Annotated in this window: 43 protein-coding genes and 2 pseudogenes (1 of these 45 running past the window's edge); 18 read left to right on the top strand and 27 right to left on the bottom strand. The window is 44.8% G+C overall.

The genetic code is table 11. The features are described from left to right. Nucleotides 1-287: 287 nt before the first annotated feature. The gene (locus tag AB4371_RS15200; protein WP_017059075.1) at nt 288-1091 is read left to right on the top strand and encodes a MetQ/NlpA family ABC transporter substrate-binding protein; all 804 of its coding nucleotides are present in this window, start codon (nt 288-290) and stop codon (nt 1089-1091) included. A 197-nt stretch (nt 1092-1288) separates the two neighbouring features. After that, nucleotides 1289-1969, top strand: a complete 681-nt coding sequence (locus AB4371_RS15205) for a haloacid dehalogenase type II (RefSeq protein WP_017065459.1) — start codon at nt 1289-1291, stop codon at nt 1967-1969. Nucleotides 1970-2153: 184 nt separating this feature from the next. On the opposite strand, the gene AB4371_RS15210 is transcribed toward AB4371_RS15205, so the two are convergent. The 3 genes from AB4371_RS15210 to AB4371_RS15220 form a co-directional block, all read right to left on the bottom strand. Next, the gene (locus AB4371_RS15210; protein WP_032548681.1) at nt 2154-2522 is read right to left on the bottom strand and encodes a hypothetical protein; all 369 of its coding nucleotides are present in this window, start codon (nt 2520-2522) and stop codon (nt 2154-2156) included. A 15-nt stretch (nt 2523-2537) separates the two neighbouring features. Continuing rightward, entirely contained in the window at nt 2538-3410 is an 873-nt protein-coding gene (locus tag AB4371_RS15215; RefSeq protein WP_372083137.1) for a patatin-like phospholipase family protein, read from the bottom strand. Between the two features lie 83 nt (nt 3411-3493). Continuing rightward, nucleotides 3494-3832 (bottom strand): cytosolic protein, encoded by a 339-nt coding sequence (locus AB4371_RS15220; RefSeq protein WP_372083136.1) that lies wholly within the window; start codon nt 3830-3832, stop codon nt 3494-3496. Nucleotides 3833-4149: 317 nt separating this feature from the next. On the opposite strand from AB4371_RS15220, the gene AB4371_RS15225 reads away from it, so the two are divergent. Then, entirely contained in the window at nt 4150-5658 is a 1509-nt protein-coding gene (locus AB4371_RS15225) for a DUF3360 domain-containing protein (RefSeq protein WP_017059070.1), read from the top strand. A 115-nt stretch (nt 5659-5773) separates the two neighbouring features. Here the strand turns inward: AB4371_RS15225 and AB4371_RS15230 are convergent, their stop codons facing one another. Then, the gene (locus tag AB4371_RS15230) at nt 5774-6700 is read right to left on the bottom strand and encodes a hypothetical protein (protein WP_372083135.1); all 927 of its coding nucleotides are present in this window, start codon (nt 6698-6700) and stop codon (nt 5774-5776) included. A gap of 572 nt (nt 6701-7272) precedes the next feature. Further along, nucleotides 7273-7359: pseudogene (locus AB4371_RS15235) on the bottom strand (alpha/beta fold hydrolase); the annotation flags it as partial. A 179-nt stretch (nt 7360-7538) separates the two neighbouring features. Between AB4371_RS15235 and AB4371_RS15240 the strand changes: the two are divergent. From AB4371_RS15240 to AB4371_RS15250, 3 genes are all read left to right on the top strand, one after another. Beyond that, on the top strand, nt 7539-8492 hold the full coding sequence (locus tag AB4371_RS15240; RefSeq protein WP_372150274.1) for a hypothetical protein: 954 nt from the start codon (nt 7539-7541) through the stop codon (nt 8490-8492). A 517-nt stretch (nt 8493-9009) separates the two neighbouring features. Then, entirely contained in the window at nt 9010-10599 is a 1590-nt protein-coding gene (locus AB4371_RS15245; protein WP_372083133.1) for a tetratricopeptide repeat protein, read from the top strand. A 13-nt stretch (nt 10600-10612) separates the two neighbouring features. Next, on the top strand, nt 10613-11122 hold the full coding sequence (locus AB4371_RS15250; RefSeq protein WP_372083132.1) for a hypothetical protein: 510 nt from the start codon (nt 10613-10615) through the stop codon (nt 11120-11122). Nucleotides 11123-11229: 107 nt separating this feature from the next. Here AB4371_RS15250 and pheT read toward each other — a convergent pair whose 3' ends face one another. The 7 genes from pheT to AB4371_RS15285 form a co-directional block, all read right to left on the bottom strand. Next, entirely contained in the window at nt 11230-13635 is a 2406-nt protein-coding gene (gene pheT, locus AB4371_RS15255; protein WP_372150275.1) for a phenylalanine--tRNA ligase subunit beta, read from the bottom strand. 18 nt (nt 13636-13653) lie between these two features. Then, complete coding sequence (pheS, locus tag AB4371_RS15260) at nt 13654-14637, bottom strand: phenylalanine--tRNA ligase subunit alpha (protein WP_004734764.1); 984 nt, start codon at nt 14635-14637, stop codon at nt 13654-13656. 311 nt (nt 14638-14948) lie between these two features. Then, the gene (locus AB4371_RS15265; RefSeq protein WP_372150276.1) at nt 14949-16058 is read right to left on the bottom strand and encodes a GGDEF domain-containing protein; all 1110 of its coding nucleotides are present in this window, start codon (nt 16056-16058) and stop codon (nt 14949-14951) included. Nucleotides 16059-16328: 270 nt separating this feature from the next. Then, the gene (locus AB4371_RS15270; protein WP_372150277.1) at nt 16329-17561 is read right to left on the bottom strand and encodes a hypothetical protein; all 1233 of its coding nucleotides are present in this window, start codon (nt 17559-17561) and stop codon (nt 16329-16331) included. A 9-nt stretch (nt 17562-17570) separates the two neighbouring features. After that, complete coding sequence (locus tag AB4371_RS15275) at nt 17571-18377, bottom strand: outer membrane lipoprotein-sorting protein (protein ID WP_017083381.1); 807 nt, start codon at nt 18375-18377, stop codon at nt 17571-17573. Between the two features lie 44 nt (nt 18378-18421). Beyond that, nucleotides 18422-20968 carry an RND family transporter gene (locus AB4371_RS15280; RefSeq protein ID WP_372150278.1) on the bottom strand — a complete coding sequence of 849 codons (2547 nt, stop codon included), beginning with the start codon at nt 20966-20968 and terminating at the stop codon, nt 18422-18424. 120 nt (nt 20969-21088) lie between these two features. Next, nucleotides 21089-21874 carry a TetR/AcrR family transcriptional regulator gene (locus AB4371_RS15285; protein ID WP_372150279.1) on the bottom strand — a complete coding sequence of 262 codons (786 nt, stop codon included), beginning with the start codon at nt 21872-21874 and terminating at the stop codon, nt 21089-21091. Nucleotides 21875-22428: 554 nt separating this feature from the next. Here AB4371_RS15285 and AB4371_RS15290 point away from each other — a divergent pair. Together AB4371_RS15290 and AB4371_RS15295 are read left to right on the top strand one after the other, a co-directional pair. Beyond that, nucleotides 22429-23208, top strand: a complete 780-nt coding sequence (locus tag AB4371_RS15290) for a hypothetical protein (protein WP_017083377.1) — start codon at nt 22429-22431, stop codon at nt 23206-23208. After that, entirely contained in the window at nt 23129-23911 is a 783-nt protein-coding gene (locus AB4371_RS15295) for a hypothetical protein (protein WP_136974838.1), read from the top strand. Before AB4371_RS15290 ends, AB4371_RS15295 begins: the two co-directional genes overlap by 80 nt. 154 nt (nt 23912-24065) lie before the next feature. Here AB4371_RS15295 and AB4371_RS15300 read toward each other — a convergent pair whose 3' ends face one another. The 3 genes from AB4371_RS15300 to AB4371_RS15310 all read right to left on the bottom strand — a co-directional run bounded on the left by AB4371_RS15300 (nt 24066) and on the right by AB4371_RS15310 (nt 30274). Further along, nucleotides 24066-24560 carry an outer membrane beta-barrel protein gene (locus AB4371_RS15300; RefSeq protein WP_017060444.1) on the bottom strand — a complete coding sequence of 165 codons (495 nt, stop codon included), beginning with the start codon at nt 24558-24560 and terminating at the stop codon, nt 24066-24068. A 143-nt stretch (nt 24561-24703) separates the two neighbouring features. Continuing rightward, the gene (gene hrpA, locus AB4371_RS15305) at nt 24704-28747 is read right to left on the bottom strand and encodes an ATP-dependent RNA helicase HrpA (protein WP_372150280.1); all 4044 of its coding nucleotides are present in this window, start codon (nt 28745-28747) and stop codon (nt 24704-24706) included. Between the two features lie 198 nt (nt 28748-28945). Then, nucleotides 28946-30274, bottom strand: coding sequence for a MipA/OmpV family protein (locus tag AB4371_RS15310; RefSeq protein WP_372055789.1), 1329 nt, complete (start codon nt 30272-30274; stop codon nt 28946-28948). Between the two features lie 80 nt (nt 30275-30354). On the opposite strand from AB4371_RS15310, the gene AB4371_RS15315 reads away from it, so the two are divergent. The 3 genes from AB4371_RS15315 to AB4371_RS15325 all read left to right on the top strand — a co-directional run bounded on the left by AB4371_RS15315 (nt 30355) and on the right by AB4371_RS15325 (nt 33558). Continuing rightward, nucleotides 30355-30885: a hypothetical protein gene (locus tag AB4371_RS15315; RefSeq protein ID WP_029235374.1), complete on the top strand. Its 531-nt coding sequence runs from the start codon at nt 30355-30357 to the stop codon at nt 30883-30885. A gap of 24 nt (nt 30886-30909) precedes the next feature. Beyond that, a complete protein-coding gene (locus AB4371_RS15320; protein ID WP_372058509.1) occupies nt 30910-32937 on the top strand; it encodes an alkaline phosphatase family protein in 2028 nt (675 codons plus the stop codon). 171 nt (nt 32938-33108) lie between these two features. Continuing rightward, nucleotides 33109-33558: a TerB family tellurite resistance protein gene (locus tag AB4371_RS15325; protein WP_017060439.1), complete on the top strand. Its 450-nt coding sequence runs from the start codon at nt 33109-33111 to the stop codon at nt 33556-33558. A 122-nt stretch (nt 33559-33680) separates the two neighbouring features. On the opposite strand, the gene AB4371_RS15330 is transcribed toward AB4371_RS15325, so the two are convergent. After that, nucleotides 33681-34211 carry a 3'-5' exonuclease gene (locus AB4371_RS15330; protein WP_017068784.1) on the bottom strand — a complete coding sequence of 177 codons (531 nt, stop codon included), beginning with the start codon at nt 34209-34211 and terminating at the stop codon, nt 33681-33683. Nucleotides 34212-34298: 87 nt separating this feature from the next. After that, a pseudogene (locus AB4371_RS15335) lies at nt 34299-35836 on the bottom strand (diguanylate cyclase domain-containing protein). Between the two features lie 348 nt (nt 35837-36184). Between AB4371_RS15335 and AB4371_RS15340 the strand changes: the two are divergent. The 3 genes from AB4371_RS15340 (at nt 36185) to AB4371_RS15350 (ending at nt 41769) form a co-directional block, all read left to right on the top strand. Then, nucleotides 36185-36817, top strand: a complete 633-nt coding sequence (locus AB4371_RS15340) for a DUF2760 domain-containing protein (RefSeq protein ID WP_017060436.1) — start codon at nt 36185-36187, stop codon at nt 36815-36817. Further along, on the top strand, nt 36817-38775 hold the full coding sequence (locus AB4371_RS15345; RefSeq protein WP_372055799.1) for an Hsp70 family protein: 1959 nt from the start codon (nt 36817-36819) through the stop codon (nt 38773-38775). The genes AB4371_RS15340 and AB4371_RS15345 overlap by 1 nt, the downstream gene beginning before the upstream one ends. 153 nt (nt 38776-38928) lie before the next feature. Beyond that, entirely contained in the window at nt 38929-41769 is a 2841-nt protein-coding gene (locus tag AB4371_RS15350; RefSeq protein WP_372150281.1) for an Hsp70 family protein, read from the top strand. 171 nt (nt 41770-41940) lie between these two features. On the opposite strand, the gene AB4371_RS15355 is transcribed toward AB4371_RS15350, so the two are convergent. From AB4371_RS15355 to AB4371_RS15390, 8 genes are all read right to left on the bottom strand, one after another. Further along, the gene (locus AB4371_RS15355; protein WP_017065431.1) at nt 41941-42156 is read right to left on the bottom strand and encodes a hypothetical protein; all 216 of its coding nucleotides are present in this window, start codon (nt 42154-42156) and stop codon (nt 41941-41943) included. A 268-nt stretch (nt 42157-42424) separates the two neighbouring features. Beyond that, nucleotides 42425-42898, bottom strand: coding sequence for a DUF2947 domain-containing protein (locus AB4371_RS15360; RefSeq protein ID WP_017060433.1), 474 nt, complete (start codon nt 42896-42898; stop codon nt 42425-42427). Nucleotides 42899-43050: 152 nt separating this feature from the next. Continuing rightward, entirely contained in the window at nt 43051-43638 is a 588-nt protein-coding gene (rimJ, locus tag AB4371_RS15365; RefSeq protein WP_065584184.1) for a ribosomal protein S5-alanine N-acetyltransferase, read from the bottom strand. A gap of 18 nt (nt 43639-43656) precedes the next feature. Further along, nucleotides 43657-45201: a transcriptional regulator TyrR gene (gene tyrR, locus AB4371_RS15370; RefSeq protein WP_372098401.1), complete on the bottom strand. Its 1545-nt coding sequence runs from the start codon at nt 45199-45201 to the stop codon at nt 43657-43659. 123 nt (nt 45202-45324) lie between these two features. Beyond that, nucleotides 45325-46377: a YcjF family protein gene (locus AB4371_RS15375; protein WP_017068778.1), complete on the bottom strand. Its 1053-nt coding sequence runs from the start codon at nt 46375-46377 to the stop codon at nt 45325-45327. Between the two features lie 14 nt (nt 46378-46391). Next, nucleotides 46392-47765 carry a YcjX family protein gene (locus tag AB4371_RS15380; RefSeq protein WP_017067718.1) on the bottom strand — a complete coding sequence of 458 codons (1374 nt, stop codon included), beginning with the start codon at nt 47763-47765 and terminating at the stop codon, nt 46392-46394. Nucleotides 47766-47964: 199 nt separating this feature from the next. After that, entirely contained in the window at nt 47965-48150 is a 186-nt protein-coding gene (locus tag AB4371_RS15385) for a hypothetical protein (RefSeq protein ID WP_004734731.1), read from the bottom strand. Nucleotides 48151-48314: 164 nt separating this feature from the next. Then, the gene (locus tag AB4371_RS15390; protein ID WP_017068776.1) at nt 48315-49832 is read right to left on the bottom strand and encodes a fumarate hydratase; all 1518 of its coding nucleotides are present in this window, start codon (nt 49830-49832) and stop codon (nt 48315-48317) included. 254 nt (nt 49833-50086) lie between these two features. On the opposite strand from AB4371_RS15390, the gene pabB reads away from it, so the two are divergent. Further along, entirely contained in the window at nt 50087-51466 is a 1380-nt protein-coding gene (gene pabB, locus AB4371_RS15395) for an aminodeoxychorismate synthase component I (RefSeq protein ID WP_017065426.1), read from the top strand. A gap of 162 nt (nt 51467-51628) precedes the next feature. Here the strand turns inward: pabB and AB4371_RS15400 are convergent, their stop codons facing one another. Beyond that, nucleotides 51629-53347 (bottom strand): ATP-binding protein, encoded by a 1719-nt coding sequence (locus tag AB4371_RS15400; RefSeq protein WP_372150282.1) that lies wholly within the window; start codon nt 53345-53347, stop codon nt 51629-51631. Between the two features lies 1 nt (nt 53348). Then, on the bottom strand, nt 53349-53891 hold the full coding sequence (locus AB4371_RS15405; RefSeq protein ID WP_017060423.1) for a heme NO-binding domain-containing protein: 543 nt from the start codon (nt 53889-53891) through the stop codon (nt 53349-53351). A gap of 303 nt (nt 53892-54194) precedes the next feature. On the opposite strand from AB4371_RS15405, the gene AB4371_RS15410 reads away from it, so the two are divergent. The 3 genes from AB4371_RS15410 to AB4371_RS15420 form a co-directional block, all read left to right on the top strand. Beyond that, on the top strand, nt 54195-54785 hold the full coding sequence (locus AB4371_RS15410; protein WP_372150283.1) for a CoA pyrophosphatase: 591 nt from the start codon (nt 54195-54197) through the stop codon (nt 54783-54785). 318 nt (nt 54786-55103) lie between these two features. Continuing rightward, nucleotides 55104-56357 (top strand): aromatic amino acid transport family protein, encoded by a 1254-nt coding sequence (locus tag AB4371_RS15415; RefSeq protein ID WP_372150284.1) that lies wholly within the window; start codon nt 55104-55106, stop codon nt 56355-56357. A 120-nt stretch (nt 56358-56477) separates the two neighbouring features. Further along, a protein-coding gene (locus tag AB4371_RS15420; RefSeq protein WP_017060420.1) for an L-serine ammonia-lyase crosses the window boundary here: on the top strand, nt 56478-57671 show its 5' portion. It continues 168 nt past the right edge of the window; the window shows 1194 of its 1362 coding nt (coding positions 1-1194); it begins with the start codon at nt 56478-56480; its stop codon lies beyond the right edge, outside the window.

A 57671-nucleotide genomic window follows, 5' to 3' on the forward strand; every position in this document is an offset into this window, starting at 1 on the left:
GCCATGCTCGGCGCACAACCCAAAAGGCCTCGCACTCGCGAGGCCTTTGTTGGTCGGTAATCAGTTCCTCCCTTTTCCCATTACCAACAATAGGTTTGAGATGTAAACCAAGGGGGTTAGAAGGGGATTGTCGGTCGAGTCTCACGTACAGAAGCCTCGTTGATTCACTGACTTAACCGCTCATCAATGTAACTTCGCTTCAAACAAACCTATTGACCCGATCGCGCAAATAGATAATATAGATAGCTAGACGTCTACATGTCTTTTATTTATTAAATGGAGTTATCATGAACAGCTACAAAAAAATCACAGCATCCCTGTTGGCATTAGCTTTCGTATTCGGTGTAACAGGATGTGGAAAAAAAGACGAGGCTGTCATCAAGATTGGGGCGACAGTTGGCCCACATGCACAAGTTGTACAAGCTGTTGCCAAAGAAGCAGCAAAGCAAGGGATAAACATTGAACTCGTCGAGTTCTCAGACTATATCACCCCTAACGCAGCATTAGATGATGGAAGTATCCAACTGAACAGTTACCAGCATCAGCCATTCCTCGATAACTTTAATGCCAATCACGATAGCCAGTTAGTTTCTATCGGACGTTCAATTTTGATGCGTATGGGCGTTTACTCGAACAAGTACACTTCGCTTGATTCTATTCCCGAAAACGCTCGAATCGCGATTCCAAACGATCCAACGAATGGCGGGCGTGGACTATTACTGCTTGAAGATGCAGGGCTGATCTCATTAAAAGACAACGCTGGTTTCAACGCGTCTTTAAACGATATTGTTAGCAACCCGAAGAACATTCGATTTGTTGAAGTGGATGCCGCGCAGCTACCCCGCTCTCTTGACGATGTAGATGCTGCTGCAATCACCATGAACTATGTAATGTCGGCTGGACTCGACCCTAAGAAACAAGGCATTTACTTAGAGAAAAAAGACGCACCTTTAGCAGTGATGGTTGTTGCGGCGCGAGAAGAAGACAAAAATAATGAAACGTATAAAAAGATTATCTCAATTTACCACTCACAAGAGATCAATGACTTTTTAGACAGCACTTTCAAAGGCACCATCGAAGCCGCAAATTAAGCTAAATCGTTTCAGATTTGGCGTTGCATGATACTCATAAAGCAACGCCAGATTTGAGTTGGCGGGTTGTCGTTGACGCATTCCAGCTTCTTTTCAAATTAGAGAGCAAAGCTTTAGTTACTTGAATGGAGGTTGAAAACCATATCGTCAGAGCAGATTATGTAAGCATAAAATTCAATTAAATCTGGGGGCTTTGCATGAAAAAAGAAGTGATACTTTTTGATATAAACGAAACGGTTTTAAATTTGGAGTCATTACAGCCTAAATTTAAAGCGGTGTTTGGAAAGGAGGATGCATTATCACTTTGGTTTTCAAAGCTTTTACACTCTTCAACGGTTTGCATCGCAACAAACGTAAAATCTACTTTTTCTGAATTAGCGAATGCAGCGCTCAACGCTATTGCACAACGGTACAAGTGTGATTTAACGGCGGAAAGCAAAGGTGCCTTGTTAACTTCTTTTGCCAATCTACCACCGCACACAGATATCAAAGCGTCTTTGCTCAAATTGCGCGAGAACGGGTTTAAAACCGTCGCTTTTTCCAACTCATCCCTCGATCTCATCACTTCTCAAATCAAGAACTCAGGCTTAGAAGATTATTTCGACACCGTCATTTCCGTTGAAGAAACAGGCAGTTTCAAACCCAATTCAGATGTGTATAACTTTGCAGCCGAAACTTTAAAAGAGCCTGTAGAAAACCTTCGTCTTGTCGCTACTCATGATTGGGACACTCATGGTGCGCTATCCGCTGGCTTACAAGCAGCCTATATAGACCGAACAGGAGTTGAGTATCATTCCTTGTATTTGAAACCGGAGATTAGCTCAAGGACGATGAATGGTGTGGTGGAACAAATAATTAAGCACAATTTAGACAAGTAAAATCTCAAGAGACTTTTCTACTCCTGATTCGATACAACCACCCTGTAGTGGTCAACAAATTCCGGACACTGACTTAACCGCTTTGATCAACCTTGTGTTGAACTGCTCTGGTTATAGAGACGCTGTCGGTTACCTAAAAACTGCAGTTACCTAGCAACAAATATAAGCTAGCAACAAATATAAGCTAGAAACTACTGTAAGAATGAGGAACGCGTTTGTCTTCATCCCAGCCTGATAGCTCAATATTGATCAATGATTTGCGCTGCTCATTACACAGTGAAGCGATATTGATGATAGGCAGTTGGCTACGAAACTGCGCTGTAAGGATGACCTTTTTACTTTCGTTAAGGCTGCTTCTGCATTGCGACAAAATCGCTTCAGTATCTAGTTGGTGTGCGTTCTCGATAATTTGGATATCAGCATTCTCTTGATAGCAATCTATCAACCAAGATACAGCAGGCTCTTCTATGCTGGTGAGCACGATGACATCTTTTGTTGTGACCAATTCTTTGAGTTCAGATAGTTTGAGTTCAGTTTCCATAGTTACCCTCATTCAGCAGCAAATACATTAAAGTCGATTGCCCAGTTTAGCCTGTGCTAAGTGGTAGCCTCTGTCGATCATCTCTTGTGAGCGATCAAACTCTAGGGTGCCACAAGCATTGCGTGGGATCTCAAGCGTGATATCGGCGGGGTAAGCGGCCAACTTTTGGCGAGCAATGGTCGATTGCATCGCATCAAACGCTTGGTTGGCAATGTCGTAAGCAGCAAAGTTGAAGCTCATTTTACTTTTTACACTGCTACCGAGATTATCGATAAAGTGAACAACCTTCTCATGCAGATTGCTCTCTTTTGTAGGTAGGGAAACCGGTATCGTTTCCTGTTGAAGCATCTCAGGTTCACCACCTAAGTTCACAGCCAGCGTAAAGTCTGTCTTATCACTAAAGGTAGGCGCAATCGGTACGGGATTGAGCACTCCTCCATCAATCAGCACTTCACCATTAATGACATGTGGAGTGAAGAACAGTGGCAAAGAGATGGAGGCGCGAATGGCGTCAAACAGAGAACCTGATTGCAGCCAAACCTCTTTTTCATCGGCGACGTTAGCGGCAACTGCGGTATAAGGGATGGGCAGATCTTCAATTGAAATCTCGCCGATCAGTCCACGCAGAGTGTCGATGATCTTGTCCCCTTTGAACATACCACTCGATTGCCATGAAAAGTCCAACATCATAGCCATATCCGATTGGTCGATACTGGTGACCCACTCTTCAAATTCATCCAACTTGCCCGCCGCGTAGACACCACCGATAAGTGCGCCAATTGAACAGCCAGAGATAGATTTGATCTGATAGCCATGCTCAATTAACCAACGGATGATTCCAACGTGAACCAAGCCTCTTGCGCCACCACTGCCAAGTACTAATGAGACCGTTTTTGCCATCGTATTAATCCTTTAGTTTTTAATTCTAGGGGAGCTAACTCGCCGATTTACCAATTCGCAGATCTCAACTCACCGAACCACTCTCAGTCCATACGGGTAATGAAGGTTTGCTCGTCATCCACAAAAGCCACATAGTCGCCGTGATAGATAAACACCCGACCACGCCCTTCCACTATACACGCTAGCTGTGGGTTCAAATCTTCTTCAAGATTTTCACTTTGATACGTGCCGGTATCGGTGATCACACCGCGGAGTTTAGGCAAAAATCCATAACTGCGTTTGGCTTGATCAATCAGGCTCAACTCGCTGGCGGTAGAAAAGCAAGCTGGGATTGGGCCTGCATCTTCGATAAACATAGTTTTCAGTTCTTCAAAGGCTGTAATTACCAGCCAGTCGATGCCATTTACGTGATGGATAAACATTGTTTATAAATACCTAGTTTCTCGATAACTCTAATGCGGAGATTCTATCACTATCAAGTGCAGAACGTGGGAGAAATTAAGGGACTACAAATAACCAGACACATACTATCTACAGGGTCTAATACTAGTCGTCCGACTCTACGACTAATGTCTAACCGACTGAGTCTATTTGTTTTTTTTGGTTTGGTATAAGGTACTAACAACTAAATGTTAATGAGTTTTTAATTATAAGTTGACGCATTGTTTGCGCTTCATACCGTGAGTCAACAACGTTTGTTGGAATAACACACCTAAGAGTGTGAACGAAAGGAATCAAAATGAGCACTACTTTAGAGTCCGCACATATACAAACAGAGAAGCCTCAAGCCAATGAGGATGAACTCACCTATGAACAACAACATAAACCAAGCTCAGAGTTTGAATCCCGAGAACAGTATCTAGAACACGAATTGCAAATCATGTCGCCTAAGCGCTGGCGTCCAAATTTGCCGTTTAAAGATTATCGATTTGAGATAGAAGACACCATCCCAGCGATGGCGGCGACCATTGGTAAAGTGGTTATGGTGGGCGCGATTGCAGCCACCTTTGCTGGGGCTCTCGGATTAAATGAAGACTTCATTCTAGAAAACGTTCGTTATGAACTGCTCATCGCCTCTGTTTTCATTATTATTTTCTCTGGCTTTTTATTGCCGACTGCAAACCTCGCAGGGACCCACGGCCCACTTATCCCTTTGATTCCGATTGTGGTTGCAGCAGGTGGACACCCGATGGCGTTTGGCCTGTTGATTGGCGCTTTTGGCCTCATCTTAGCCATCAGTAAAGGTGGCAGCATGTTGGCCAACCTCACCAGTAAAGGCGTGTGTGGCGGCTTATTGCTCTACCTCGGCTTTGTTGGAACCGCCTCTCAAGTGAAAAAGCTTTTCGCTTGGGCTGAAGGAATCGGTATGAGCCACATTGCTTTTGTCGTGATCTTTTGCACCATTATTTTGTACGCATTATTGGAACATTTCCGTAAGCGTTGGCTAGCTGTCCCTCTTAGCTGCTTGCTGGGTGGTACGATTGCATTTGCCATGGGCGCCCCATTTGCTTTCCACACTGAGCCAGGCTTGCCTAACATGAACCCTATGTATTGGTGGGGCGAAGATACAGGTTGGATGCTAGGCCTGCCGACGATTGAACACTTCATGGTGGTATTGCCGTTTGCGATTCTAGCCGTGGCGATGTGGTCGCCAGATTTCTTAGGCCATCAAGTATTCCAAAAGATCAGCTACCCAGAGCGTACCGAAAAAGTACATATGAACATCGACGACACCATGACCACGGCTTCAATTCGTCAAACGTTCGGTTCTCTGCTCGGTGGTACTAACTTTACATCTTCATGGGGTACTTACATCGTACCAGCGGCGATAGCTAAACGCCCTATTCCTGCTGGCGCGCTGCTCACAGCTCTGTTCTGTATCATCGCCGCAGTTTGGGGTTACCCGATGGATTTAGCTATCTGGCAACCTGTACTGTGTGTGGCGCTGATTGTTGGGGTATTTGTTCCATTGCTAGAAGCTGGAATGGAAATGACGCGTGAAGGAAAAACCACACAGTCGGCAGCGATTGTTGTGTTCTCTTCAGCGCTCGTTAACCCTGCATTTGGCTGGGCTCTCACCATGCTGTTAGATAACTTAGGCTTAGTCGGTTGTAAAGAACGTAGTAGTGAACTGAGTAAAATGAGCCGCTGGGTGTTGCCTGGCACTATGTTTATTGTGCTAAGTGGCGTAATGGCGCTGGTTGGCCTTCTACCGGGCATACCAGCGATTATCCCGAGTTTTCGTTAAGCTCGATTAATATTTAGTTTTAGTAAGAACGCAAAAAGGCCTCGCAATCGCGAGGCCTTGTTTTATCTAAGTTTCAATGAACGAGCACCGAAGTAATTGGTGATGGTAAACCACATCAACTCGAGAGCCATTCATCCAGTACTTTGATGAATTTAGGATTAATGAGATAACCGATGGAAGCATGTGGATTGCTTTTCCCGTTGCGAATATTGAGGTTATAAATCGGGTGGATATCTTTCATTCCACCGGGTATTAGATCCAGTTTGAGCATATCCTTGAAGTCATTTTTAATTTTGCTGTCATGAGAGATAAAATCATCTTCTGCCGATATGTTTATCCATTGCTGAATGTTTAACGGGTACTTCTTCTCATCTTTCAAGCGGCTCCCTTTTAGCCTATCTTTTACGTTTTCATCGCCTAACGGGGACCCGAGCGTCAGCAATAAGTTGACCTTCTTGTCTGCACCATAGTCGTGTCTATACTCTCCGTAATGAGACAACTTCCACAGCACGTCATAACTGATCATCGACCCAAGGCTATGAGATACAATCATCACATCATCTTGATTATCAAGCGCTTCCTTAAGTTCAACCATTAGCCTATGCCTGACATCACTGCCAAAATAGGTATCTTCATTCCAATAATGCGCCATGTCCGGTGCGACCTTCGTTATGAGTGTCTCAGCCACACCTAGCGTTCCAAATAGCGATGAAAAAGTATCTGCTAGCGCCTCTTTCAGAAAACCAATTTTAGATACCTTGTTATACGTTGTTTTATTGAACTGGCTTGTCTTGTACTTTTTGAGTTCAGACAACGCTTGCTGACGACTTGCAGGGTCTTCCGTTGGTTTGTCTAACAATGTATTTGATAGCTCACCGTAATAGACAAACCGTTTATCGACATCTTTAAAAGCTTGTAATGAACTTGAGTCTCCACAATCTCGCTGCAAGCCATGTTCTATAGCCTCGTACCAGAGTGCTTGAAGGGAAGCTTTATCGGGCTTTTGAGCGCGACCATGAATGAATATGATTTTCTTAGCCATAGCAGGACGTCCTAAACACATAGTTAAAGTGATTATCAGCAGAAAGCACCTCCTAGATTCGGTCAGCCCTTGCTAATAACAGTGGCGCTAATTACGCATCTAGAGGTGGTTGATAGAGCATTTATATAACTATGAGGCCGTCGTTTAAGGACCATAAACGAGTGAGCGATGCGATCATCACTCGCAAATTGAAAGAATGTAGCTAGCAAAACCTCCAACTCACAAAAAGGCCCCGCAATCGCGAGGCCTTAGTTTTATCTATCACCGATTACATCCATCTTTTAACAACTACAACGCCCTACTTCACTGACTTAACCGCTTTCGTCAACGTTGCGTTGAATAGTTCTAGTAGACCAAAACCTCCCCCTCTAGCTCCCCCTCGAATGGAGTGACCCGATCTCTTTAGATTAACGATCGAGGGGGGAGAACATTCTTTGGCGCTGAACATATAGCTGCACTTTTCACGATCGGTATTCAGTTCCTCCCCTTTCCCATTACAAACAAGAGACTGGAGATGTAAACCAAGGGGAGGTTAGGAGGGGATTGTCAGCCTATTTTCGCGTGCAACTGCCCTACTTCACTGACTTCACCGCTTTCATCAACGTTGCGTTGAACTGCTTTGGTTGCTCAAGCATTGGGAAGTGGCCTGAGTCTTCAATTGTATTCGCTTTAGACCTTGCTCAATGTTCAATAACAACGTGCCAAGTCACATTTATACCTCTTGCTAAGTATCTATTTTCAATAGAATTCTTTAACATTCAATAACTAAAGCAAATAATTAACATCGAATAATTAACATCGAATAATTATCTTATTTATATAGTTAGTGGTCTAGAAAATGAATAAAACGATACTCGCAGCATCAGTGACTGCATTATTACTCACTGGTTGTACGGTGAGACACGATAGAGAAGCAATGGTAGACAACACTGAACAGGCTTCAGATCTCGATATTTATCAGCATGACAATTACGATCAGTACAGCCAAGCAATGCAAATCATGTATGTTTACACAGAGCGTGATCCGACTAAGCTAGGTAATGCCGATGTTCTGGCGAAAGATTACTACGATAAAGTAGCAATCAAAAACACGGTCAGTACCACCGCAACCGCAGCCATGTTAATTGGCAACCTGGCATCAAACCTCGATATAGCGACGTTCTTTTTGGGCACGCAAACAGCAGACAAACTTCCTTACGCCTTCAAACGTCAGCACAATATTGCTATCGAGCCTATTGGCGATGATGTCACTTACGACTCAATCTATCGCGAAGACTTAGATCGCTTAAAACAAATGATGAAGCAAAAATATCCGAATGCGGAAATTTTTGAGTTTGAGCAAGATTTTCTCAATGTTAGAAATACAAGTGTCAGCGCAATGGATATTACCAAACCAGAATGTGCCGAGTTTAGACAATCTGCCGAATTTACGCCTGATACCACTTTTGTTGAAGATGAATTAGACCACTGCTTTCTTTCAACACGCAAACCAAACTACTTCAAGAAAATTGTAGAAGGTGAGATTGATTTCATTGAGGGCGTGCCCAAAACAAAACGTTACCTCGTGTATTCTATCTCTGATGAAATGATGGCGACATACGAAGAGCAAAGCCACTTCTATCGTTACGTACCTTACTTCGGTTGGATGAACTCAGCTAAACAAAAAACATACGAAGCTAATCCTGAAAAATTCAAGGCCGATGTAGAGGCAATGAATACATCACCTTACCCATATCTTTACCGCTACTCGGATAATAAGGTATTACTGTTTAAGACAGATGCGACCATATAACCTTTTCAGGTTGAGATATCCCAAGAAACAAAAAGGCCTCGCAATTGCGAGGCCTTAGTTTTATCCGTCGAAAAGTTACAACCGCCCTACTTCACTGACTTAACCGTTGAATCATGAGCCATCAATACCAAGAGCGTGATGTTCAGAATTAAACGTTTCATAGTGTCTCTTTACTTACTTTGGAGGGAACACAGAAAGCGTACCTCTCAATCAATATAGCCACTATAAAGTGGTGAAGCTATTAATTGAACCGAGTGATTACAATATTAAGTTTGAAAATTTTGACTAATTATTATTTTACAGCACATAAAATCGAAATAACCACAAATTAACAGTGGCTTTTACTATAAATACACAACAAAACATATTATTTGTTACTTTATGTACTGTTTATCTGCTACAAAAAAGCAGTGATCACTGCAGCATTATGAGTTTAACACGTTGAAACATATGTTAAATATTTATAGCATGCCTCTTGGTAATTATAATTTCTTACAATAATTTGAGGTTAGGGATAATGTTAAAACGTAAGCAGTTGGCTATTGCTTTGGTCGCATTGATATTGTCAGGTTGTGCAGCGACATATGAATCGGCAGAAAAAGCCTTTCAAGATGGTGAGCATGTTGAAGCAAGAGAATCTTGGCAGAAACTGGCTTTAGAAGGTGATAGCCGTTCTATGCATCGTCTTTACACATCAACAAATCGTCCGTCAAAGGAAGATATTGATTGGCTAAAAAAAGCAGCAGATTCTAATTTGATAGATGCTCAATATGATTATGGCATGTATGCACTTGAACAAGAAAAATATCAAGACGCACACACATACTTAACTAAAGCATCAGAGAGCAAATTAGACCGAGCATCCAGAGTTCTAGAAAAGAACAAAAAGCTGTTCCCACTATGGCTAAAAGCTGAAAAAAGTGACGCTGACTCAATAAAGAAGCTAGGTAAGCTATATTGGGCGAAAAAAGAATATAAGCAATCCCTAAAATGGTATGAACAATGTGTTGATAGCGATACGTATTGCTCTTTCTATATGGGACTTGCTTTTAATAATGGATATGGTGTAACTCAGGATTATCAGAAAGCGATTCATTGGTACTCTAAATCAGCAAAAGGCGGAAACAAGGACTCAGCCAGAAATCTAGCGTGGTTATATGAGAATGGACAAGGTACGAATATAGACAAGGAATCTGCCTTCTATTGGATGTCAAAAGCAGCTTCTTCAGGTTGGACAACCCCAACTTCCGAGTTAGGAAGGTATTATTTGTACGGAATTGGTACTGAAAAAGACACAGATAAAGCATTTAAACTACTATCGAAGGTTGCGAATGAGAGTAAGAACGCTGCATATCATTTAGCTGGGATGTATTTTAATGGCAATGGGGTAAAGCAGGACTATCAGAAATCATTTGACTGGTACTCTATAGCAAGTAAATCAGATTCTGCTGCATCAGATTATTTTATTGCTCAACACTATTATAAAGGGTTAGGTAGAGATAAGAATCTAACACAAGCTTATAAATGGTATCTTCAATCTGCTGAGAAAGGAGATGTTGACGCTCAATTCAGGCTGGGCTGGATGTTAAGTAATGGCGAAGGGGTTACTGCAAATTCAAGACAGGCATTCAAATGGTATAAGAAGGCAGCCGAACAAGGTTATACCGTTGCTCAGAACAACCTTGGTGTTATGTATGCAGAGGGCAATGGAGTAGAAAAGGATGACTATCAAGCGTTTAAGTGGTATCAAAAAGCAGCAAAGCAAGGTGATGATGTTGCTCAAAGTAACTTAGGCATTCGGTATGAATTCGGCAAAGGTGTACGGAAAAGTAATCAACTAGCTGCGTTCTGGTACGCAAAGTCGGCACAACAAAATTACAAACAAGCACAATCAAACCTAAGTGACATACTCAATAAGCTTGGAACCAAAACCGTTCAGATCAAAAAAGCTTCAGTTTATAAAGAAGGTAATTTTGACAGTCAAGAACTGCTGGCATTGCCACAAGGTCAGCGTGTTTATGTTTTGTCCTCTGGAAGTAACTGGACTGAAGTTTATATCCCCAAGAATCACACTATTGGCTACTTAAACAACACTCACCTTTACTGAAATGGATTTTAAAATGAAAAATTTTATCTTTGCGCTATTTTTTATATGTCAATCGGCACTCGCCAACCCTACGGTATTTGGATTAACGATTGGCGAAACTACGGTTCAACAACTAAAAAGCAAATACAATATATCTCATCAAGGTATTAACAAGTACAGCCAAGGTGATATGTTCAAGATCCCTCAAAGCCAAATCCAATTTGAAGGAATTAATGATGTGACAGCCATCTTTAGTAAGTCGAACAAACTGGTTGCAGTTTTAGCAGAATTACCAAAAAACAAATTCGATTACTTAAATGGTGCTCTTGCGAAAAAATACCAACTGGTAAACCAAAAGATCCCTTTCGTTGGTAATAAATCAGCAACATACAAAGATGGTGAGACTGAAATTACTTTGGAGGCGCCGCATATGAGCTTTCAACTATCTATGAATTATATCCACTCTGACCTTTTGAGAGCCTTTAATACTCAAACTGAGAGTGAGAAAAAAGATAAAGAGCAACAAGAAAGCTCAATGCTTTAGAGACAGCATAGACAGTTGTACTTATTTTAAAGGTAGTTCACTCAACACTCCCCAACAAAAAAGGCCTCGCAATGCGAGGCCTTTGGTTTTCTATCTATCAGAAGAGATTAGTCGCGAAGTGCTGCGCCGAATTTCTCTGAGATTGAAGCTACGATAGCATCTACTGAACCAGCGATGTCTGCATCTTCAAGTGTGCGCTCTACAGACTGTAGGCTAAGTGCGATTGCTAGGCTCTTCTTACCTTCTTCAACGCCTTGACCAACGTATACGTCGAACAGTTTAGCGCCTGTTAGGAATTCACCACCAGCAGCGATACACGCTTCTACGATGTCGCCAGAAGCAACTGCTTCATCAACAACAACGGCGATATCACGACGGTTTGCAGGGAACTTAGATACTGCTACTGCTTCTGGAAGCACGCGAGTGTTGATAGCTGCCCATTCGATTTCGAATACGATAGTACGGCCGTTAAGACCAAACTTACGCTCTAGTTCTGGGTGAACAGTACCAATGATACCCACTTCTTTGCCGTCTACTACGATAGCCGCAGTTTGACCTGGGTGAAGTGCTGGGTGCTTAGCTGCTTTGAAGCTGTATGCGATTTCGTTTGCAGAAAGCTCAAGAACTGCTTCTAGGTCACCTTTAAGATCGAAGAAATCTACAGTGTTAGTTGCAATGTCCCAGTGCTCTTCGCCACGAGTACCAGAGATAACGCCCGCAAGCATCATTTCTTGGCGCATGCCGTTTTCAGCAGTTGCTTCAGGGATGAAACGTAGGCCTGATTCGAATAGACGAACGCGAGACTGTTGACGCTTCTGGTTGTGAACAACTGTGTTTAGTAGACCTTGGATTAGGCCAAGACGCATTGCTGACATATCCGCAGAGATTGGGAATGGCAGGATTAGCGGCTCAACACCAGGTACAACAAGTTTTTGCTGTTCTGGTTCTACGAAGCTGTATGTGATTGCTTCGTGGTAGCCACGGTCTACAAGAAGGTCACGAACGCGCTTAAGCGGCTGGTCAGCTTCTTTGTGGTCATTCATTTTAAGTGCGGCTTTAGGCGCTTGGTTTGGAATGTTATCGTAACCGTAGATACGACCTACTTCTTCAATTAGGTCTTGCTCGATTGCGATATCAAAACGCCAAGATGGAGACGTTGCCGTCCAGCCAGCTTCAGTCGTCTCAACTTCACAACCTAGGCGAGTAAGAATTTCCACTACGTCTGTAGATGGGATTTCGTGACCTAGTAGGCTGTCTAGCTTAGCGCGACGTAGAGCAACTACGTTTGCTTTTGGTAGATCAGCTGCAGATTCGCTGCCGTTTACTGGCGCAACTTCACCACCGCAGATTTCAACTAGAAGCTGTGTTGCACGCTCCATTGCTGCTGCTTGAAGTGTTGAATCAACACCACGTTCGAAACGTAGAGAAGAATCTGTGTGAAGGCCGTAAGCACGTGCGCGACCACGGATGTGATCCGGTGCGAAGAATGCAGCTTCAAGAAGTACGTCTGTTGTTTCAGTCGTAACACCTGAATCTTGACCGCCAAAGATACCAGCGATTGCTAGTGCTTTGTTTTGGTCAGCGATAACAAGCGTGTTGCTGTTTAGTTCAGCTTCGTTGCCATCTAGAAGTGTTAGCTTTTCGCCCTGCTCTGCTAGACGAACCACGATACCGCCTTCGATCTTAGCTAGATCAAATGCGTGCATTGGTTGGCCTTGCTCTAGCATCACGTAGTTTGTGATGTCTACAACTGGGTCGATTGAACGGATACCACAACGGCGCAGTTTTTCTTGCATCCAGATTGGAGATTCCGCTTTCACGTTTACGTTCTTAACCACACGGCCAAGGTAACGTGGACAAGCATCAGTTGCTTTGATTTCAACAGATACTGTGTCTTCAATGCTTGTTGCAACAGCTTCAACTGTTGGCTCTGTAACGTCTGCGCGGTTTAGTACGCCAACTTCACGAGCAAGGCCACGGATGCTGAAGCAGTCTGCGCGGTTTGCTGTTAGGTCTACGTCGATAGTTACGTCGTTAAGCTCAAGAAGCTCACGTACGTCCATACCTAGCGTTGTGCCTTCTGGCAGCTCAAGGATGCCGTCTGACTCTACGTCGATACCTAGCTCAGAGAAAGAACAAAGCATGCCGTGCGATGGAACGCCACGTAGTTTTGCTTTCTTGATTTTGAAGTCACCAGGAAGTACTGCACCAACTGTTGCTACTGCTACCGTTAGGCCAAGACGACAGTTAGATGCACCACATACGATGTCTAAAAGCTCTTTATTACCGTCTGCATCAACAGCGCCGATATCAATTTTTGTAACTTGTAGTTTGTCTGCGTCTGGGTGCTGACCGCACTCAACCACTTTACCTACTTTAACGCCGGTGAATTCACCAGCAACAGGTTCTACATCGTCAACTTCCAAACCAGCCATAGTGATTTGGTGAGCTAGCTCTTCGCTGTTAATTGCAGGTTTAACCCACTCGCGTAGCCAAGATTCACTGAATTTCATAGTTTTGACTGCCCCGGATTACTTGAATTGTTTAAGGAAACGAAGGTCGTTCTCGAAGAACGCACGAAGGTCATTTACGCCGTAACGAAGCATCGTTAGACGCTCTACACCCATACCGAATGCAAAACCAGAGTATTTCTCAGGGTCGATGCCAACAGAGCGAAGTACGTTAGGGTGAACCATGCCACAGCCTAGAACTTCTAGCCATTTGCCATCTTTACGTTTCACGTCAACTTCAGCTGAAGGTTCTGTGAACGGGAAGAATGAAGGACGGAAACGCACTTCAACCTCTTCTTCAAAGAAGTTACAAAGGAAATCGTTAAGAATGCCTTTAAGTTGAGCGAAGTTTACGTTCTCATCAACTAACATACCTTCCACTTGGTGGAACATTGGCGTGTGAGTTTGATCGTAGTCGTTACGGTAAACACGACCCGGAGCAATGAAGCGGAATGGCGGTTTGCCGTTTTCCATCGTACGGATTTGAACACCAGAAGTGTGCGTACGTAGCATTAGATCAGGGTTGAAGAAGAAAGTATCGTGATCAGTACGAGCTGGGTGATCGTCTGCGATGTTTAGTGCATCAAAGTTGTGGAATGCATCTTCGATCTCAGGGCCAGACTCAGTGCTAAAGCCAAGCTCACCAAAGAACTGTTCGATACGCTCAACTGTGCGAGTAACTGGGTGAAGACCACCGTTCTCAATGCGACGACCTGGTAGGCTCACATCGATAGTTTCTTCAGCTAGTTTCGCTTCAAGCTCTGCACGTTGTAGTGCGTCTTTGCGAGCTGCGATCGCTTGTTGAACAGCACCTTTCGCTTTGTTGATCTCTTGACCAGCAGTGCGACGCTCTTCAGGTGGAAGTTTACCTAGGCTTTGTAGTTGAAGAGTGAGTTCACCCTTCTTACCTAAATACTGAACTCGCACTTCATCAAGTGCGACTAACGAATCTGCTGTATCAATAGCAGTCGTTGCATTAGCAATGATCTCTTCTAGATGTTGCATCATTTCCTCATCTACCAGTTGGTAGTGTCCGTATCGGATGATTAGTTTTTTTAGATAGCTACACATAGTAATCAAACACGCTACCAATGCCAAATTGAATCGCTAAAAGAGCAAGTTATTGACTAAAAACACGGCAAATTTAACAGGATATTAATGAGGAGTAGGAAGAAGTGGAACAATTACTGGTACCACTCCTTGATTTGGAGGCGAATCACGCTCAAAAAATTAAGCGAGCTAGGTTTTAGATTTAAAGTGGCCTGAGCGCTAAAACTGACGAGAGCTATGGTTCTAAATCTTAAGTAAATCGAGATCTAAATCTGAATCGAACAAACGCTGTTCTTCCCCGCGTTTTTCGCTAAATAAACGGATTCATCAGCCGCTTTAATCAATTCATTCATGGTTTCGAATTCTTGGGTCATTTCAGCCACACCGACACTAATGCTGCCAATCCAAACTTGATGACTGGTTTCAACCTCTAATTCAGACACTTTCTGTCGAGTCGTTTCCGCGATGTGCATACCGCCTTTAAGATCGGTGTCAGGGCAAATAACCAAGAACTCATCGCCCCCTAATCGACACACAATATCGTCATTGCGAAACGCATTTTTCAGTTCACGCGAGAGGGTTTGTAGCACCAAGTCGCCTGCATCATGGCCACTGGTGTCATTAATGCGCTTGAAGTGGTCGGCATCAATCATGATGCACACTAAAGGCATGCCCAGTTCTTTGGAATCTTGCCAATGTAATGCTAACTGTTTAAAGGCACTACGACGGTTGGGTAATTTAGTGAGTGAGTCTGTTAGCGACAGTTCTTCGAGTTTCTTGTTCGCTTGTTTTAATTCTGCCGTCCGTTCCTCAACTTTGTCTTCGAGTAACTGGTTGAAGCGTAACAACTGTTTGTTGCGTTCAGAGACCTGCTCAAATAAGCCTTTCAGAGCGGCTAATAAAGGGAGGGTTGACGAGTCTCGCTGCTTTTCTTCTGCCTCAAAGGTTTCTAGTGGGGTTGCGCCCTCTTCTATAGCGGCCATTTGTCGCGCCATGTTTTGGTCGATGCCGAGGATGTGATAAGCAAGCCAATGGATCAAGAAATCAAGTAACTGCCGTGCTGACGACTGATCTTCTTCCAAGATGAAGGCTTGCATACTGTAGATATCTCGCATAAATACACGATGCACTTTGATGTGCTCTTCAATGTGTAACTCATACACTCCGCAATCTCTCATCAAAGATTCTTCTTCTTTAAAGTGAAATTCGGCATAGCGTGTGAGGTCGAGTAAAGCGACGTTCATGTCGTCTATAGAGATCGTATTCTCTGACAACAGGTTTCCGTAGTGATTGATAAAACCAACAAGGTATTGATGTTGTTCGTCTACGACACCAATACCTGTTTCAAAGTTTTTATCCCAATTAAATGAATTCATAAATCCCTTAGGGCCGATACCACCAGCACAACTTACATGCATATTCGGAGGTTATAGAGGTTCGAAAAATATAACCATCTTACCTGTGGGGCTTTTCGATTGTTTGATCCACTTTATAAAAAGACGACGTTGAACATTCTAAATATGGCTCATCTTAAATTTGAGACGCTCCCCTTAAGAAGAACGCCTCATGAAGCTAATATTAACTTTTCGGAAATGCCAATTTTTTGGAAACGCTAACTTGTTGGAAATGCTCACTTTTTGTAAAGGCTAAAAATAATATTCCAACGCCATCTCAACAAAGTCGTCCTTACGCGCAAAGAACAACAAGTCTTCTGGGGTTTCGTTCTCAAACAACCAAGCGTTGAGTCGCCACTTGAGGTTGTTGTTGATACGGCTTGATGCTTCCAGCTTGGCACTGTAGACATCGCTGTTATCTAAGTCTTGAGTGATGCCTGTAAGCACTTCGGTGCCGTCTTCATCGTTCAAGGCGAAGCGCGCCCCGAGGAACACATCGTTTTGACCGATGGTTTGGGCGTTGTTGCCTCGGCTGTCATACAGGTATTCAGCAATGAAGCCGATATCCCAGTATGATTCAAGCGCCCCAACCCAAGTGTATTCAAAACCTGTCGCGACGCCAGTGTGGTTGTCGTAGCTGTCGCGATAAATACTTTCCAGCTTCCACAACCAATCGCCAATAATGCCTTGCACATCGAGTCCGAAGTGCTGCATTTGCGCGTAATACGGCTTGAGTTCATTGCCTTCTACACGATAATAAGGGTCGCGATTTGTGCCGCCTAAGTAGCTTAAACCGACATCCCAATCACCGTACATTTGGCTATAGCGCAGTGCTACATCAACGTGCTTTTCTTCTCTCGAAGATTCGTAAAGTGCATCGTCTGAAACGGGAACGGGCGTTCTTAGCCGACCGTCTTCCCCTGCGAAGGTACGCTCACGAAAATACGGCAATAACATGGCATCAATGGTTCCCCAGTCTTTGATCAAGGTGAAGTGCACCATAGGCTGACCCAATTTCGATTCACCATCGACCGATTCAATAGCATCGGTTTGGTTTACCACATCCACCAAGTGCGCCGATTCGGTTACGCCCCAGAACACCTTACCAACACCGGCTCGCAGTTCGTAATCGTCCCAATAATTGAGATACAGAGCTTCACGAACGTCGCCATGGGTTCGCTCATCGTCTTCGCTGTCTAGGCGGTAAAACGGCGTGAAGGTAAAGCTGCCATTGCCCTCTTGTTGTTCCCAATAAAACTCTGGTTGTAACACCAGCGAGCTTTGCCCTTTATCTTGCCCTTGCAAGCCGTCGCTAAAGAACTGCCTGTGTTCAAGGTTAACCTGCCCTGCTAGCTCCGGGGTGACCTGTTCTACGAATTCAGAGCTAAAACCAGCCGCAACACATGGCAACGACACCTGCATAAGCCCAACTGTCGCTGCCAAGGTTAAAGATAACTGCGTTCCTGTTAACACAATCCTTTTCATATTCTTGCCTTACTTTGCACGTTTGAGTGTGTTTTTCTGGAAATCTTTGTCCTTAAGACCAGTTTGGAACGCTAAATCTGTCGTGGTTAATACCGTGCTCTTGCCTGTTTGGTGGTTTTGCATCGACATAGTGTGCGCTCGCCAGTATTGGTTTAGGTATTGTTTGTAATCTTGGAACGAGAGAGTTTTCAGCAATGCGCCTTTACGGTCGTAAAACTCAACCTGAACGGGGCGGTAATATTGTTGGTCTAGCCATACTTTTTGCATGGTGTAGCCTGAATTTTTGTCGGTCGGAACTTGCTCCAAGACAAAGGTATCGACGCCTTCGATTTTGGCGTCTTCAATGTAGTTGAAGGTGTACTTTCCTAACTCGAACGAGCTCAAGTCTTCGTAAGCAAATTCACTGCCCATAAACGGGCCCGATTTGTTGCGTGAAGAGATGCGTTTTACACGTTTTAATGCAGGCAGATACAACCATTGGTCATCCGATTTAGAGATGTGTGAATGGTTCAAGAAAGCCGTGCCTTTTACGTCGCGAGGCTCATCAAAAATGGTCAGCCCTTTATCGCCATCGTCATCCACTTCTAACGACTTCAATCGCATTAGGCGCGAGCTACTTTCGCCTTGTTTGTTGCGAAGTAGCATTTCCATGGTCGCGACAGAATCGCCCCACCCCAGATCAACGGCTTTGCGTTGCTCTGCGATTTCTAGGCCTTTCGCAGGATCGGCTAACACTGGGAAGGCTAATAGCGCGCCCATCGTTAATGAGCTGGCGGTCAGTAATGTGGTAACGAATGTTTGTTTAACGCTTTTCATAAATTTCTCCTTGAGTCAGCCCACCGCAGCAGGCTGACGATTCCTTATTTGGTTGAAGCAGACAGTTCGCCAGTCGAGCTAGGCTGTGCTGATTTAGATGGCTCTGTTTTAGATAACTCGGCTTTAGATAGCTCTGATTCGTGCTGAGGTTTATCTGAATAGTGCGTCTGTTTGTCGAAGATCATCAGCAAGCTAGGTAGCAAGATGAAGTCGACTACTAGCGCAATGAAAATCACAATCGCGCTGAGTAAACCCATGTCGGAATTGAGTCTGAAACTCGACATCGCCAGCACTGAGAAACCAGCCACAAGCACGACAGTGGTGATCCACAATGCGCGTCCAACGGTGTGGAAGGCGTAACGCACCGCTTCTTCCGCTGATTTCCCTTCCATTCTGGCACGTTGGTATTTACTCAAGAAGTGCACCGCATCATCAACCACAATACCTAGAGTGAGTGTCACAACTACGGACAAACCAAGGTTGATTTCACCGGAGATAAGCGCCCATAAACCAAAGCCAATGATCGCAGGCGCAATGTTTGGCACTAGGCTGATCATGCCTAAGCGAACCGAGTGCAATGCAAAGATCATCAGGCCAGAGATAAGTACTAAGGTGATAGGCAGAGTTGATAGCATGCTCGCCATGTTGGTTTCGCCAATGTGGGCAAACATCAGTGATGGGCTCGATGCCACCACTTCATACTGAGGTGCATTGGCTGCAAACCATGAGTAAATGCGCTCTTCGAGTTCCACTAGCTCAACGCTGCCAAGGTTGTCGACGGTCAGTACCATTTTGATCGATGACTTATCGACGTTGATCTGGTTGTTCAAGTCCAAGCCATACGGCAGAGACATCTCGTAAAGCAGCAGGTATTGTGCGGCAAGTTCACGGTTTAGCGGCAGTTGGTAGTAGCTGTCATCGTCGCCATGCATGTTCTTATTCAAACGCATGTAAACATCAGAAAGCGTTGCCACATGGTCGGTTTCTGGTTGAACGCGTAGCCACTCGGTAAAGTCGCCAATCGCTTGCAAGAACACAGGATCAGCAATCGCTTGAGACTCGTTGGTTTTCACTGCGATGCTGATGGTCGTCATGCCGCTTACGGTCTCTTCCATGAAGTCGGCCGCTTGTCTGAATTCACTTGAGGTATCGAAATACTTCACCGATTCATCGTTGACTTTGTTGAGTGGAATTAACGCGGCAGCGCCAACAATCACTAAGGTAGAAATTGGCAGCAGTGCTTTGCGGTTAGCCACCACAAAATCACCGAGCTTATCCATAAAGGTGACTTTGTCTGCCGCCTTAGGATTGGCAGATAGACGTTTAACTGGCAGCAGTTTTAACAATGCAGGCAACATAGTTACAGATAGGAAGCACGCGATGAGTACGCCTAGTGCCGACAAGTTACCGAAGTCTCGCAATACGGGAGAATCCGACATGTTCATCATCAAGAAGCCAATCGCGGTGGTCACCGAAGTAATCAGAATTGGCATCGCGTTCAGCTTGATGCTGTATTGAATGGCTTGTGCTTTCTCCATCCCGCGCTGCATGGCTTGTCTCATGGTCACAATCACGTGAACACAATCGGCAACGGCAAGGGTTAATACCAAGGTTGGAACGTTAACCGTCGCAGTGCTGAGGAACATCCCTGCCCAGCCAGACAAACCCATGGTCGCGACAATCGAAGAGATAATCACAACTAAGGTCGCCACCACGCTAAAGAATGAGCGCAACATAAAGGTCAGGAATACCAACACCACCAACAGCATTAATGGCACCAGTGTTGAGCTGTCTTCTTGAGCCGAAGTCATAAAGGCGTTGTTCATGGCAATGATGCCCGCTTTATGGAATTCGACGTTGGGATATTGTGCTTCGTAGCGGTCAATCATAGCGTTGATGGCCGCAATGACTTCTTGCACTTCCGCCGTTTTGTCCACTTCAGGCAATTGCACGGTGACGTTAACAATCGTCACATCGCCGGAGGCCGATACTAAAGCATTCTTAAGCAGTGGTTCGTTGAGCGCGATCTGTTTTACTTTGGCAATTCGCTCAGGCGTGTGCTCGTATTCTTCGTACAGCAAGTCTTCCACTAACAGGTCATCTTCAACCGCTTCGGTATGCTGATAATTGGCAAGCGAATCGACACGGCTTGAGTACGGGATCTGCCACGCATCGACCGTGAGGTTTTGAATTAGAGTGAGGGTTTCTGGAGTGAAGACATTACCGCCTTCAGGTGCGACGACAATCGCGAGGTTGTCAGTTTTCGCAAAGGTGGTTTGGATTTCATCGAACGCCATCAACTGTTTGTTGGTGCCTTCGAAGAAGATGTTGTAGTCCCCTCTAAAGTAGAGGTTCTTCGCCCCTAATGCAGAGAGCATGATGATTGAAAAAACCACCAGCAGAACGATAAACGAACGCTTGGTCGGTATTGAGTGCCAACTGTTATTTAGATCCCCGTTTACGCTATCGACATTACGGTTATCTCGATTTTGCTGATCGAAAGCGGGCTTCTGGCTGTCATGTTCCATCACAGTCTCCATTTGTGACGATTCGTCATAGTTGTGTCTTAAAAAGCCAGCCGAAGCTGACAAAAACACAATTCTTAGTCATATACTCAAGAAAACCAAAACCACACTAGGCTAAACTTAAGTTTATGACGAATCGTCACTAATGGTTATTAATAAACCCACATAGGTGGGCTTAGTTGAAGCTTATCGACCTACTGACTCTAAGTAAGCGACTTCTTCACTGAACAGTTCTTGTTCTACACGGCGCCAGGTTTTGCGGTAGTCCCAATCAGTAGAAAGAGGCTGCCAGTTGAGGCCGTCTAAAATCATGTTCGCGTTATGTAATACTGAATACGGGTCTTGTAACCGCTTGATACAATGACTGTTTGAAGCATTCTGAGACAAAGCATTTGAACCAAATGCGATTGACCAGTTGGCGAATACGATGGCATCTGAACCCACGCCAGAAGAGAACTTTAGGTCACCGGCTTCTACTGCTTGATTGACGAGCAGATCCGCTTGTTCGATAACGATCTCTTCTAATTGATTCATCTCGGCCACGCGTGCACTGGAGGCTTTCTCTAGTACCCATGGGCTTTTCGCCATAATCGCGCAAGTTGATAATACCGGTTCCATACGAGCATAAACTCGGTACGCAACGTGCAATGCGACAATCTTTTCGCGAGAGTTGCCTTCAAACTCTCCAGAACGAGCAAACAACAGTGCCTCGGCCTTTAAAGAATGAATACATAACGCTAAAACCACGTCTTCTTTACTGCAAAAGTGATTGTATATCGTACCTTTAGAATAAGAGCTTGCCGCTGTTAGCCTATCCATCGTCAGGTTTCCGAACCCTTGTTCTCGAACCAGATCTTTTGCTAACAACATCAATTCTACTTCTCGGTCTGCGATAGACTGCTGCTTTTTAGACAACACGCCTTTGCAACCAAAGATACCTTGTTTATCGCCTTTACAACTAAAGCCAAACATAATTTTTCAGTCCGTATATGAGCTTAGCCGTTACCTAAGCTTCGCCAGTATTTAAAACGCTCCTATCCAATATATTAACACGAATAGTAAATTCATGTGGTTAACCATTTTATGACGCTTCGTCATTTCTGACTTATCGTCATAATAGCGCAAATATTGATCATATCAAGGTGTTTTATAAATTAAATACAACTTATGAATGTATGGATAAATAGGTCAATAAGTAGATAAAGAAATCATCAACAGTCACTAGAGAGAGAAGATAGGCGCTTTCATGAAGACAACACGAAAGTTTAGAAGCTCATTCTTAACGTTAATAGACCGCGTTATTTTAAGCCTTGGTGCAGAATCTGCCCCGAAAAAGACGCCCGTAAACCCCATCTTTAGCCACCTTCTGACCTAGAATGAATGAGTGTAGGCTTACTTTTTGGGGCAGACCTCTCCTTATGGTCAATATTTGGCTTACTAATGTCGTTTTCTGTTAAGTTGCTATAAATTCGGTAAGGGGTGACTTACAATAGTGACAACGACTTACCTTTTTTGAGAACACGATATTGAGCGCCAAATATTCTTATTTAGCTTGGCAAGTGAATACTTCTAGCCCAGCAGAAAAGCTGGTTTTATTGATGCTTGCAGATGGTGCTGATGAATTCGGTTACACCAATGTGTGCCTACAAACGGCAGGTCAGCTTTGTGCTCTCTCTACGTTTGGTTTAGCCGACTGCCTTAAGTGTTTAGTCGACCAAGGTTTCCTCGATAAGGTGAAAGTAGACTATCGAGATAAGAAAGAGATTCACGTTTTCAAAATGCTCATTGAGCAAGAGCAAGCTACGGCGCACGTTGAGGTTCAACCGACCAATAGTATTCCGGTCTACTCTACTGCACCTGCACCTGCACCTGCACCTGCACCCAAGTTTCAGCCTGCTCCGGCACCAATGCAACACATGCAGCAGGCCCCTCGCCCACAAGGTCGAGGCTCAATGAACAGCAACACCGTCTCTACTCATGATCTCAACGAAGAAGAGATACCATCATGGGCAGAACGTGCGTTTAAATTCTCCGGTTTGACCGGTGACCATAGTTTAGTATGGAAGAAATTTGTCCTCTGGTATAAAGCCAAAGCCAATGAATTAATGCCATTATCTCGGATTGAATCCAAGCTGCAGTACTGGCTAGTTAACGAGAAGCAAAATGAAAGACAACAACAGCAGAAGACCTCTCAATATTCAGGAAATGCAGGACAAGCTCAAGGAAATGGGTATAGACAAAAGCTTAGCCCATCTGAACGCTTCAGGCAGCAGCTCATTCAAAAAGGCAAAAAGCCAACCTTCTGAGCCAGCTCAACCTGTTGTACCTGACGCTACAGGTCCATTAGTACCTGAAGTGATTGAAGCGCAAAGTACCGAAGTGAAAGTAGCGGCTGCACAAGCTGCGGATTCTGGTGCGTCTCAACAAGTACCTGTTGTTGATCAAGATCCTGCAGAGCTGGAACTAACCGATTGGTGTATTCACGTGTTCGGCTCTTTCTTGAGCGTGTACGAAACGCAGTGGGAATATCAGTACGGTAGTGAGCCAAGCGGTAAGTTCATTGAGTTTGCCAACTCTGTTGATTCAGACGGCCTTAACCGCGTTTTAATGCACTGCCACGAACGTATTCAGCTTGGCAACAGCTGGCCGCCGCAAATGGGTGAGCTGTGGATCCTGAAAGATTCTTTAACTGAAGAAGAGTTGCTGGATAGCCGTATCCGTGTGTTGTCTCGCACCGCTGCCAACAAAATTGAAAAATGGCTGATTCAGAACAAACTGTATGACTTGAAGCGTACGGCTGAAAACAAGCTGGATGGTCTGTTTAAGAAGTACTACTTGGAAGCAAAACGTTTAGATGAGAAAGGCATGCTGGAAACTGAGTTACCGCAATTCCTGCTTGCCGCTAACTCAGTGAAAAACCTAAACGATTTAAAACGTGAAGAGTACGAAAGCCAGCACGGCAAAGCGATTAACCCAAGAATCCAGCGTATTCTGAACAGTAAAAAGTAACCGTCTACCCGCTGCCTGTTAGAAGAAAACAGAGTTGCAATTACCCGGTTAACAGATACAAAAATGCCAGCTATTAAGCTGGCATTTTTTATTGAGTTCTTACGAACTCTTTAGCGACTAACCGACCGTTATTTACGATCGTCTTACTGATTAATTACAGTAGGTGGATAGTTGCGTTTAGAGAGAAAACGCCAGAGTCGTCATCTTTCATTTTGAAGTTTTGGTAGCTAGCGCCTACAGATAGTGGACCAAAGATAAAGTATTCAGCGCCTACAGCGTACATTACGTCTACATCGTCTTGCTTGAAGTTATCGCCTTTCACTTCGTATGAGTGAAGACCACCCTTCGCGTATACGTGAAGAGGACCGAAGTCGATGCTTGGTTTGATCGCTAGGTAAGCAGTGCTTACGTCAACACCTTGTTTAGCACGGTTGCCGTAGCTAACGTTGTCGAAAGAACCTAGATCCCAGTAACCCGCTTCAACACCGATTAGTGGAAGGATACCTGTACCTACGTGGATGCCCACCGCGTTTTCATCTTCACCAGCGAATGAGTTTTGACCACCCATTACACCGCCGTACAACCAAGAATCAGCCATTGCTGTTGAAGATGCACCTAGTAGTGCTAGTGCCAATAACGTTTTTTTCATATTCGACCTTTTTCGTCCTAGTGGCAGGCCTTGAGTGGTAATAAATTGCCACCAAGTCGCCCTGTATGTAATAACTATTCAATTAGTAATGCAATAAGCAAGATTTATACCCAAACCTTGCCATTGCGTCTAGCTTTATTCCTTTAGCAAGCATCAATCGCGTTTTTAACACGCTTATCTGATACTGGGTAAGGCGTACCGAGCTGCTGTGCGAAGAAGCTTACACGAAGCTCTTCTATCATCCAACGCACCTCTTTTACATTTTCTGGAACCGCGATCCCTTTTGGAATTTTATTCAGCAGTTCTTTGTAATCATTCATTACTGACTCAACTTTGATCATGTGAAGACGATCTTTGTTCGGGTCAATTGGCAGTTTTTCCATGCGGCGTTCAATCGCTCTCATATAGCGTAGAATATCCGGCAAGCGTTTCCACCCACATTCTGTGGCAAAACCCTTAAAAATCAAACCTTCTACTTGAGCTTTTATGTCAGAAAGTGCGAATGCCATAGAAAGATCCACGCGTCCTTTCAGCTTTTTACTGATGCTGAATGCCGTGGTTAGGATGGTTTCAACCTGTTGAGCAATCTCTACTACGGTATCACCCAGCTCTGCACGTACGTGTTCTTTCAGAGCTTCAAACTGCTCTGGTTCCCAAACCAAACCGCCCTTCTCTTCAATCAGCTTATCAATACCACAAGCGATACAGTCATCGATAAGATCGAGTACCTGTCCGTATGGGTTGAAGTACAAGCCAAGTTTCGATTTGTTCGGCAGGTTCGAGTGCAAGTATTTGATCGGTGATGGCACGTTCAACAAGATTAAACGACGCTGACCCGATTTCATTGCCGAGATTTGCTCTTGCTCGGTTTCGAACAGTTTGATCTCTACGCTGTCTTTGGTATCCACCAGCGCAGGGAAGGCTTTAACTTCGTAGCCACCACGTTTCTGTTGGTAGACTTTTGGTAATTCACCAAAGCTCCACGTGTGCAGGTTCTGCTGCTCGATATCGTCGTCTGCCACTTTAGAAAGCGTTTCTTGAACCTTGTCTTTCAGGCTCTCTTTCAACTCATGCAGATCTTTCTGTTCTTTCAGCTTACGCTTGCGATGATCTACAGCGCGGAATGTTACCTTTAAGTGCTCAGGGATCTGGTCTAACTTCCAGTCATCACGTACCACTTCCACACCCGTCATGCGGCGTAGCTCTTTCTCAAGAGAATCCAGTAACGGTGCTTCAAGCGGTGTCACACGTGCCAAGAATGCATCTGCGTAGTTTGGCGCAGGTACAAAGTTACGGCGTAGCGTTTTAGGTAACGACTTAATCAAGCTAATTACTAGCTCTTGACGTAGACCCGGGATCTGCCAATCAAAACCGTTCTGGTCGATCTGGTTCAAGATAGGCAGCGGAATGTGTACCGTTACACCATCGTTATCGTCGCCCGGCTCAAATTGGTAACTCAGCTTGAGCTTGATACCGTTTTGGTGCCAGAAGTTCGGGTAATCCAGATCGGTAACGTGGCTAGCATCACCGCGGAACAGCATCGATTTTTCAAAGTTAAGCAGCTCAGGGGTTTTCTGACTGGTCTTCTTCCACCATGTATCAAAGTGACGGCCAGAAACCGCCTCTTCACCAACACGCTGGTCATAGAAATCGAACAGTTCATCATCGTCGATCAAGATGTCACGACGACGCGATTTATGCTCTAGCTCTTCGACTTCTTGTAGAAGCTTACGGTTCTGCTTGAAGAACGTATGTTTGGTTTCCCACTCACCTTCAACCAATGCACTGCGTACAAACAATTCACGGCTGACAGTGGCATCAATCGCACCGTAGTTAACTAAGCGTTTTGGAATGATTGGGATTCCGTAAAGCATCACTTTTTCGTGTGCCATTACCGCTGCTTGTTTCTTCGACCAATGTGGTTCGCTGTAACTGCGTTTAATCAGGTGTTTCGCTAGCGGTTCAATCCATTCAGGTTGAATCTTCGCGATAACACGGCCCCAAAGTTTTGAGGTTTCTACCAGCTCCGCAGACATGATCCACTTAGGCTGTTTCTTAAATAGGCCAGACGCAGGGAAGATGTGGAAGCGTGCATTACGTGCACCTTGATACTCATTCTTCTCTTGGTCTTTCATACCGATGTGCGAAAGCAGACCTGATAGCAGTGACATGTGAATGCCATCGTAGCTGCCCGGTTCTGTATTCAACTTAGTATCTAGCTCACGCATTGCTTGGTGAATTTGGAAGTACACATCTTGCCATTCACGGATACGTAAATAGTTGAGGTAATCTTGCTTACACTGTTTGCGGAACTGGTTACTCGACAATGCTTTTTGCTGCTGCTTGATGTAATCCCATAAGTTCACAAACGTGATGAAGTCAGACTCTTTATCGAAGAAACGCTTGTGCTTGTCATCAGACGATTGTTGCTTATCTGATGGACGCTCACGCGGATCTTGAATCGACAACGCAGACGCGATCACCATCACTTCGTGTAGGCATCGGTTACGTGGCGCTTCAATTACCATACGCGCTAAACGTGGATCGATAGGCAGTTTTGCCAGCTTACGACCAATCGCGGTTAGCTTCTTCTTGTCGTCGCCGTGGTTCTTGTTTTTGTTCGCTGACGGTTCAACGGTGGCGATCGCACCAAGCTCTTCAAGCAGCCTTACACCGTCTTGAATGTTGCGCTTATCGGGCGCTTCAACAAATGGGAACGCTTGAATATCGCCTAGGCCTAGCGCTGTCATCTGAAGGATAACCGATGCTAGGTTAGTACGAAGAATCTCTGGGTCAGTAAACTCTGGGCGTGACTCGAAATCTTCCTCAGAGTACAAACGAATACAGATACCTTCTGCAACACGACCACAACGACCTTTACGCTGGTTTGCACTCGCTTGAGACACTGGCTCAATCGGTAGACGTTGTACTTTAGTACGATAGCTGTAGCGGCTAATACGCGCCGTACCCGGGTCGATAACATACTTGATGCCCGGAACGGTTAACGAGGTTTCTGCCACGTTGGTTGCCAGAACGATGCGTCGACCAGTATGAGACTGGAAGATACGGTTCTGCTCACCCGCCGATAGACGCGCGTAAAGCGGGACAATTTCGGTATCACGAAGGTTGCGTTTACTTAATGCATCTGCGGTATCACGAATTTCTCGCTCACCGTTCATGAAGATCAAGATATCGCCAAGGCCTTCATCACACAGCTCATCAACGGCTTCAAAGATGCCTTCGATTTGGTCGCGGTCTGAATCACTTTCATCACCACCTAATGGGCGGTAACGCGTATCAACTGGGTAAGTACGACCAGACACTTCAATGATCGGTGCATTGTTAAAGTGCTTAGAGAAACGCTCTGGATCGATGGTTGCCGACGTGATGATCACTTTCAGATCAGGACGCTTTGGCAGTAACTCTTTCAGGTAACCCATGATGAAATCGATGTTCAGGCTACGTTCGTGCGCTTCATCGATAATGATGGTGTCGTACTGATTTAAGAAACGGTCGTGTTGAATCTCCGCCAGTAGAATACCGTCGGTCATCAGTTTGATTTGGGTATTGTCAGAAATCTGGTCGTTGAATCGAACCTTATAACCAACGAACTCACCCAGCTGTGTTTCCATCTCTTCAGCAATACGGTTCGCAACCGAACGCGCCGCAAGACGACGGGGCTGAGTGTGACCAATTAAGCCAAAGCGGCCGCGGCCAAGCTCAGAACAGATTTTTGGTAGCTGAGTGGTTTTACCCGAACCCGTTTCACCCGCCACGATAACCACTTGGTTTTCAGCGATGGCTTTCGCGATGTCTTCGCGCTTTTGGCTAACCGGGAGAATTTCTGGGTATTCAATCGTTGGTTTCTGTGCCGCGCGCTGAGTTGCCGTCATCATTGACTTAGCAATGTCTAACGCAATCTCATCAAAGACAGCGTGCTTAGCTTGTTCGTTCTTAATTTTACTCGCACCAGCAATTCGCTTACTCAAACGGAAGCGATCGCGCATCATACATTCGTTGAGCGCTTTACGAAGAGAGGCTGGGCTATTCTGAGATGATTTGTTGTTTGTCGCTGATTGTTCAGCAGATTTTTTCGATGCAGCTTGGTTTGGTTTCGCTTTGCTCTGTGAAGAACTTGGCTGTGCTGCATTCTTGTTGTTATCTGCTTTTTCCGGAGACGAAGTCAAAGCGTGTCCTATTCTTGTACTTATTAAACTCGCGCGATTATATCACAAGTCTCAAACAAAAAAGCCTGACAGCAAAGGGAAAACCTTTAGCTATCAGGCTGATTAATCTCGCTAACACTCGCAGGAGCTATGAAAGCGCGGTCAAATGTAATTCGTACTTAGTCAACTCTGGTTTAAAGCTAACGTTAAAAACTGCGCTTAAAACTCATATTGGAAGTAGACCGTGTTGTAGTTACTGCCGCCTTTGATACGACCATACTGAGAGGATTTTTCAAAGATCGCAGAACGATGATGCAATGAATAACCGAACCATAAGTTGTTCAAGTCATTCTTGCCAATCAAATCGCCAACGTTGACATCGAATGAGAAGTCTAAGTAGTTCAACAGATGACTGGCTGTGTAGCCTTTACGGTCCATCTCAGAGCCTTCGATATAGGTAATCGAATCGATGTAAGACATACCTTCTGCCACACCAACACGCCACTGAGTTGGCCAATCAAAGGTGTAGTACGCCTTGATTGCGATAATGTATTCGGTGCTGCTCGATTGAACGTCTGAACTCCAGTGGTGCGCAATACCTGGGGTTAAATAGATATCCAGTGGCAAACCGAAGATCTCATCGGTTAACGGGTGTCCATAGAAGAACGAGGTCAACTGGTTGTTGTATTCGTCTTTCTCTCGATTGAACTTCATGATGTCGCCAATATTGGATGGCGTTCCCCAGCCGTGTGCGACACGTAAGTACGGCGCATTGCTCAGTTTAGGTTTTGGCGCTTTCTCTTTGTCGTTAAAGAAACCAAAGCCAAGGTACAATTCCCCCTGATAACGGTCTTCAACAATCGAAGAATCGTAAGCGTTATCGTCCAATCGAGTCACACTGGTTGAACCCAATAAGTACAAGTTAGAAACCACATGGTAACGCGTTTCAACACCAACATTTAAGTCAACACCAGCACCAATGGTTTCATTAGATGCGGAGTAATACTCACTGTTGAAATCAGCACTTTTATAACGCAGCGTCGCGCTCGGGTAAAACTCCCAATCTCCAGTTTCATACTTGGCTTTAGCTCGTAAGTTACCGTGGAAGTTGTATTCACTGTCGCTCATTAACTCGGTCTCGGCAGACCAAGAATCATCAAGTTGGTAGGTCAGTTGAGCACCAAAGTCCGCCGTATCGCCTTCAATCGCGTTCTGCTCAGATGCAGGAATATCAATAAAGCGCATGCGAGAGATAGCATTGAAAGACCACTTCTCATCGTCAGTTTGATAGAGGTATGCCCCCATCTCAGTACCGTCAATAAACACATAATCGTTCTTGAAAAACAGCATCGGTACGAATGAGCTAACCGATTGGTCGCCACCAGACGTGTCATAAGGGATGCTTGCTGTACGGAACATTGCAGCGATGCCCCACTCTTGCTCTTCAGCGGCCCACGCATTAGCACTTACGAAAATGCCACTTAGGAAAGCGCTACCTAGTAAAACCAATCCAGATGAAGGAAGAGTCGGTAAATATTTGAGCTTCATTCTTGTGTAATTACTCTTTGAAAAAATATTGTGTTACTGATTAGACATTTATTAACCATGACGGCTAACTATTTTTAGGTTTGCTCGGCATTGACCGTTACAATGTAGAATATTCTCGGTTAAATGAAAGTATTGTGAAAGTCTCCGAATTACAAAACATTATAGATCACTTACCCAAAGATTCCGATCCAGATATTGTTATGGGTGAGGCGTGGTTGCCTGAGCGTTTGGTGGATACCAACCTAGACGGTGACATGCTATTTCTTGAATTCGATAATGCCCCTGAAGACAATCAAGGGGATGAAGAAGGCCGTGGCTTTGTTGAGCACGAGATTGCTATGATTCGAGAAAAGCTCGAACTGTTATTAGACGAGCCTTCCGATACCAAGACCAAAGCCGATGCCCTTTTGGCAATATTTCTAATGGGCCATGAACTTTCTAGCTCAGAAGTTATCGAAGTTCTTGAATCAACAGAATCTGAAATGGCAGAGCCTGAGATTGCAGAGTTTAAAACAACAGAATCTGACTCAGTAGAACTTGAAGCATCAACGCTTGAAACCACAAAGCCAGACACAAATAAGATCGAAACAAAAGAACACCACGACGACTAGCCACCAACGATTTTAGGTACCGTATTGAAACCCTCTACGACATCATCTCTTCCCCTGTTACTCGCCGGACCCATTTTAAGAAAAACCACCGCGACTGAAGTAGTACTTTGGTTAGCCACCAGCTCGCCTCTTACAGGCAGAGCCGAGCTTCATACTCAAGAAATAGACGATTCTGAAGCAGCACAAGACCAGCCGTTTTATACCTCATCGCTTGAAGAACATGATTCGATTCAAATCGGTACACATGCGTGGATAACGCTAATTCGCTTACAAGGTGAGTTTCCGACTAATACGCTGCTTGAATATGACATTCACACAGAGTCAGGTTCACTAAAAGAGCTCGCCCCTCACCTTGTTTACAACGGTAAATCTCGCGTTGAGTTTAAGATATCGACCTCAGCTGATTACATTCTTCATGGCTCTTGCCGCAACCCGCATCATCCAAGCAAAGACAGCCTAGTTGCAGCCGATAACAAGATGGCCGATCAAACCGTCGCTGAAAGACCCGACATGCTGATGATGAGCGGCGATCAGATCTACGCCGACCATGTGGCAGGACCAACACTTGATGCTATTCAACAAGTGATTCACCTGCTTGGCCTTGTAGGCGAAAGCTTACCGACTGACTCGCAAATTAAACAAATCAACAACAGTGACGCTCTGTATAACAGTGAATACCACTTATACCAGCGTCATCACTATTTGCCGCACCACACAGCTTCAGAATCCATGCTCGATAAGTTATTCCCGAACCGTGGCGTGCCGATTTTTAGCTCTACCGATTGTGAAAACCACTTGGTCACGCTGTCTGAGTTTATCGCGATGTACTTATTGGTTTGGTCTCCGACACTGTGGCAATGCGTCAATCGAGAGCGTTTAATTGAGAATAACTTCACTCAAGGTGGACGCCAATTAACACCGACTGAGCAGCAACAATGGCGTGATGAAAGCGTCATCATGGATGATTTCATTGCTGGCTTACCGCAAGTGCAACGTCTGTTCGCGCATATTCCAACGTACATGATCTTCGATGATCACGATGTGACGGATGATTGGAACCTTACCGTGGGTTGGGAGCATGCCGTCGACCAAAACCAGTTCGCGACCCAAGTCATTGGTAACGGCCTTGCGGCTTACTGGATGTGTCAAGGTTGGGGTAACAAACCGGAGAGCTTCGACGAAACGTTCATCGAGCAAGCAAAACAGCTTTTTGTCGCTCAACCGCTCATTACTAAACAACCGCGCATTAGTAAACAAACTCATAATGAAGCCGGCAATGCAGCGACTACTCACTCTATTGGCAACATCGAGCCAGACAAGCATCAAGCCTTTATTGAGATGCTGAGTCGCTTTGAAGAGTGGCATTACACAATAGATACCTCACCCAAAGTCATTGTGTTGGATACTCGTACGCGTCGTTGGCGTTCAGAGTCACGCATGAACAAGCCTTCAGGTTTAATGGACTGGGAAGCCTTGATTGAGTTTCAACATCAGTTAATGAATCAAGATAAAGTGGTGATCGTTTCTGCTGCACCGATGTTTGGCGTGAAGTTTATTGAAACACTGCAAAAGATGGCGACCACAATCGGCAAGCCATTAGTGATTGACGCTGAAAACTGGATGGCACATCCGGGCAGTGCTAATACGCTGATTAGCATCTTTACCCATACCAAAACACCGACCAACTTCGTGGTACTTTCTGGCGATGTTCACTACTCCTTCGCTTATGACATCAAGCTTAGGTATCGTCGCAACAGCCCGAACATCTATCAAATCACCTGCAGTGGTATTAAAAATCAGTTCCCTGCTCCGCTGCTTAAATTCTGCGATGTATGGGACCGCCTGTTATACAGCCCTCGCTCAGTTTTGAACTACTTCACTAAGCGTAAACGCTTGAAGATCGAAAAGCGAAGCCCTGACAATCAGACCTTCTATCGCCTTTCAAACCGCAGTGCGATTGGAGAATTGAGGCTAGACACTGATGGGAAACCGCAATCGATCACGACACTCAGTGGCGACGGTAAAATTACCCGTTTCCCAGAGCCCGATTGATAAAATGCTCCTTATCGCTCGCGTATCCGTAATGTCAGTTTTTAGTAAAGACGCTTGCGATCACACTCTGTAGACCCAATAGTTATGCTTATGCTTATGTTTATGTTTATGTTTATAGTTGATAGCTATCAGCGTTACGGAACTCGATACAAATTTTAACTGGAGCTCGTTATGTTCAATTCTCTCACATCAATGTTTAAACAATTGATTGAAGGCCAGGACCTAAGCAAAAACCAAGGCACATCACCTAATATCGCCATCGCGAGTTTGTTGTGTGAAGTCGCGGGTGCCGACCATCAGATCAATGAATCAGAAAGAGTCGCTAAGCTACAGCTTCTGCAGCGTTTGCTGGATTTAGATGAAGAACAAGCAAAGGTACTGCTCGCGCAAGCAGAGCCGAAAGTAGAGCAATCAGTATCGCTGTATGACTTTACATCGCAACTCAGAGACCTATCTCAGCCAGTGCGAATCGACTTAATCAAAGCGATGTGGGAAGTAGCGCATGCCGACGGGGAAATTGACCCTATCGAAGATTCTGTGATCCGTAAAACAGCAGAACTGCTCTACGTCGACCACTGTGACTTCATCAAGAGTAAGTTAAGTGTTTTAGGCGAAAATTAGTGCCTGAAATAATGAATTGGAAACTGAAATAAATAAAAGCGACGGGTTAAGAAACCGGTCGCTTTTTTGAATCGGTAAACTGAAAGCTGACTAAACATGGCTGAGAGGAGCTAAAAATTTAGCTACAACATAGTTAATGTGAGTTTCGCAAGATTGTAAGCATCGACATAACCCGAGTGCTGACGACCTTCCCACTCAATATTTTTGGCTTCTTGAGCAGCGCGGTGACCAATGCGTTTGTCTTTCAAGCGATTCTGAACACGGTAAAGCGTTGCGATGTTTAAGAACTCGCTAAACGGAGGTTCAATGCCTTTTTCAATACACTCTTTGTGTAAAATGAGGTCGTCACGTCCCCACGCTGCGTAGATTTTTTTGGGACCACCAAAGTTCTTAATCATCGACTTGATGACAGACTCTAATGGGCGACCCTGCTTTTCGATTTTACGAGGTGTAATGCCCGTTAACTCGGCACAGAATAGAGAGACTTCGTCTTTCTCTGGCTTAACGTAGTATTGTGCTCGCTTCACGATAGTACCGGATGCTAGATCAATCTCAGCAAGACCAACTTCAATGATCTCTCCTGTTGTTCCCACACCGTCTTCGCTCCAACAGCACATTTCCAAATCGAAACACACAACTCGATTGTGATTCATACGTCGCCTAATTCTCTCGTCAAAAATTTTGTGAAATTGTACATGAGCCCAATACAGAACTCGACCCTAGTTGTATCAAGTGCTCATTTAGCCTGCAATTGTCACTCGATTTCGGCCATTCGACTTACTTTGATATAGCATACTGTCTGTTTTTTGCAGAATCTCTTCCGTGTTTTCATTAGCGTAAATAGCAGCACCAATACTCAAAGTACAACTGAGCTGTCGACCTTTGTGCTCACAATGAGACTGGCTCACTGTTCTTAGAATACATTGTAAGTATCGTTCTAGGGCTTCATGGTTTGTAATACTAGAAATGATACAGAACTCATCTCCACCTATACGAAACAGGTTATCCCCCTCTTTCAAGCTCACTGAAATCAATTTAATTACATGAATGAGTAAAGCATCCCCTGAAGGGTGACCGAATTGGTCGTTAATGCCTTTGAACTTGTCGACATCAAATCCGATGAGACTAAAGGGTTCATTTCGCTGTATCGCTTTATCTAACATCTTATTGAAAGCACGTCGGTTATAAACCTCGGTCAGGCTGTCGTGGTTGGCTAGAAAACGAAGCTCTTCTGTTCTTTTATCAAGCATTTGATACAGGCGCTCTTTTTCTCTGATCTGCATATTCACGATGTACGCTAACAACAATGAGATGGTTGTTCCGACTAGCGCGATGCCAGTCAACACAAGGTAGCCATAAAAAGAGATGCAGGAATCTATCTTGTAATCGATCTTCCAATTTCGGTTGGTCAGTGAGATTGTTTTGGTAATGTGGTGCCCAGATACCGCTTCATAACCCTCGGTTTCAAACAATATTGGGGAGTTTTCTGCTTCGAAACCCGTATCGGTAACACGAATATAGACATCCATGTCTCCCACTGCCGAAGCCAGTAGATTTTCAAAGTAGTAAGTCGTTCGAACCACACCAATCACAACGCCAAGTAGATTATCGCTTTCGCCTTCAAACACAGGGTGATAAACCAACATGCCGGTCTTTGGTGTATTTTGATCTAAGCCGTCTTGAAGCAAGCGAACTTTGTCTGAAATATTCGCTTTACGTGTCTGTTTAATATTATCTAAAACCAGCTTGAAGCGCTCACGAGAAAAATAAAAGCCAAGTACATTGTCGTTTGCTTGTGTGTTGGGATACAGGTCACTAGCAATGAACGCCGGCTCACCATCTAAGATGTAACCAAAGACTTTGGCTTCGTGTTTTGGAATAGTGAACAGCTCGTAAGACGGGTATTTTCTTTCATCTTAGCGGTATGCTCGGCAATCTCGTCTGCTGCCACTTTTTGCATCCACTGCAAGCCAATTAGACTTTTTGAAACATTAATCGTTTGTTGTGCAAAACGATCAAACTTATCCCAGTTTTCAGGATCATTTGCGTAGAAAAAATTAGCACCAGAACCAATGTAAGCCACGTCATTAGCGATAAACGCTTCCAAACTCAGTGTCTGGTGAGTAGTAAAGCTATCCAAATTCATATTTAACGCGCGGTTTTGGTTTAACGCGACTAATATAAAACACAACACAGTAATCAAAAAACTGACCAAAAATACGACCAATGGGAGAGTTCGTCTCTTCAACCCTGTAAGTGGGTCGGTATTGTGCGGCATGTGGCTTCCAAATAGTCTCTAATGAGTTAAAAGTATATAACGGGAGGGAATCATGCTCCATTTCTGTTTAGTCTTAAAACTGACATAAAACGGGCATTGTTTACCTTGCCCTCACATCGACGACCAATATTCGACCGAATCTCGACTAAATTTCAAGCTAACACACCAAAAACCCACTTGATTAAAAACATTAAATACCACTCTTAAGCCTTGAATATGCTAGTATCCATCCATATTTATAGCTTGAAAGTGACCGTTTCGGCTTAGTGCCAATGAGTTTCTTTCCAACCTGTATATTCCTTTGAACCGACGAATATACCGTTAAATCAATTTTAAAGAGAAATCACTATGATCGTTGATTTGAACCTAATCCCACAAACGTTTGATATGCTTCACGCAGGCCTAACTGCATCAAGCGTTTTACTACTGTTAATTGCCGTTTCTCGTAAAACCAAAGTGGTTGAGAAAGTCGTAGAAAAACCAGTAGAAAAGGTCGTTGAAGTTGAAAAGCCAGTTGAGAAAATTGTCGAAGTAGAGAAAGTAGTAGAAGTTGAACGTGTGATCGAAAAAGTAGTAGAAGTTGAATCTAAGCTTGCTACAGCACCAACAGACTCTGCAATGCAGCTACTGTCTATCATGCAGCAAGAAGCGCGCCTTATCGACTTCTTAAAAGAAGACCTAACGTCATTCTCTGATGAAGAAGTTGGCGCAGCAGCTCGTGTTATTCACACTGGCGGTCAAAAAGTATTGGCTGATTACGTAACGCTGTCTCACATCCGCACTGAAGATGAAGAAACACGTATCACTATCGCTGAAGGTTTCAACCCTCAAGAAATTCGCCTAACTGGCAACGTAACGGGCAATGCACCATTCAACGGCACACTAGTTCACAAAGGTTGGAAAGCAACTGACATGAACCTGCCTAAGCTTGCTGAAAACTACGATGCATCTGTAATTGCACCGGCAGAGGTGGAGCTATAATGGAACACCAAAGTCATTCAGCTCAAGAGCCATCTTCTCAAGAGCAAAACCAGGTACCCAAGTTCAGTGTTGGTATCGATTTAGGTACTACACATTGCGTTTTGTCTTACATCGACACAAGCAATGAAGACGCTCGCGTTGAGGTGATGCAAATCCCTCAACTGACGGCGCCAGGTACAGTAGAAACTCGCAGCCAACTTGGCTCGTTCCTATACCAACCGCACGAACATGAAATGAATGCGGGCTCTCGCGTTCTTCCTTGGTCTTCAGAGCCAAAAGCGCTAGTGGGTGCAATTGCTCGTAACCTTGGTTCTAAAACCCCTATCCGTTTGGTAGCAAGTGCAAAATCTTGGTTATGCCACGGTGGTGTTAACCGTCGCGATGCTTTCCTTCCTGCAGGCAGCCCTGAAGAAGTTGAAAAAGTATCTCCGCTTAAGACAACTGAATTGTACCTTGAGCATCTTAAAGACGCATGGAACCACGCAAACCCAGAACACAAACTGGCAGACCAAGATGTAACGATCACGGTTCCAGCTTCGTTTGATCCTGCGGCTCGTGACCTAACAGCAGAAGCTGCACGTAATGTTGGTTTCACTCACCTAACGCTTCTTGAAGAGCCACAAGCGGCTCTGTACAGCTGGATTGATAACAGCAACGACACATGGCGTGATGAAGTAAACGTTGGTGACATCGTTCTTGTTGTCGATATCGGTGGTGGTACAACCGACCTTTCGTTAGTTGAAGTAACACAAGATGACGGCAACCTAAGCCTGAACCGTATCGCAGTAGGTGAACATATCCTACTTGGCGGCGACAACATGGACTTAGCACTGGCTTACCGCTTGAAGATGAAACTGGCGCAAGAAGGCAAAGAACTGGCTCCTTGGCAGGTTCAAGCAATGACTCACGCATGTCGTGATGCGAAAGAAGCACTGCTTAACGATGCTGAACTGCAATCTGTTCCTATCGTTGTTCCAAGCCGTGGTTCTAAACTGCTTGGCGCAACACTGAAAACAGAACTGACTCAGCAAGAAGTTCAACAAACATTAGTGGACGGCTTCTTCCCTAAAGTTGCTGTAACTGAGCACCCTGTACAAAAGACGCGTGGCGCACTGACTCAAATGGGTCTGCCTTACGCTCAAGACGCAGGTATTACTCGTCACATTGCCGCATTCCTTTCTAAGCAAGCGAATGCGCTTTCTGGAAATAGCGAAACGGCTCAGCAAGATTTCAACCCGTTTGCAAACATGCCCGGTATGCCCGGTACGCAAGGGTCAGAAGCGCCAGCGGCAGACTTCATCAAGCCAACAGCAATCCTGTTCAATGGTGGTGTTCTAAAATCGAACCTACTTGCTGATCGTCTTTCAGATACGATCAACGAATGGTTGATCAATGCTGACGAAGAGTTCGCAAAACAGCTTTCAGGTTTAGATTTAGACCTAGCGGTTGCAAGTGGCGCTTCATACTACGGCGCAGTTCGTCGTGGCCAAGGCGTTCGTATCCGCGGTGGTATCGCTTCTTCTTACTACGTAGGAATTGAAAGTGCGATGCCAGCAATCCCAGGTATGGCTCCTCCAATGGAAGCGCTGTGTGTTGCCCCATTTGGTATGGAAGAAGGTTCAAGCGTTCAAGTACCTAGCCAAGAGTTCGGTCTAGTGATTGGTCAGCCAGTACACTTCCAGTTCTTCGGTTCAACCATTCGTCGTGAAGATGAAGCGGGTACACACCTTGATCACTGGGCGCCTGAAGAGCTTGATGAGCTTCCTGAAATCCAAGTGACTCTGCCGGTATCTGAAGGCCGTCGCGAAGGTGAAGTCGTTCCAGTGACCCTGGCTTCTCGCGTTACTGAGTTAGGTACCTTATACCTAGAAGCGATTGCTACTGACAACGGTCAGAAGTGGCACGTTGAGTTCGATGTTCGTGAAGACTCGAATAACGACTCAAACGAACAAGCATAATGAATCAACGGCACCTTAGCGGGTGCCGTTACTTTATCAATGCATTTCTCAATCTAGTCCTGCCTGTTTCTCAGGAATGACGTTTACGAATAACAACAATAAGACCAAAGCTATCAAAAAACTGGTCATCACTCTGGAAGAATAAGGTTTTGTATGGCAACTCCTCGTTTTTTAGTCGGCATTGACTTAGGTACAACCAATACGGTTGTCGCTTACTGTGAAATCAACGACGACCTACAACATGCTCCCGTTTCTCTTTTCGATATTGACCAACTCATCGGCCCCGGTGAAGTGGTTCGCAAGCCCTTACTCCCATCCTTTCGTTACCACCCAGCACAAGGTCAAATATCCCCTTCTGACCTGACAATGCCGTGGGAACCAAGCCCCGTTGAAGGCGATATTAAGAACGTTATCGTCGGTGAATGGGCACGTGAATTAGGCGCTAAGGTTGAAGGCCGCCAAGTATCGAGTGCTAAGAGTTGGCTGTCACACCAAGCGGTGGATCGTAACTCCGACATTCTGCCTTGGGCAGGCGCAGCAGATGTCGATAAAGTCTCGCCAGTTGTGGCGAGTGCAAGCTACCTCAACCACATTCGCCAAGCATGGAACTACCGTAACCCGAGCAACAAGCTTGAAGACCAAGATGTTGTGGTTACCGTTCCTGCTTCCTTCGATGAGACAGCACGTAAGCTAACACTCGAAGCCGCAGAACTGGCGGGCTTAGGTAAGATTCTATTACTCGAAGAGCCGCAAGCCGTTTGTTATGACTGGTATGCCCGTCACCAACAAACCGCAGCAGATGAACTTCAACAAATCCCACTGATTCTAGTGTGTGATGTTGGAGGTGGTACCACCGATTTAAGCTTAATTGAAGCCAAATTCGATGCGAACAGCGACGGTAATAACGAGCTCGCACTCGACCGTATTGGTGTTGGTGAACACTTGATGCTTGGTGGTGATAACCTCGATTTAGCCCTTGCCCACCTTGCAGAGCAACGCTTCAATCAAAACAAAAAGCTGAATGCCTCTAGCCTAACCAAACTGATTCAACAGACTCGCGCCGCAAAAGAGAGCCTGCTTTCTGCCAATGCGCCCGATGATGTAAAGATCACCATGCTGGGCAGCGGTTCAAAACTGCTTGGCGGTACTAAGAGTATTGGTTTAACTAAACAAGAAGTCCATCAAATCGCATTGGAAGGTTTCTTCCCGCTTTCTGAGTTTACTGAAACACCCGACAAACGCCGCAGTGCTGTGGTTGAGTTTGGTCTGCCTTACGTGGCTGACCCTGCGGTGAGTAAGCACGTTGCAGAATTCCTAGCAACGCACCAACAAGTGTCTAAAGCCGCATTGGAAAACTCAGACTCTATTGAGTTCGATGACACCAAACCTGCAATTCCAGTTGGCGTGCTGCTCAATGGTGGTGTGTTTAACAGTGAACTGGTAACAGAGCGAATTACTCAGCTACTGGGCAACTGGAACGGTTCTCCTATCACAGTGCTTGATAACCCTCATCCAGATTGGTCTGTTGCCCTTGGCGCGGTTGCCTTTGGTAAAGCACGCCGCGGTGCACAGCTGAAAATCGGTGGCGGTGCTGCCCGTTCTTACTTCTTGCATCTGCAAGAGAAAAACAAGATGGGTAAAGCGCTTTGTCTGCTTGCCAAAGGAACCGAAGAAGGCCAAGAGATACGCTTGAACAGCCGTCGTTTCTCGCTGACTTTAGGTGAGCCAGTACGATTTAATCTTCTGACTTCAACACACGATCAAATTGCTCATGACACCGCCATTCAAAACGGTGTGATGGTCAATGTGGATGCCGACTTGTTCTCCCCTCTCCCACCGTATATTTCTACGCTGGAAGGCTCAGGTACTGCAGAACTTCAAGCCAACCAAAAAGAGCGTGTTGAAGTACTGCTCGCTTGTCAGTTAACCGAAGTCGGCACATTGAAAATGGAGTGTGTGAGTATAGAAGATGACTCTAAGCGTTGGTTGCTCGAGTTTGAAGTAAGAAACAAGCAAGGTGATGAGTCTGATACCGCTAAACTTCACCCAAGACTGGATGAATGTAAGGAATTGATTTCTCGTCTGTACAGCGGCAACAAGAAGAGTGCTGAATCAAAAGAGATCAAAACACTATCGAAAGATCTTGAGAAGCGACTCGGTAAGCGTGATGAATGGGATTTCACGACCCTTCGCCATCTGTTTGATACCTTCTCATTAGGTCGTAAACGCCGCCGTCGTTCAGAAGCACACGAGAAGAACTGGCTGCGTTTGGCGGGTTACTCGCTGCGTCCAGGCTTTGGCGATCCGACTGACTCATGGCGTATCGAACAAATTTGGGGCCTTTACCAACAAAACATTCAGTTCAAGAACCACCAAGGCTGGACAGACTGGTGGGTATTCTGGCGTCGTGTCGCTGGTGGGCTAAACCAAGAGCAGCAAGAGAGTATCTTGGCTGACATCGCTAAATACCTTCACCCAGGTGCAATGAAGAACCCTAAGACAGCCAAAGATGCACAAGACAATGGCTATGAAGCCATGGTTCGTTTAGCGGCGTCACTTGAGCAACTTGAGGTTGAAGACAAAGTGCTGCTGGCAAGTTGGTTCTTAAGCAAAGCGATCAACCATAACCAATTTGAACAGGCTCACTGGTGGGCGCTAGGACGATTAGCATCAAGAACACCTTTGTATGGCAGCCAACACAGCGTAATTCCTAGAGAGCAAGCTGAACAGTGGTTACCAAAACTGCTTGAACAGAACTGGCAGAAAGAGCAGATGATCGCCTTCGCAGCGGTGATGATTTGTCGAAAAACCGGTGACCGTCAGTTTGATATCTCTGACGACTATCGCAATCAAGTGATTGAGAAGCTTAAGCAAAGCAAGGTACCTGACTCATGGTTAACACTAGTGAGTGAAGTGACTGAGCTTTCTGAGAGTGAATCTAAGCGTGTGTTTGGTGATGCGTTACCAAGCGGATTAAGCCTAATCAATAACTAGGTTTGAAAACGATTAGATTTCGTTGCTAATGGTAAAGAAGCTAGCAAGAAAAGAAAAAGCCACTTTCGATTCGTTGAAAGTGGCTTTTTTATTGGTGGCTTAAGGCTGGTATGTGTAATCGACTTATAGCTTTTTGGTTAAGAGCCTTAGCCGTGTTGCAGTTCATCATTGTTAATGTTTGGTTCCAGTTGGGTTGATAGGAAAATCCGTATTTTCATAAATGTCAGATAGTTTTTTCGGTTTATTCTCTTTTGCTCCTTTGTTCGATTGATTATGAGTTTCGCTTAAAAGCCATTCCTCATGCATTTTTGCTGAATCCAAAAACTCTGGATCCTCCATTGCTTCCTTGCGAAGTTTATTTACACGTTCGAGAGTATCCCAAATCATAATACTTCACCTCCACTAAGGCAGTAATATAAAGATAGCTCAACCCCATGAAACTTCAACTAACCCAATGAGATAGCGATCTCAATTTCGTAATTCACTCGCTTTAAATGAGTGGATATGGTCACCTTTAGTTGGGCTCAAATAGTGGGTCTTTCCCCATGATCTTCGAAGATCATTAGGCACAAAAAAAGCGAGCTCGATGCTCGCTTTTTGTTTTTCTATCTGTTGATCGAAACACCAACACTCACTCGATTAAATCACACCGAGATTAAGCACGGTTACCGATTTTCACCTTGCCATTGGTAGCAAACCAAAGGGCTTCTGAACGACGACGACCGATTAAAATCGGGCCATCATCGTAGAACAAAAAGTTCTTCCAATGCTTCTTGAAAATCGCCCATTTGGTTTCAAGAACATTGTACTTTTCATAACAAAAATAAACAGTTACGTCATCTTGCCAATCAATAAAGTTAAGAATCTCTTCTGGCATTTCAGGCTCATCCGCTTCCCAATGCGCCATCCAGCTGATCTCTTCATTCCAGTTCGATGCTTTGCTTGGCCAGTCTTGCGAGCTCAGTCGTTCTGCGTCTGGGCTTTGAGGGCTCACGTTCTCTTTCCAGAACTGAGAAGCTCTCGCCTGTGTCATTGGCTTAATCTTTTCCAAGTCCTCTGCCGGCAGCGGCATTGACTGGTGTGTGAAAATCCATTTTCTTTGGTATTCGTCCAAAGTTGTGTATGACATCAAAATTCCTCAAATATCTTCTCAGGCTGATGGATTTACCATGCCTATCTGTTCTTTTTGATGCAGTGACGGTTTCATTTTATCTATGTCGTCACTGCCTCTAAATCTGTATTTACGCTTAATTGGTACTTACGCCTAATGACTATTGATCTCTATACAGCGCGTCTATCTTCCCAGTTTGGGTTAACTAATGCCGTCAGTATATGGTCTTCCCATTTACCGTTAATCTGTAGGTAGTCTTTAGCAAAACCTTCTCGGACAAAACCAAGATGTTCTAATACACCAGCACTGCGTTCGTTGTGAGGCATGTAGCCCGCCATTAAGCGGTGCATGTTCTGCACATCAAACATGTAGTCTTTGGCCATGTTCAAACCTCTGCGCATGTAACCGTGGCCCTGTGCACTTTGCGCCAATGAGTAACCGACATTACAAGCGTAGAACGGGAAACGAGACAAATTACTGAACGATATGGTGCCTAACATTTCATTAGAGTCAGCGTTAATCAGTAAACAGTAATAGCCTAGCCCCATTTTATGAAGCTCGTTTAACTTGATCAGTCGCTGCGCCCAACTCGCTCTATCAAAGAACGCGTCTTCGCGAATCGGTTCCCAAGGTTTCAGATACTCTCTGTTAACCTGAAAGTACTCGCTGATCATGCCAGCATCATCGATTTCAGCCGTGCGTAGAATCAGATTACCATCATGCTTATAAATGCGCTCTGGTGTACTCAAATCTTCCATAATCTTGTTCTTATTCGATCAGTTCTTTCTGATACCGTAATCACGAAGCTTATTCGCAATTGAGGTATGAGATACATTCAAACGTTTTGCTAGCTTACGGCTTGATGGGAAAGACTGATAAAGCTTCTCTAGAATCTGAGATTCATAGTCTTTCATGATTTCATCGAGCGAGCCGTCTAAGCTCAGGTTCGCCATTCCAGCCGTCATTGTTTCAAGCTGTGGCAAATGGAATTGCTCAACCGTTAGTGTGTCTGAATCTAGCTCTGTTAGTGCACGTAGAACCATGTTGTCTAACTGGCGAATGTTGCCCGGCCATTGGTAATTACCAAGCTGGTCGATCAGCTCTTGAGTCAGTTTTGGTTTTAACATACCTAACTGCTGCGCGTACTTTGCAACGAACAGTTCCAACAGTGGCGCTACGTCGTTTGAGCGTTCACGCAATGCAGGGATAGACAGAGTCAGTACATTCAAGCGGTAAAACAAATCTTCACGGAACGAACCCGAGTCGGCTAATTCAGAAAGACGGTGGCGCGTTGATGCAATAATACGAACATCCGCGTGCATCTCTTCTTCTTCACCAACACGACGGAATGAACCATCTTGTAGGAAACGCAGCAGCTTGATTTGAAGATGCGGGCTCATCTCGCCAATTTCATCTAAAAATACCGTACCGCCATTCGCTTGCTCGAAAATGCCTTTATGACCTTGCTCATGGTTGAATGAACCCGGCGCATGACCAAACAATTCCGTTTCCGCTACGTCATCAGGCATCGATGCACAGCTTAGAATCAAGAATGGGAAAGACGATCGATTTGAACGGTTATGACACGCTTTCGCCAGCATCTCTTTACCCGTACCTGTATCGCCTTCAATTAATAGAGGCTGATCCAGCATAGCCAATTTCTTAGCTTGGCTGATCAAGGCTTTATGGCGATTAGAGACACCAACAAAGTGTTCAAAACCCAGGTTGTTCTGTTCTGGGATTGAATCTGGCGAGTTCATCTCTTGATTACAAGAACGAATCGTCATTACTGCGCTTGCCAGTACCGCTTCGTTGACATCACCACCAAGGTAAATCGGCAGGATCTCAATAGAGAAATCTAAGCCATCCAACACGACAACTTCACGATGGCGCGTTACATCGCCTTCGATCCAACGAGCAAAGTTAAAACTAGGAACAAACGTCGCGAGCGGTTCACCGATGACTGCGTCTTCTTGCTTATTAAAAAGGTTCAATGCAGCGTGGTTAGCCATATCGACTGAGCCTTTAAGGTCAATCGCAATAACAGGATCAGGTAGGTTTGCCAGCAGAGCAATCAGCTCTGTGTTATGCCTTTCGCTTGGCATAAATTGGATTTTACGTACATCCTTCACACCTGAAATTCGGCGAATTTCAGCCATAAGTTCACTAAAAGCATCAAAATCGATATCAGGGCAGTTTAGGTAAATAATACCTTTAACATCAATTTCGATTCCTCTTAAATCAATGCTTTTTGAGGCCAAGATATCGAGCAACTCACGTGTTAAGCCGAGTCTGTCTTCACACAATACTTCAAGACGCACAAATAGTCCTATTATAGGTGTCAGGATAAGTTGACAGTAGTGTGGATTAAGCTCTGAGTTCAGTCAAGAAGAAGAGTAAACATATGTTTACTCTTCTTCTCAAACTATTGAGCTTTAAATGCTTTATTTGAGAGTGATACGCTTTATTTCAGATAGGACAGCTTTGCGGAGGTCTGCCAGTTTTACTTTTCTCTCGTTATGCCAAGGCATAGGTCGAAGCAATGTCATGGCTTTTAGACCCAGTCTTGCAGTAAGAATACCAACACCTAGCCCCTGCCCTGCTCGAGCTGAGACTTTGCCTGCAAGATCCATCGAGACGAGATCCATACTTGCATCAATCGCGAGCTCACTTGCTCCTGCAGCGGCCATGTTGATTAACACCAGTTTAAATAGCTTAATGCGAGACCAGTAGCCAAGCTCAATGCCATACACATCAGCAAGCTTGTCTATCATGGTGAAATTTCGCCAAGCCACCAACAACATATCAGCCGCCGCCAATGGACTCACCGCGACCAAAGCCGCCGATTCGGTCGAAAACTTAGTGACGATTTGAGTCGCTACTTTGTCTTGTTGACTCACGACTAACGCATCGTACATATCCAACACTTCTGCATCGCTGTGCGCAGGGTTAATGCTGTTTCGCCACTTATCGTACGAAGGAGACTCAGCGATAATGCCGCCTTGCTTGGCGATGTTTTCACAGAACGCTTTGCCCTTGCCGACACTTTGACTTTGGAGTAGCTCTTCACTCTGCTCTTGCACACTAAAGTGATCTTTAAGTGAACGCAGTTTCCACAGCTCTTTGCCTATTGCGCCTAAACCCAATGAAGCAATGGCAGCAATAAAGCCTGCCCAACCTAACGCAAGCCAATCAGCAGTTTGAATTGCGGTAATGACCGATTCAATTGCTTGCCATCCAACTAGGCCAGAAAAAGCGACCAATAAACCCGTTCCAAACCACTTCTTCTTTTTGCTCGGTCGAATCACTTGTTCCAATTGCTGCTCAGCTTCACCATCAAGTTCGGCTTCCACTTGCGGTGCGACAGGGACAAATTTCTCTTGCTCTGTGAACAGTTGTTGAGCACCTAAATCCGGGCCAACGTCGGTCTTGTCTTGCTCATCAAAAGAGGTCTTCAACGGTTCATTAAAGACCTGCTTTGTTTTTAATTCACTCATTTTGATTGCCTCAATTACTTCAACTTGTCGCCAATGAGATACTCTAAAACCTTGTCGACTCTTAGATGTTGGCAAGGCTCATCGGAGTGTTGCTCCATCGGTCTAAAGCTCGTGAAATCAAACTGGTTGGTTTCCCAATACTGTTTATTGGGCAACTTACGCGGCACCTCTCCCGGATACATGGTTTGAGGAACATTATCCAAAGTCACACCTTGCAACGCCGGAACATTGTCTGAGCCCGACGAGATATAGCCCGCGCTGGTCGCTTGAATAGACGCGATACTCATACAACTCATGTCGATGTGTTCAAACGCCGCCTGCTGCCAAGCCGGATGTACCATCTGTTGTAACAGCGATACCAAGTTCGGATGTTGATCCGGTGTCACGTGGTCAGCCTTGGTGGCTGCAAACAAGATCTTGTCGATCTTCGGCGCGAATAAACGTCTTAAGATATTGCTTCGACCGTACTTAAAGCTCTTAAGTAACTGTTCTAACGCGCCACGCATGTCCATGAAAGAGTCATAGCCCGCATTAAGTGGCTGTAAGCAATCCACTAGCACGATTTGTCTGTCGAACGTCGCGAAGTGATTCTTGTAGAACGCTTTGACGACCTTCTGTTGATACTCTTCATAACGCGCTTTAAGTACCGCATAGTTACTTGTTTTTGAGAACTTACCCTCGGGTGCGATGCACGGGAAGAATTGCAACACAGGCGCGCCTTCAAGCTCACCGGGTAATACGAATCGACCCGGTTGTACCCAATGCAGCCCGTTACTTTTACAAGTATGAAGGTACTGAGTGTAGCTATCGGCAATCGCGACCAGTTTCTTTTCGTCCGCTTCTGCTAGCAAATCGATATCACCACGCATGGCGTTCCACTGTTGCGAGTAAGTTTCTCTGTCGCCTTTCAATGCGGCAAACTGAGATTGGCTCCAGGTATCGAAGTCCATATCCAGTAACGGCAAATCAAGCAGCCATTCACCTGGATAATCGACAATATCGAGATAAAGGGTGCTGTTTTTACTCAGTAGCTTTTTCGCGCCCTTCGCAGGCTTATATTTGATTGCTAGACGAATCTCACTGACATCACGCGTTGGTACCGGCCATTCTGGTGGCTGTGCATTCAACGACTCCATCGCTTCATCATAAGAGAAGCGTGGAATCATCATGTTGTGTTGCGGGATGCGCTTTGCGCCAATAATTCTTCCATCTCTCGCCGATGCAAGCAGTGGCAAGTTTTTGTGGGTAGACGTATGAAGAAGCTGATTAACCAGCGAAGTAATGAATGCTGTCTTACCCGCACGAGAGAGCCCCGTGACCGCTACTCGAATATGAGAATCCGTTCCTCTGCTTATAAAGTCACTCATTTCTTGAGTTAGGTGTTTCATTAGAACGACTCCGTGATAGTTAGGCTAGCTGGTTATGATAATAGAAAGGCAAGCCTATGTTCTTTCCCCGTTGGGATAGTTTGTATGCTTTTGCTTATGTTGATGAGTATGCAATACACATTCTTAATGCTAGATGAATAAAAGCCCCTGACTACATTCATAATCAGGGGCTTTAGAATTTTTGCACGATATCCGACGTCTAATCGTCTTCAATCAACTTGTAGATAACAAACAGTGCAATCTCTGCAATTAGCCAAAGCGCACAAGTAATCGTCACGTATTTATTATCAAAGATACTGATCCCTTTCAAGATCAGGTCGTAGCCAACAAAAGCACCAATCACCACTGCCAAGATAATCTGTAGGATCTGAATAAAACGAGGCATTCCTCTCTCCTATGTTCTTATATCAAACTATGTGTTTATCACTATATCATTGATAATAAGACAAAAGTGCAGATAATGCTGCACTTTTGTCTTTAACTTTCTGTCAAAAATTGCAATTCAAACGCTGAAGTTAGCGACAATTACGATTTTTTGGCGTCGATTAATTACGCTTTCTCAGCTTCAGCAATCTTCACTTTCCACGTGTCAGGGCCGATCTGGTGTGCGTTCACGCCGTTAGAGTCAACCGCTACCGTTACAGGCATATCTTCAACTTCAAACTCGTAAATCGCTTCCATACCGAGATCTTCAAACGCAACAACGCGTGCTTTTTTAATTGCTTTTGCGACTAAATAAGCTGCACCACCAACCGCCATTAGGTAAACCGCTTTGTGCTCTTTGATTGATTCAACCGTTGCAGGGCCACGTTCCGCTTTACCGATCATGCCCATAATGCCAGTTTCGTTCAGCATCATGTCAGTGAACTTATCCATACGTGTTGAAGTTGTTGGGCCCGCAGGACCTACCGCTTCATCACCTACAGCATCAACAGGACCCACGTAGTAAATGAACTTGCCTTTGAAATCAACGCCGGCTGGTAAGCCTTCGCCGCTTTCTAGCATGCCTTGAATACGTTTATGAGCAGCATCACGACCGGTTAAGATCTTACCTGACAGAAGAACCGTTTCGCCGGTCTTCCACTCTTGTACGTCTTCTTTAGTCACTTCATCAAGGTTAACACGACGTGTATTTGCGCCCGCTTCCCAAGTGATGTCTGGCCACTCTTCTAACTTAGGTGGCGTTAGCTCTGCTGGGCCGCTGCCATCTAGTGTGAAGTGAACGTGACGCGTTGCTGCACAGTTCGGGATCAAACATACAGGCTTAGAAGCAGCATGAGTTGGTGCTGTTTTGATTTTTACATCAACCACAGTAGTGAGACCGCCAAGACCTTGTGCACCAATGCCAAGCTTGTTTACACGGTTGAAGATGTCTAAACGAAGCTCTTCTTCTGCGTTCTCAGGACCTTTTTCGATAAGCTCTTGAATATCGATGTGTTCCATCAAAGATTCTTTCGCTAGCACAGCTGCTTTCTCAGCCGTACCGCCGATGCCTATACCTAGCATACCCGGTGGACACCAGCCTGCACCCATTGTTGGCAGCGTCTTCTCTACCCATTCTGCGATATCATCAGAAGGGTTCAGCATAACCATCTTGGTTTTGTTCTCAGAACCGCCGCCCTTAGCCGCGATTTGAATTTCAACTTTGTTGCCTGGAACCATATTAATGTGGACAACCGCTGGTGTGTTGTCTTTGGTATTAATACGCTTACCTGCAGGGTCCATTAGGACAGATGCACGCAATGGGTTATCTGGGTTGTTGTAAGCTTGACGAACGCCTTCATCAACCATCTGTTGTACTGTTTGATCCGTTTCCCACCTAACATCCATACCGATGTTCACGAAACAAGTAACAATACCCGTATCCTGACAAATTGGACGATGGCCTTCCGCAGACATGCGCGAGTTGATAAGAATCTGAGCAATAGCATCTTTAGCTGCTTGGCTCTCTTCTTTCTCGTACGCTTTTTCTAGGGCTTGGACAAAGTCTAAAGGGTGATAATAAGAAATGTACTGAAGTGCGTCAGCGACACTGCTGATCACATCTTGCTTACGAATAACCGTCATTGCATGCCTCTTTATTGTTCTGGTTCCATGTGGGTTCACAGTTTGACTATATGTGCCAAATCGAATTAGGTGGTTTAGCTTTTTATTGTGTTGAGCTGTATTTAGTTGCTTTAGCAATCGCTTGCATAGCTTTAAACTAAACCACTTGGATTACTCCGTTCTAATCAAGAACCCATTTTATTTTCAATTTATGATACTCTTGCTTCCTCTCACACGCCATGCAGTGATCGAACTCTTTGTCACAAATTAAACAAATGAATAACAACGAATTTCGCTCTATCCAAATCAAGCCGCTTGAATATCAATCAACTTTAGCTAAACAGCTGTTTTCCCATATTGAAAACCTGCCGTGGGCAATGCTATTACGCTCCGCTTCAGAAAGCCACGTTGATAGTCGATACGATATTTTAGTTGCTCAACCCATCGCCACCTTCGAGACAATCGGTGCAGAAACGACCGTTAATGTTAATGAGACGTGCGAGGTTTCAGACTCTGATCCTTTCGAACTACTCGACCAATATCAGCAACAATTATTGCCTGCGACTAAAGAGCACACTCAGTTGCCATTCGTTGGCGGCGCTTTAGGCTATTTTAGCTATGATTTAGGGCGCAGAGTCGAGACACTTCCATCACTCGCAAAGCGTGATATTGAAGCACCTGACATGGCAGTTGGCTTGTATGAATGGGCTGTTATCGTTGACCACCAATTGAAAACGGCGTGTATTGTCGGTAGCAATATCGATGAACATCATGATTGGCTAATGCAGCAGATGGCTCAATCACACCTATCACATGCGCCCTTTGGGTTAACCACACCGTGGCAATCCAATATGAGCGAAGAGAGCTACGCCACTAAGTTCGATAGTGTTCAAGAGTACCTGTTATCCGGGGACTGCTATCAGATTAACTTAGCTCAGCGCTTCAATGCCCAATACCAAGGTAGTGAATGGCTGGCTTATGACAAGTTAGAACAGTACAACTCAGCGCCCTTTTCGGGTTTTATCCGTTTGGCCGACTGCGCAATCATCAGTGTTTCGCCAGAGCGTTTCTTAGAACTCAAAGACAACGTCATTGAAACCAAGCCAATCAAAGGCACACGACCTCGTTCTGAGGACCCGATGATTGATAATGCCAACGCGCAAGACCTAGCAAGCGCCGATAAAGATCAGGCGGAAAACTTGATGATCGTTGACCTACTTCGTAATGACATTGGCCGAGTAGCAAAACCGGGCACAGTGCATGTACCAAAGCTCTTCGATATTGAAAGCTTCCCTGCCGTGCACCACTTAGTGAGCACGATACGAGCGGACCTTGATGACCAATACTCTGCAACTGACCTTCTGAGAGCCTGTTTCCCTGGAGGATCGATTACTGGCGCACCAAAAGTTCGCGCGATGCAGATCATTGAAGAGTTAGAACCGCATCGACGTTCAGCGTACTGCGGCAGTATTGGCTACATCAGCCGAAATGGCAGAATGGATACCAGTATTACCATTCGTACATTAGTCGCCGAGAACAACACGCTTTATGCTTGGGCTGGCGGTGGTGTGGTATTTGATAGTGATTGTGCTTCTGAATACCAAGAAACACTGGATAAGCTGAGTCGAATTCTACCGGTACTTGAAGATTGCTAAACCTAGTGTCATTAACTGCGAGTTCCGCGACTTAATGACGAGTTCCGTAGCTTAACGGCTAGCAAAAGTTCGATATAAAAAGAAACCGAAGGATCGTAAGATCACTTCGGTTTTTTAGTCTGTAAGTTAGAGTACATAACTCACAACGCTTTATTCGCGTGTTTAAGCGACCTTCACCGCTGAGACACCCCACTTCTTGAGCATCTCTTTCAGATCGTTGGCGGTGTAAGGCTTACTCAAAATGTCATCCATTCCACACTGAATACAACGTTCGCGTTCTTCCAATGTCGTTCCGGCGGTCAGTGCCACAATAGATTTAACGTAACCCTTCTCTCTTAGCTTCTCTGTTGCTTCAAACCCGTCCATAACAGGCATTCTGCAATCCATGAATACAATGTCGTATTCGTTGTCTGACGCGAGCTCAAACCCTTCGACACCATTACTTGCAATAGCTGGTTCAATCTCATGTTTACGGAGCATCTGTTGGATGATGATCTGGTTCATCTTAATATCATCAACCACCAGCACTTTAAGTAGTGACAATTCCGCCTCATACTCAAAGCCCTTGGCGACATTATCACTCTCTGCCGGAACATCGACAACTTGAAGAGGAATCGAGATGGTAAACGTCGTGCCTGAACCAACGACACTGGTCACCCCAATATCACCATTCATCAGAGCCACCAGTTTGCGACAAATCGCTAACCCAAGCCCGGTGCCCTCATAGTTCCGACTACTTGAGTTATCTGCCTGCGTAAAAGGTTCAAACAGCGTCTTATGCGCCGATTCAGCGATTCCGACTCCGGTATCTTCTACAGAGAAAACAAATTGGTTTTTGTCCCACTCAATATCAACATTCACATGCCCTTCTTCTGTAAATTTAATCGCATTACCTATTAAGTTCACAAACAGTTGTGTGATGCGCTCTAAATCGCCTTGGAAATGGGAGGGAACGTTTGACGTAACACTGATATTGAATTCGAGCTGCTTCTCAATTGCTCGATTGACGAAGATGCTTTCAATCGTGTTTCTCAAATCACGTAGGGCAAATTTCTTTGGAATAAGCTCTAACATCCCTGCGTTAATTTTGCTGTAATCCAATAGATCATTAATGATGGTTCGGAGAAACTCTCCAGATTGGCTCAGGTTGTTCACTATCTCACGCTGAGAGCTATTCAGTTCGGTATCACTGATCAACTCGGCACTGCCTAGTAAGCCATTAAGTGGAGTTCTTAACTCATGATTAATCATGGCCACAAAGTCACGCGTTGCCCTTTCGGACTCTTCCGCTCGTTTACGTGATTCAATATTTCGGTTGATTGCTAGTTGATGGGTTAAGGCACTGCAGATAAGGTCCGTGACCAACAACAGTTGGCTTTGGATAAACTCGTAGTCTTGGTCTAACAACCTGACTCTGACGATTAACGCACCAACTATGACTTTTTCAACCTCTAAGGGCACGGTCAGTAGGTTGTCTTGCCAATGAGGTTCTTGAATGTCTTGCTCTAACACCTCGACAGTCTCATCGCCATAATCATAGGTCTGTAACTGAGGGATGAGCTTGGGAGGTAGAATCAAACGACTGGCTTCGATTAAGTAACTGTTAGTCACGTTGGTCGTTAGTTCAGATAGCATGACATCATCGAGATCATTTCTTAGAAACGCGCGCCCAAAATCAATCAACAGGTTGTCGATTTGTTCTTGGAATTCAATGCGGCGTATATTCGCGTTGGAGCGCTTTTCTAACTGACGCAAAGCAAGCTCAAGCTGTTGGTTAGCCTCGAACAGTTCGAGGCTCTTCTGTTCCAACAATCCTTCAGCCGCTTTCCTTGCCGCGATTTGACGCTTAAGCTTCTTCTCTAGGGCAGATGCCAGATCCATATTACTTTTCTACTTTGAGATTAAACCTAACCACGCTTTGGTCATCATTTTGTGGCGTCATCTCCACCGCGATAGATTCACCGTGGTATTCAGCACATCCTTCAATAAGCCCTAAGCAAACATGAGACATACACCTTGCGCTTTTGTAGTCAAAAACAAGTTGTGCTTCGGTCGTGGTGATAAAACTGAATTCAGGTGGCTCAGCATCCGGATAGAGCTTCTTCACTTCAACATGAATGTAACGCTCTACGTGCTGAATAAATTGAAAGGTGGTATTGCTGTGAGCAAGGCTCGCTTTATTCGGTAATGAGGCCAGTAAGTTCTTAAATACAGACTGCCCAAACACGCGTTGCAAGCTTGCCGCATCAATATCGGTTTTCTTACTCAAGTTGATAATCAACCTGACAAGGTCTTTGTGGTCGTAACTGCCGACCGACGTATAGATTCCTTCATCTTCTGACATTTCTAGAACTTCTTCCAAAAGCTCTAGCCCAAACTTGTCTTCAACAAGCTCTAAAAATTCGGTGAATATGATTCCTTTCATCTCATACCTTTTCTTCTATTTCTTTTTAGAATGGTCCACTAAGTTATTGTTATCAAATTCTTAAACAAAAAATCTACGTTTCGTCACCCAATTTTATGACATGGGTAACGCTTACTCGCCTGTATGCACATATTGAATATAGCAAAAATCGTCATTTTGAGGAGATTCATCGGTAAACAGCCTCTCATGACGCCCAATTGATAACTAAAAGAGGGAAAGTGAATGAAGAAAAACTCGATATTGGTAATCAACCCACGGTTATGTCTATACTTAAAATCATAATAATCAATATATTGGCTTGATATGAATAAAGAAAACTTCCTTCAGCAATTCCAACTTAACCCTACCGTTGGCTATCATCCTGAGTCAGTAGAGCGTGTTTCGCACATCAGTGGCGAGCAATTACGTAAAGCGGCAGTGGTGGTAGGTTTAGTTGAAAGAGAAGATGGTTTACATGTCATTTTTACTAAAAGAGCGGCTCATTTAAAGCATCACCCCGGCCAAGTCAGCTTTCCTGGTGGTAAACACGAACTTTCTGACCCTTCTATGCAATTCACTGCACTCAGAGAGCTCCATGAGGAGGTGGGAATTCGATCGGATCAAGTTAAAATTATTGGGCAATTACCAGCATTGAGTACTATTAGTAAATTTTCTGTGACGCCGATTATTGCCATGGTCGATCCTGACTATGAAGCCATCATTGATGAGAACGAAGTTGCCTCAATTTTTGAGGTACCCGCTAGCTATGTTTTAGACCAAGCCAAGTTACACAGCCACACTGTTAACTTTAAACAAATCAAGCATCGGGTTTTTGCGATGCCTTTCCAAGAGCACCTAATTTGGGGCGTTACGGCGCAAATTATCCAATCGCTGCAGCAACACGTACTGCAATGAATCACATAGCAACTACGTTTTGTTTAATCTCTGTTAACAAAATCCAGACTTTCTATGGAACAGATTTATTAATGCAATTTTACGCAAACGTTTCCCTGGTATAAATCTATACAACCCCGCCTTTCGCATAAATAAAACTAATACCATGCATAAACATAAATCACATGTAGCACGCTATTTTCGTGATCAAAAATTCGTTTTTCGCATATCATGTGACACGCCGTTTCATTACATGATTTAGATCTATTTTTTGCAGAAGAAAATTCTGCAGAATTAGCCCCGACTTATTTCCTGTTCCCAAAAAATGAGTAATTTAACATGAACACAACAACTTCTTCGGCAAATGCCGTTAAAGATTCAAGCAAGTTTAACTATAAAGATTTTACCTGGTGTTTATCACTATTCGGTACAGCAGTTGGTGCTGGCGTACTATTCCTTCCAATCAAAGCTGGTGCGGGTGGTTTTTGGCCATTAGTTATCCTAGCTCTAATTGCGGCACCAATGACTTGGTTCGCACACAAATCTCTAGCTCGTTTCGTACTGTCTGCTAAAAACCCTGAAGCTGACATTACAGATACAGTAGAAGAACACTTCGGTAAGACTGGCGCAAACCTTATTACTTTCGCTTACTTTTTCGCTATCTACCCAATCGTTCTGATTTACGGTGTTGGTATCACAAACACTGTTGATTCTTTCCTAGTAAACCAAATGGGTATGGAATCTATTCCTCGTCCTCTTCTTTCTGGTGCACTTATCCTTGCTATGACTACAGGTGTTGTATTCGGTAAAGATCTGATGCTGAAAGCGACTTCAGCAATGGTTTACCCACTAGTATTCATCCTACTAGCACTGTCTTTCTACCTAGTTCCGGATTGGAACACTTCAATGATGGAAGTAACACCTGAATGGTCAACAATGCCTTCTGTTATCTGGCTTGCAATTCCAATCATCGTGTTCTCTTTCAACCACAGCCCAATCATTTCACAGTTCTCTAAAGAGCAACGTCGTGTATACGGTGAAAACGCAGTTAAGAAAACTGACGCGATCACTGGCGGCGCAGCAATGATGCTGATGGGTTTTGTAATGTTCTTCGTATTCTCTGTAGTTCTTTCTCTATCTCCAGAGCAACTAGCAACAGCGCAAGCACAGAACATCTCTGTTCTTTCTTACCTAGCTAACGTTCACGAGTCTCCACTTATCTCTTACATGGGTCCTCTTGTAGCATTCGCAGCGATTACTTCTAGCTACTTCGGTCACTTCCTAGGTGCTCACGAAGGTCTTGTTGGTCTAATCAAGTCTCGCTCTGGTTCTTCAGTAAGCACTATCGAAAAAGCATCTCTAGCGTTCATCGTTGTTACTACTTGGATTGTTGCGGTAGTTAACCCAAGTATCCTAGGTATGATTGAAACAATGGGTGCTCCAATGATTGCAGCTATCCTGTTCCTAATGCCTGTATTCGCGATGCAGAAAGTACCAGCAATGGCTAAGTACAAAACTTCAGCACCTGTACAAATCTTTACAGCTTTATGTGGTCTAGCGGCTATTAGCTCTGTAATCTACGGCGCTCTTTAATCTCAAGCCCTTTTTATAAGATGGCATCCATCTTATATCACGAGATTAGACAAAAAATATAATGATAATAAATGAGCCTCCCTACTCCCCTTGAGAGGCTCTCTTTTTGAGGTAATCGCTATGATTAGTGTATTTGATATCTATAAAATCGGTGTTGGTCCATCGAGCTCACACACAGTTGGGCCAATGAAAGCGGGTAAAGAATTTATTGATGACCTACGTTCAATGGGAAAATTGCGCGACATCACTAAAATCACCGTGGACGTATATGGATCGCTATCACTGACAGGGAAAGGTCACCACACAGATATCGCAATCATCATGGGTCTTGCTGGCAATACTCCTGAGCGTGTTGATATCGATTCTATTGCTGGCTTCATTGCTCGCGTAGAAGAAACTGAGCGCCTTCCTGTTGGCATGCACTGTCATACAGTATCGTTCCCACGCGATGGCGGTATGAACTTCCACACTAGCAACCTTTCTCTACACGAGAACGGCATGAGCATTCATGCATGGGTTGGTGACGAAGTTGCATACTCAAAAACGTACTACTCAATTGGTGGCGGTTTCATCGTTGACGAAGAGAACTTCGGCAAAGAAGAAGAAAACCCAATCAAAGCACCTTACGAATTCACAACAGCTGAAGAGCTGGTTAATCAGTGTAAGGAAAGCGGTCTTTCTATCAGTACACTGGTTATGAAAAACCAAGCAGCATTCCACTCAGACGAAGAGTCTCGCACTTACTTCGCTAACATCTGGAAAACGATGCGTGAGTGTATGGATCGCGGTATGAATACTGAAGGTATCCTGCCTGGTCCACTACGTGTACCTCGTCGTGCAGCAGCACTTCGCCAACAGCTAATGACTTCAGAAAAAACAACCAATGATCCAATGTCGGTTGTTGACTGGGTAAACATGTTTGCTTTCGCAGTAAACGAAGAAAATGCAGCTGGCGGCCGTGTAGTAACGGCACCAACAAACGGCGCATGTGGCATCATCCCTGCTGTATTGGCTTACTACGATAAATTCATCCAAACAGTGACAGAGAAAGATTACATCCGTTACTTCGCAGCGTCTGGCGCGATCGGTGGTCTTTACAAGCGTAACGCTTCTATCTCTGGTGCTGAAGTTGGCTGTCAGGGTGAAGTTGGTGTGGCATGTTCTATGGCTGCTGCTGGTCTTGCTGAGCTTATGGGTGGTAGCCCTGAGCAAGTATGTATGGCTGCAGAAATCGGCATGGAGCACAACCTAGGTCTAACATGTGACCCAGTTGCTGGCCAAGTACAAGTACCATGTATCGAGCGTAACGGTATT

It is taken from the genome of Vibrio sp. 10N.261.51.A3 (genome assembly GCF_041471965.1).
GTDB lineage: Bacteria > Pseudomonadota > Gammaproteobacteria > Enterobacterales > Vibrionaceae > Vibrio > Vibrio crassostreae_C.

Coding starts and splice junctions, on each gene's coding strand:
- AB4371_RS15200 (WP_017059075.1), top strand. CDS start 288: ATGAACAGCTACAAAAAAATCACAGCATCCCTGTTGGCATTAGCTTTC.
- AB4371_RS15205 (WP_017065459.1), top strand. CDS start 1,289: ATGAAAAAAGAAGTGATACTTTTTGATATAAACGAAACGGTTTTAAAT.
- AB4371_RS15210 (WP_032548681.1), bottom strand. CDS start 2,522: ATGAGGGTAACTATGGAAACTGAACTCAAACTATCTGAACTCAAAGAA.
- AB4371_RS15215 (WP_372083137.1), bottom strand. CDS start 3,410: ATGGCAAAAACGGTCTCATTAGTACTTGGCAGTGGTGGCGCAAGAGGC.
- AB4371_RS15220 (WP_372083136.1), bottom strand. CDS start 3,832: ATGTTTATCCATCACGTAAATGGCATCGACTGGCTGGTAATTACAGCC.
- AB4371_RS15225 (WP_017059070.1), top strand. CDS start 4,150: ATGAGCACTACTTTAGAGTCCGCACATATACAAACAGAGAAGCCTCAA.
- AB4371_RS15230 (WP_372083135.1), bottom strand. CDS start 6,700: ATGGCTAAGAAAATCATATTCATTCATGGTCGCGCTCAAAAGCCCGAT.
- AB4371_RS15240 (WP_372150274.1), top strand. CDS start 7,539: ATGAATAAAACGATACTCGCAGCATCAGTGACTGCATTATTACTCACT.
- AB4371_RS15245 (WP_372083133.1), top strand. CDS start 9,010: ATGTTAAAACGTAAGCAGTTGGCTATTGCTTTGGTCGCATTGATATTG.
- AB4371_RS15250 (WP_372083132.1), top strand. CDS start 10,613: ATGAAAAATTTTATCTTTGCGCTATTTTTTATATGTCAATCGGCACTC.
- pheT (WP_372150275.1), bottom strand. CDS start 13,635: ATGAAATTCAGTGAATCTTGGCTACGCGAGTGGGTTAAACCTGCAATT.
- pheS (WP_004734764.1), bottom strand. CDS start 14,637: ATGCAACATCTAGAAGAGATCATTGCTAATGCAACGACTGCTATTGAT.
- AB4371_RS15265 (WP_372150276.1), bottom strand. CDS start 16,058: ATGAATTCATTTAATTGGGATAAAAACTTTGAAACAGGTATTGGTGTC.
- AB4371_RS15270 (WP_372150277.1), bottom strand. CDS start 17,561: ATGAAAAGGATTGTGTTAACAGGAACGCAGTTATCTTTAACCTTGGCA.
- AB4371_RS15275 (WP_017083381.1), bottom strand. CDS start 18,377: ATGAAAAGCGTTAAACAAACATTCGTTACCACATTACTGACCGCCAGC.
- AB4371_RS15285 (WP_372150279.1), bottom strand. CDS start 21,874: ATGTTTGGCTTTAGTTGTAAAGGCGATAAACAAGGTATCTTTGGTTGC.
- AB4371_RS15295 (WP_136974838.1), top strand. CDS start 23,129: ATGGGTATAGACAAAAGCTTAGCCCATCTGAACGCTTCAGGCAGCAGC.
- AB4371_RS15300 (WP_017060444.1), bottom strand. CDS start 24,560: ATGAAAAAAACGTTATTGGCACTAGCACTACTAGGTGCATCTTCAACA.
- AB4371_RS15310 (WP_372055789.1), bottom strand. CDS start 30,274: ATGAAGCTCAAATATTTACCGACTCTTCCTTCATCTGGATTGGTTTTA.
- AB4371_RS15325 (WP_017060439.1), top strand. CDS start 33,109: ATGTTCAATTCTCTCACATCAATGTTTAAACAATTGATTGAAGGCCAG.
- AB4371_RS15330 (WP_017068784.1), bottom strand. CDS start 34,211: ATGAATCACAATCGAGTTGTGTGTTTCGATTTGGAAATGTGCTGTTGG.
- AB4371_RS15340 (WP_017060436.1), top strand. CDS start 36,185: ATGATCGTTGATTTGAACCTAATCCCACAAACGTTTGATATGCTTCAC.
- AB4371_RS15345 (WP_372055799.1), top strand. CDS start 36,817: ATGGAACACCAAAGTCATTCAGCTCAAGAGCCATCTTCTCAAGAGCAA.
- AB4371_RS15350 (WP_372150281.1), top strand. CDS start 38,929: ATGGCAACTCCTCGTTTTTTAGTCGGCATTGACTTAGGTACAACCAAT.
- AB4371_RS15355 (WP_017065431.1), bottom strand. CDS start 42,156: ATGATTTGGGATACTCTCGAACGTGTAAATAAACTTCGCAAGGAAGCA.
- AB4371_RS15360 (WP_017060433.1), bottom strand. CDS start 42,898: ATGTCATACACAACTTTGGACGAATACCAAAGAAAATGGATTTTCACA.
- rimJ (WP_065584184.1), bottom strand. CDS start 43,638: ATGGAAGATTTGAGTACACCAGAGCGCATTTATAAGCATGATGGTAAT.
- AB4371_RS15375 (WP_017068778.1), bottom strand. CDS start 46,377: ATGAGTGAATTAAAAACAAAGCAGGTCTTTAATGAACCGTTGAAGACC.
- AB4371_RS15380 (WP_017067718.1), bottom strand. CDS start 47,765: ATGAAACACCTAACTCAAGAAATGAGTGACTTTATAAGCAGAGGAACG.
- AB4371_RS15385 (WP_004734731.1), bottom strand. CDS start 48,150: ATGCCTCGTTTTATTCAGATCCTACAGATTATCTTGGCAGTGGTGATT.
- AB4371_RS15390 (WP_017068776.1), bottom strand. CDS start 49,832: ATGACGGTTATTCGTAAGCAAGATGTGATCAGCAGTGTCGCTGACGCA.
- pabB (WP_017065426.1), top strand. CDS start 50,087: ATGAATAACAACGAATTTCGCTCTATCCAAATCAAGCCGCTTGAATAT.
- AB4371_RS15400 (WP_372150282.1), bottom strand. CDS start 53,347: ATGGATCTGGCATCTGCCCTAGAGAAGAAGCTTAAGCGTCAAATCGCG.
- AB4371_RS15405 (WP_017060423.1), bottom strand. CDS start 53,891: ATGAAAGGAATCATATTCACCGAATTTTTAGAGCTTGTTGAAGACAAG.
- AB4371_RS15410 (WP_372150283.1), top strand. CDS start 54,195: ATGAATAAAGAAAACTTCCTTCAGCAATTCCAACTTAACCCTACCGTT.
- AB4371_RS15415 (WP_372150284.1), top strand. CDS start 55,104: ATGAACACAACAACTTCTTCGGCAAATGCCGTTAAAGATTCAAGCAAG.